Annotated in this window: 57 protein-coding genes and 3 pseudogenes (2 of these 60 running past the window's edge); 26 read left to right on the forward strand and 34 right to left on the reverse strand. The window is 70.9% G+C overall.

The features are described from left to right. Positions 1 to 1,312: the 3' portion of a trypsin-like peptidase domain-containing protein gene (locus tag ACFWYM_RS00760; protein ID WP_384828417.1), read on the forward strand. The gene continues 461 nt to the left of window position 1, outside the view; the window shows 1,312 of its 1,773 coding nt (coding positions 462-1,773); its start codon lies off the left edge, out of view; it ends in the stop codon at positions 1,310 to 1,312. A 212-nt stretch (positions 1,313 to 1,524) separates the two neighbouring features. Next, a pseudogene (locus ACFWYM_RS00765) lies at positions 1,525 to 3,081 on the forward strand (NCS1 family nucleobase:cation symporter-1); the annotation flags it as partial. Here the strand turns inward: ACFWYM_RS00765 and ACFWYM_RS00770 are convergent. Beyond that, positions 3,012 to 4,616, reverse strand: coding sequence for an amidase (locus ACFWYM_RS00770; RefSeq protein ID WP_384828419.1), 1,605 nt, complete (start codon positions 4,614 to 4,616; stop codon positions 3,012 to 3,014). The pseudogene ACFWYM_RS00765 and the gene ACFWYM_RS00770 sit on opposite strands and share 70 nt — an antisense overlap. 77 nt (positions 4,617 to 4,693) lie before the next feature. Between ACFWYM_RS00770 and ACFWYM_RS00775 the strand changes: the two genes are divergently transcribed. Beyond that, entirely contained in the window at positions 4,694 to 5,290 is a 597-nt protein-coding gene (locus ACFWYM_RS00775; protein ID WP_384828421.1) for a TetR/AcrR family transcriptional regulator, read from the forward strand. 68 nt (positions 5,291 to 5,358) lie between these two features. Here ACFWYM_RS00775 and ACFWYM_RS00780 read toward each other — a convergent pair whose 3' ends face one another. Further along, positions 5,359 to 6,153 (reverse strand): SDR family oxidoreductase, encoded by a 795-nt coding sequence (locus tag ACFWYM_RS00780; RefSeq protein WP_384828821.1) that lies wholly within the window; start codon positions 6,151 to 6,153, stop codon positions 5,359 to 5,361. A gap of 156 nt (positions 6,154 to 6,309) precedes the next feature. Here ACFWYM_RS00780 and ACFWYM_RS00785 point away from each other — a divergent pair, with 156 nt between their 5' ends. Then, a complete protein-coding gene (locus tag ACFWYM_RS00785; protein ID WP_384828423.1) occupies positions 6,310 to 7,254 on the forward strand; it encodes a helix-turn-helix transcriptional regulator in 945 nt (314 codons plus the stop codon). Here ACFWYM_RS00785 and ACFWYM_RS00790 read toward each other — a convergent pair. The 3 genes from ACFWYM_RS00790 to ACFWYM_RS00800 form a co-directional block, all read right to left on the reverse strand. Next, positions 7,152 to 8,561, reverse strand: a complete 1,410-nt coding sequence (locus ACFWYM_RS00790; RefSeq protein WP_384828425.1) for a M20/M25/M40 family metallo-hydrolase — start codon at positions 8,559 to 8,561, stop codon at positions 7,152 to 7,154. The two genes, ACFWYM_RS00785 and ACFWYM_RS00790, sit on opposite strands and share 103 nt — an antisense overlap. Positions 8,562 to 8,623: 62 nt before the next feature. Next, positions 8,624 to 9,247, reverse strand: a complete 624-nt coding sequence (locus ACFWYM_RS00795) for an antibiotic biosynthesis monooxygenase (RefSeq protein WP_384828427.1) — start codon at positions 9,245 to 9,247, stop codon at positions 8,624 to 8,626. A gap of 100 nt (positions 9,248 to 9,347) precedes the next feature. Then, positions 9,348 to 9,899, reverse strand: a complete 552-nt coding sequence (locus tag ACFWYM_RS00800; protein ID WP_384828429.1) for a DUF1062 domain-containing protein — start codon at positions 9,897 to 9,899, stop codon at positions 9,348 to 9,350. 329 nt (positions 9,900 to 10,228) lie between these two features. Between ACFWYM_RS00800 and ACFWYM_RS00805 the strand changes: the two genes are divergently transcribed. Next, positions 10,229 to 10,699, forward strand: a complete 471-nt coding sequence (locus ACFWYM_RS00805) for a hypothetical protein (protein WP_384828431.1) — start codon at positions 10,229 to 10,231, stop codon at positions 10,697 to 10,699. Between the two features lie 140 nt (positions 10,700 to 10,839). Here the strand turns inward: ACFWYM_RS00805 and ACFWYM_RS00810 are convergent, their stop codons facing one another. The 4 genes from ACFWYM_RS00810 to ACFWYM_RS00825 are packed head-to-tail and all read right to left on the reverse strand — an operon-like array spanning position 10,840 to position 15,646. After that, a complete protein-coding gene (locus ACFWYM_RS00810; RefSeq protein ID WP_384828433.1) occupies positions 10,840 to 13,677 on the reverse strand; it encodes an HAD-IC family P-type ATPase in 2,838 nt (945 codons plus the stop codon). Positions 13,678 to 13,695: 18 nt separating this feature from the next. Then, entirely contained in the window at positions 13,696 to 14,109 is a 414-nt protein-coding gene (locus tag ACFWYM_RS00815; RefSeq protein WP_384828435.1) for an ArsR/SmtB family transcription factor, read from the reverse strand. A gap of 50 nt (positions 14,110 to 14,159) precedes the next feature. Then, positions 14,160 to 14,669 (reverse strand): ABA4-like family protein, encoded by a 510-nt coding sequence (locus ACFWYM_RS00820; RefSeq protein WP_384828437.1) that lies wholly within the window; start codon positions 14,667 to 14,669, stop codon positions 14,160 to 14,162. Further along, positions 14,666 to 15,646, reverse strand: coding sequence for a hypothetical protein (locus tag ACFWYM_RS00825; RefSeq protein ID WP_384828823.1), 981 nt, complete (start codon positions 15,644 to 15,646; stop codon positions 14,666 to 14,668). The genes ACFWYM_RS00820 and ACFWYM_RS00825 overlap by 4 nt, the downstream gene beginning before the upstream one ends. 242 nt (positions 15,647 to 15,888) lie before the next feature. Between ACFWYM_RS00825 and ACFWYM_RS00830 the strand changes: the two genes are divergently transcribed. Together ACFWYM_RS00830 and ACFWYM_RS00835 are read left to right on the forward strand one after the other, a co-directional pair. Beyond that, positions 15,889 to 16,551 (forward strand): MerR family transcriptional regulator, encoded by a 663-nt coding sequence (locus ACFWYM_RS00830; RefSeq protein WP_384828439.1) that lies wholly within the window; start codon positions 15,889 to 15,891, stop codon positions 16,549 to 16,551. Positions 16,552 to 16,670: 119 nt separating this feature from the next. Continuing rightward, entirely contained in the window at positions 16,671 to 18,794 is a 2,124-nt protein-coding gene (locus ACFWYM_RS00835; protein ID WP_384828441.1) for a hypothetical protein, read from the forward strand. Positions 18,795 to 18,846: 52 nt separating this feature from the next. Here ACFWYM_RS00835 and ACFWYM_RS00840 read toward each other — a convergent pair whose 3' ends face one another. Then, on the reverse strand, positions 18,847 to 19,035 hold the full coding sequence (locus ACFWYM_RS00840) for a hypothetical protein (RefSeq protein ID WP_384828443.1): 189 nt from the start codon (positions 19,033 to 19,035) through the stop codon (positions 18,847 to 18,849). 113 nt (positions 19,036 to 19,148) lie between these two features. On the opposite strand from ACFWYM_RS00840, the gene ACFWYM_RS00845 reads away from it, so the two are divergent. Continuing rightward, positions 19,149 to 19,847, forward strand: coding sequence for a MerR family transcriptional regulator (locus ACFWYM_RS00845; protein ID WP_384828445.1), 699 nt, complete (start codon positions 19,149 to 19,151; stop codon positions 19,845 to 19,847). A gap of 52 nt (positions 19,848 to 19,899) precedes the next feature. On the opposite strand, the gene ACFWYM_RS00850 is transcribed toward ACFWYM_RS00845, so the two are convergent. After that, a complete protein-coding gene (locus ACFWYM_RS00850; RefSeq protein ID WP_384828447.1) occupies positions 19,900 to 20,289 on the reverse strand; it encodes a hypothetical protein in 390 nt (129 codons plus the stop codon). 55 nt (positions 20,290 to 20,344) lie between these two features. Between ACFWYM_RS00850 and ACFWYM_RS00855 the strand changes: the two are divergent. After that, positions 20,345 to 20,467: pseudogene (locus ACFWYM_RS00855) on the forward strand (dihydrofolate reductase); the annotation flags it as partial. Here the strand turns inward: ACFWYM_RS00855 and ACFWYM_RS00860 are convergent. The 3 genes from ACFWYM_RS00860 to ACFWYM_RS00870 form a co-directional block, all read right to left on the reverse strand. Then, on the reverse strand, positions 20,456 to 20,881 hold the full coding sequence (locus tag ACFWYM_RS00860) for a DUF4267 domain-containing protein (RefSeq protein WP_384828449.1): 426 nt from the start codon (positions 20,879 to 20,881) through the stop codon (positions 20,456 to 20,458). The pseudogene ACFWYM_RS00855 and the gene ACFWYM_RS00860 overlap by 12 nt on opposite strands. Before the next feature lie 64 nt (positions 20,882 to 20,945). Beyond that, the gene (locus ACFWYM_RS00865) at positions 20,946 to 21,329 is read right to left on the reverse strand and encodes a VOC family protein (protein WP_384828451.1); all 384 of its coding nucleotides are present in this window, start codon (positions 21,327 to 21,329) and stop codon (positions 20,946 to 20,948) included. 36 nt (positions 21,330 to 21,365) lie between these two features. Next, positions 21,366 to 21,812 carry an anthrone oxygenase family protein gene (locus ACFWYM_RS00870; RefSeq protein WP_384828453.1) on the reverse strand — a complete coding sequence of 149 codons (447 nt, stop codon included), beginning with the start codon at positions 21,810 to 21,812 and terminating at the stop codon, positions 21,366 to 21,368. Between the two features lie 89 nt (positions 21,813 to 21,901). On the opposite strand from ACFWYM_RS00870, the gene ACFWYM_RS00875 reads away from it, so the two are divergent. Beyond that, positions 21,902 to 22,480: a TetR/AcrR family transcriptional regulator gene (locus tag ACFWYM_RS00875; RefSeq protein WP_384828455.1), complete on the forward strand. Its 579-nt coding sequence runs from the start codon at positions 21,902 to 21,904 to the stop codon at positions 22,478 to 22,480. Between the two features lie 78 nt (positions 22,481 to 22,558). Here the strand turns inward: ACFWYM_RS00875 and ACFWYM_RS00880 are convergent, their stop codons facing one another. Then, the gene (locus tag ACFWYM_RS00880; protein ID WP_384828457.1) at positions 22,559 to 23,518 is read right to left on the reverse strand and encodes a TauD/TfdA dioxygenase family protein; all 960 of its coding nucleotides are present in this window, start codon (positions 23,516 to 23,518) and stop codon (positions 22,559 to 22,561) included. Positions 23,519 to 23,917: 399 nt separating this feature from the next. Beyond that, positions 23,918 to 24,643: a DUF4328 domain-containing protein gene (locus tag ACFWYM_RS00885; protein ID WP_384828459.1), complete on the reverse strand. Its 726-nt coding sequence runs from the start codon at positions 24,641 to 24,643 to the stop codon at positions 23,918 to 23,920. 251 nt (positions 24,644 to 24,894) lie between these two features. On the opposite strand from ACFWYM_RS00885, the gene ACFWYM_RS00890 reads away from it, so the two are divergent. After that, positions 24,895 to 26,286: a cryptochrome/photolyase family protein gene (locus ACFWYM_RS00890; protein WP_384828461.1), complete on the forward strand. Its 1,392-nt coding sequence runs from the start codon at positions 24,895 to 24,897 to the stop codon at positions 26,284 to 26,286. Here ACFWYM_RS00890 and merB read toward each other — a convergent pair. Further along, complete coding sequence (gene merB / locus ACFWYM_RS00895; RefSeq protein ID WP_384828463.1) at positions 26,217 to 26,513, reverse strand: organomercurial lyase; 297 nt, start codon at positions 26,511 to 26,513, stop codon at positions 26,217 to 26,219. The two genes, ACFWYM_RS00890 and merB, sit on opposite strands and share 70 nt — an antisense overlap. A 146-nt stretch (positions 26,514 to 26,659) precedes the next feature. Between merB and ACFWYM_RS00900 the strand changes: the two genes are divergently transcribed. Then, positions 26,660 to 27,391, forward strand: coding sequence for a cysteine hydrolase family protein (locus ACFWYM_RS00900; protein WP_384828465.1), 732 nt, complete (start codon positions 26,660 to 26,662; stop codon positions 27,389 to 27,391). 3 nt (positions 27,392 to 27,394) lie between these two features. Here ACFWYM_RS00900 and ACFWYM_RS00905 read toward each other — a convergent pair whose 3' ends face one another. Further along, the gene (locus ACFWYM_RS00905) at positions 27,395 to 28,096 is read right to left on the reverse strand and encodes a nitroreductase family protein (protein ID WP_384828467.1); all 702 of its coding nucleotides are present in this window, start codon (positions 28,094 to 28,096) and stop codon (positions 27,395 to 27,397) included. A 106-nt stretch (positions 28,097 to 28,202) separates the two neighbouring features. Between ACFWYM_RS00905 and ACFWYM_RS00910 the strand changes: the two genes are divergently transcribed. Further along, positions 28,203 to 28,835 (forward strand): TetR family transcriptional regulator, encoded by a 633-nt coding sequence (locus ACFWYM_RS00910; RefSeq protein WP_384828469.1) that lies wholly within the window; start codon positions 28,203 to 28,205, stop codon positions 28,833 to 28,835. Positions 28,836 to 28,898: 63 nt separating this feature from the next. On the opposite strand, the gene murJ is transcribed toward ACFWYM_RS00910, so the two are convergent. After that, positions 28,899 to 30,644: a murein biosynthesis integral membrane protein MurJ gene (gene murJ, locus ACFWYM_RS00915; protein ID WP_384828471.1), complete on the reverse strand. Its 1,746-nt coding sequence runs from the start codon at positions 30,642 to 30,644 to the stop codon at positions 28,899 to 28,901. Between the two features lie 102 nt (positions 30,645 to 30,746). Between murJ and ACFWYM_RS00920 the strand changes: the two genes are divergently transcribed. The 3 genes from ACFWYM_RS00920 to ACFWYM_RS00930 all read left to right on the forward strand — a co-directional run bounded on the left by ACFWYM_RS00920 (position 30,747) and on the right by ACFWYM_RS00930 (position 33,274). Further along, on the forward strand, positions 30,747 to 31,283 hold the full coding sequence (locus ACFWYM_RS00920) for a hypothetical protein (RefSeq protein WP_384828473.1): 537 nt from the start codon (positions 30,747 to 30,749) through the stop codon (positions 31,281 to 31,283). A 32-nt stretch (positions 31,284 to 31,315) separates the two neighbouring features. After that, complete coding sequence (locus ACFWYM_RS00925; RefSeq protein ID WP_384828474.1) at positions 31,316 to 31,816, forward strand: hypothetical protein; 501 nt, start codon at positions 31,316 to 31,318, stop codon at positions 31,814 to 31,816. Between the two features lie 264 nt (positions 31,817 to 32,080). Next, a complete protein-coding gene (locus ACFWYM_RS00930; RefSeq protein ID WP_384828476.1) occupies positions 32,081 to 33,274 on the forward strand; it encodes an NAD(P)/FAD-dependent oxidoreductase in 1,194 nt (397 codons plus the stop codon). 57 nt (positions 33,275 to 33,331) lie between these two features. On the opposite strand, the gene ACFWYM_RS00935 is transcribed toward ACFWYM_RS00930, so the two are convergent. After that, on the reverse strand, positions 33,332 to 33,928 hold the full coding sequence (locus ACFWYM_RS00935) for a DinB family protein (protein ID WP_384828478.1): 597 nt from the start codon (positions 33,926 to 33,928) through the stop codon (positions 33,332 to 33,334). 484 nt (positions 33,929 to 34,412) lie between these two features. Between ACFWYM_RS00935 and ACFWYM_RS00940 the strand changes: the two genes are divergently transcribed. Further along, entirely contained in the window at positions 34,413 to 35,786 is a 1,374-nt protein-coding gene (locus ACFWYM_RS00940) for a fibronectin type III domain-containing protein (RefSeq protein WP_384828480.1), read from the forward strand. Between the two features lie 142 nt (positions 35,787 to 35,928). Here ACFWYM_RS00940 and ACFWYM_RS00945 read toward each other — a convergent pair whose 3' ends face one another. From ACFWYM_RS00945 to ACFWYM_RS00970, 6 genes are all read right to left on the reverse strand, one after another. Beyond that, positions 35,929 to 37,287: a damage-control phosphatase ARMT1 family protein gene (locus ACFWYM_RS00945; RefSeq protein WP_384828483.1), complete on the reverse strand. Its 1,359-nt coding sequence runs from the start codon at positions 37,285 to 37,287 to the stop codon at positions 35,929 to 35,931. A gap of 88 nt (positions 37,288 to 37,375) precedes the next feature. After that, entirely contained in the window at positions 37,376 to 37,861 is a 486-nt protein-coding gene (locus tag ACFWYM_RS00950) for a roadblock/LC7 domain-containing protein (RefSeq protein ID WP_384828485.1), read from the reverse strand. Between the two features lie 47 nt (positions 37,862 to 37,908). After that, on the reverse strand, positions 37,909 to 38,493 hold the full coding sequence (locus ACFWYM_RS00955; RefSeq protein ID WP_384828487.1) for an ATP/GTP-binding protein: 585 nt from the start codon (positions 38,491 to 38,493) through the stop codon (positions 37,909 to 37,911). Beyond that, entirely contained in the window at positions 38,474 to 38,836 is a 363-nt protein-coding gene (locus ACFWYM_RS00960; protein ID WP_384828489.1) for a DUF742 domain-containing protein, read from the reverse strand. The genes ACFWYM_RS00955 and ACFWYM_RS00960 overlap by 20 nt, the downstream gene beginning before the upstream one ends. Then, positions 38,833 to 39,282: a roadblock/LC7 domain-containing protein gene (locus ACFWYM_RS00965; protein ID WP_384828490.1), complete on the reverse strand. Its 450-nt coding sequence runs from the start codon at positions 39,280 to 39,282 to the stop codon at positions 38,833 to 38,835. Before ACFWYM_RS00965 ends, ACFWYM_RS00960 begins: the two co-directional genes overlap by 4 nt. Next, positions 39,275 to 41,851 carry a nitrate- and nitrite sensing domain-containing protein gene (locus ACFWYM_RS00970; RefSeq protein ID WP_384828492.1) on the reverse strand — a complete coding sequence of 859 codons (2,577 nt, stop codon included), beginning with the start codon at positions 41,849 to 41,851 and terminating at the stop codon, positions 39,275 to 39,277. The genes ACFWYM_RS00965 and ACFWYM_RS00970 overlap by 8 nt, the downstream gene beginning before the upstream one ends. A gap of 382 nt (positions 41,852 to 42,233) precedes the next feature. Here ACFWYM_RS00970 and ACFWYM_RS00975 point away from each other — a divergent pair, with 382 nt between their 5' ends. Both ACFWYM_RS00975 and ACFWYM_RS00980 read left to right on the forward strand, forming a co-directional pair. Beyond that, positions 42,234 to 42,644, forward strand: a complete 411-nt coding sequence (locus ACFWYM_RS00975; protein WP_384828494.1) for an HAD family hydrolase — start codon at positions 42,234 to 42,236, stop codon at positions 42,642 to 42,644. Between the two features lie 141 nt (positions 42,645 to 42,785). Next, a complete protein-coding gene (locus ACFWYM_RS00980) occupies positions 42,786 to 43,085 on the forward strand; it encodes a hypothetical protein (RefSeq protein WP_384828495.1) in 300 nt (99 codons plus the stop codon). Positions 43,086 to 43,556: 471 nt separating this feature from the next. Here the strand turns inward: ACFWYM_RS00980 and ACFWYM_RS00985 are convergent, their stop codons facing one another. The 4 genes from ACFWYM_RS00985 to ACFWYM_RS01000 form a co-directional block, all read right to left on the reverse strand. Then, a complete protein-coding gene (locus ACFWYM_RS00985; RefSeq protein ID WP_384828497.1) occupies positions 43,557 to 44,360 on the reverse strand; it encodes a DNA polymerase beta superfamily protein in 804 nt (267 codons plus the stop codon). 288 nt (positions 44,361 to 44,648) lie between these two features. Then, the gene (locus ACFWYM_RS00990; protein WP_384828499.1) at positions 44,649 to 44,861 is read right to left on the reverse strand and encodes a hypothetical protein; all 213 of its coding nucleotides are present in this window, start codon (positions 44,859 to 44,861) and stop codon (positions 44,649 to 44,651) included. Positions 44,862 to 44,885: 24 nt separating this feature from the next. After that, positions 44,886 to 45,089, reverse strand: a complete 204-nt coding sequence (locus ACFWYM_RS00995; protein ID WP_384828501.1) for a LexA family protein — start codon at positions 45,087 to 45,089, stop codon at positions 44,886 to 44,888. After that, a complete protein-coding gene (locus ACFWYM_RS01000) occupies positions 45,086 to 45,280 on the reverse strand; it encodes a hypothetical protein (RefSeq protein ID WP_384828503.1) in 195 nt (64 codons plus the stop codon). The genes ACFWYM_RS00995 and ACFWYM_RS01000 overlap by 4 nt, the downstream gene beginning before the upstream one ends. Before the next feature lie 53 nt (positions 45,281 to 45,333). Between ACFWYM_RS01000 and ACFWYM_RS01005 the strand changes: the two genes are divergently transcribed. Both ACFWYM_RS01005 and ACFWYM_RS01010 read left to right on the forward strand, forming a co-directional pair. Continuing rightward, positions 45,334 to 45,552 carry a hypothetical protein gene (locus tag ACFWYM_RS01005; protein WP_384828505.1) on the forward strand — a complete coding sequence of 73 codons (219 nt, stop codon included), beginning with the start codon at positions 45,334 to 45,336 and terminating at the stop codon, positions 45,550 to 45,552. Between the two features lie 41 nt (positions 45,553 to 45,593). After that, complete coding sequence (locus ACFWYM_RS01010) at positions 45,594 to 46,385, forward strand: ArsR/SmtB family transcription factor (RefSeq protein WP_384828507.1); 792 nt, start codon at positions 45,594 to 45,596, stop codon at positions 46,383 to 46,385. Positions 46,386 to 46,475: 90 nt separating this feature from the next. On the opposite strand, the gene ACFWYM_RS01015 is transcribed toward ACFWYM_RS01010, so the two are convergent. After that, positions 46,476 to 46,985 carry a hypothetical protein gene (locus ACFWYM_RS01015; RefSeq protein ID WP_384828509.1) on the reverse strand — a complete coding sequence of 170 codons (510 nt, stop codon included), beginning with the start codon at positions 46,983 to 46,985 and terminating at the stop codon, positions 46,476 to 46,478. 247 nt (positions 46,986 to 47,232) lie between these two features. Between ACFWYM_RS01015 and ACFWYM_RS01020 the strand changes: the two genes are divergently transcribed. After that, positions 47,233 to 47,640, forward strand: coding sequence for a YciI family protein (locus tag ACFWYM_RS01020; protein ID WP_384828511.1), 408 nt, complete (start codon positions 47,233 to 47,235; stop codon positions 47,638 to 47,640). Further along, positions 47,637 to 48,782 carry an RNA polymerase sigma factor gene (locus ACFWYM_RS01025; RefSeq protein WP_384828513.1) on the forward strand — a complete coding sequence of 382 codons (1,146 nt, stop codon included), beginning with the start codon at positions 47,637 to 47,639 and terminating at the stop codon, positions 48,780 to 48,782. The genes ACFWYM_RS01020 and ACFWYM_RS01025 overlap by 4 nt, the downstream gene beginning before the upstream one ends. A 410-nt stretch (positions 48,783 to 49,192) precedes the next feature. On the opposite strand, the gene ACFWYM_RS01030 is transcribed toward ACFWYM_RS01025, so the two are convergent. From ACFWYM_RS01030 to ACFWYM_RS01040, 3 genes are all read right to left on the reverse strand, one after another. Then, complete coding sequence (locus ACFWYM_RS01030) at positions 49,193 to 50,191, reverse strand: DMT family transporter (protein ID WP_384828515.1); 999 nt, start codon at positions 50,189 to 50,191, stop codon at positions 49,193 to 49,195. A gap of 111 nt (positions 50,192 to 50,302) precedes the next feature. Continuing rightward, the gene (locus tag ACFWYM_RS01035; protein ID WP_384828517.1) at positions 50,303 to 51,073 is read right to left on the reverse strand and encodes an ArsR/SmtB family transcription factor; all 771 of its coding nucleotides are present in this window, start codon (positions 51,071 to 51,073) and stop codon (positions 50,303 to 50,305) included. Between the two features lie 29 nt (positions 51,074 to 51,102). Beyond that, complete coding sequence (locus ACFWYM_RS01040) at positions 51,103 to 52,407, reverse strand: beta-ketoacyl-[acyl-carrier-protein] synthase family protein (RefSeq protein ID WP_384828519.1); 1,305 nt, start codon at positions 52,405 to 52,407, stop codon at positions 51,103 to 51,105. A gap of 717 nt (positions 52,408 to 53,124) precedes the next feature. On the opposite strand from ACFWYM_RS01040, the gene ACFWYM_RS01045 reads away from it, so the two are divergent. The 3 genes and pseudogenes from ACFWYM_RS01045 to ACFWYM_RS01055 all read left to right on the forward strand — a co-directional run. Continuing rightward, complete coding sequence (locus tag ACFWYM_RS01045) at positions 53,125 to 53,490, forward strand: hypothetical protein (RefSeq protein ID WP_384828521.1); 366 nt, start codon at positions 53,125 to 53,127, stop codon at positions 53,488 to 53,490. Positions 53,491 to 53,564: 74 nt separating this feature from the next. Continuing rightward, positions 53,565 to 53,834, forward strand: a pseudogene (locus tag ACFWYM_RS01050) (trypsin-like serine protease); the annotation flags it as partial. Positions 53,835 to 53,851: 17 nt separating this feature from the next. Then, a protein-coding gene (locus tag ACFWYM_RS01055) for a hypothetical protein (RefSeq protein ID WP_384828523.1) crosses the window boundary here: on the forward strand, positions 53,852 to 54,114 show its 5' end (the start). The gene runs 382 nt beyond the window's last position; 263 of the gene's 645 nt are visible here — the first part of the coding sequence; it begins with the start codon at positions 53,852 to 53,854; its stop codon lies off the right edge, out of view.

Raw genomic sequence — 54,114 nt, forward strand, 5'->3', positions numbered from 1 at the left:
CTGGATCGACGGCCGCTATCTCCGGCCGACGCCCAGCGACGACGTCGACTTCGCGTTCCTGCGCGTCGGCCCGAACGCCCGGGGCCGGCTCCTGGAGGACGCGACCGGCAAGGGGAACGCGCTCACCGCGGTGGACTCCGCCCACCTGGCGCGCAAGAAGGTGACGGTCGCCGGATACCCCGGCGGCAAGAAGACCCCGCTGCAGTGCACCAACGACACGACCGCGTTCCAAGGGCGGTTCATGGAAATCCAGTGCGACGGATTCCGTGCCGGGGTCAGCGGAGGCCCGTTCCTGGAGAACTTCGACGGCCGCCGCGGAAACCTCGTCGGGGTCATCGGTGGCTACAAGACCGGCGGACTCTACGACCACATCTCCTACACCTCGCAGTTCGACGACGACGTGTTCCGCCTCTACCGCCAGGCGGTCGGCGACACGGCGCCGGACGAAGGAAGCGTCCTCGGCGACGCGAAGACCTGGCAGCGCGCCAGGGCCATGACCGCAGGACGGTTCCACACCGCGTCGGTGCGCGACGGAAAGAGCGACCTGGTCGTCCGCAGGGACGACGGCGCGGTCAGCCTGTACCGCGGCAACGGAAAGTTCGGGTTCGACAAGGAGGTCCGGCTGATCGGGCCCAACGGCACCTGGAAGCACGCCGAGGTGATCACCGCCGGAGACTTCACGGGCTCCGCCGCGTACGACCTTTTCGTCCGTTGGTCCGACGGCGAACTGACCCTCTACAAGGACGTCGACGAGCACACCAAGCTCCACAACGAGATCCAGCTCCGGCGCCCGAACAGCCTCTGGAAGAACGCGAAGGCCATCACCACCGGTCACTTCACGGGAACCGGAACCGGCACCGGCACCGGCACGGGCACCCGGGCCGACGACCTGGTGGTCCGCTGGTCGGACGGCGAGCTGACGCTCTACCCCGACGTCGACGAGAAGGGCTTCCACGGCGAGCGGAAGCTGACCGCCCCCAACAAGACCTGGACGCACGCGCGGGACATATCGGCAGGCAGCTTCGGCAACTCCCCTGCCGGACAGGACCTGTTCGTCCGCTGGTCCGACGGCGAGGTCTCGGTCTACGAGAACATCGCAGCCAAGTCCCTGAAGTCCGAACACCGGCTCCGCCCCGCGGGCTCCCCCTGGCGCCAGGCGACCCTGAGCACCGTCGGCGCCTTCGGCGGCGGCACCGCCCGCGAGGACGACGTCCTCGTCCGCTGGTCGACCGGAAAGCTGTCCGTCAACGCCGACACCACCCCCGCTTCCCTGTCCCGCGAGCACACCCTCGTCCCCAACCCCGGCGGCTGACACGCTCTCTGAGGTGGACCGGGGCACGACGGGCCCCGGAAGACGCCGGGCCACCCGTTCGGAGCGCGGACGACAACCACTCCCCTTCCGCGCTTCCCCTCAATCTGCGATCTCCTACTCCCGCACGGTTCCCGGGAGTTGTACAGTCCTCTCCACTCCGCTCGAGATCACCGACATCGGTACCGGCACCGGTACCGGCAAGTGGGGGCGTGATGTCACCGACCGTACCTTCGGCTCCGGGTACGGGGCCCTCTGCTCCGGACGCCCGCGACACGGAACCGAGCGCGACGCAGCGCGCCGACCCCGACGGCCGCGTCTCGCTCGCCGCGGGCGTCACCCTGGACGACCCCCGGTTCGCCAACGACGACCTGCTTCCGGTGCCGATGGAGCGGCGCACCTGGGGCATCTACAACTACACGGCCCTCTGGGTCGGCATGGCCCACAACATCCCTTCCTGGACGCTGGCTTCGGGCCTCGTCGCGCTCGGGATGGACTGGAAGCAGGCCGTCTTCGTCATCGCGCTCGCCAATGTGATCGTGCTGCTCCCGATGCTCCTGACGGGCCACGCGGGCCCGAAGTACGGGATTCCCTTCCCCGTCCTGGCCCGCGCCTCCTTCGGGCTGCGCGGCGCGAATCTGCCCGCCCTCATCCGGGCGGCGGTGGCGTGCTGCTGGTTCGGGATCCAGACGTGGATCGGCGGCCAGGGCATCTTCCTCCTGGTCGGCAAGATCTTCGGGGGCTGGGCCGACGTGTCGAAGGTGGGCGGCTATCCCTGGACCCTCTGGCTCTGCTTCATTGCCTTCTGGGCCTTCGAACTCGCCGTGATCTACCGGGGGATGGAGGCGCTGCGCCGCTTCGAGAACTGGGCGGCGCCCTTCGTTCTCCTCGGCGCGCTCGCCCTCCTCGGCTGGATGGCGACGAAGTCGGGCGGCCTCGGCCCGCTCCTCGACCAGCCCTCGAAGCTCGGCTGGGGCGCGGACTTCTGGAAGGTCTTCTTCCCCTCCCTCATGGGCATGATCGGCTTCTGGTCCACCCTGTCCCTGAACATCCCCGACTTCACCCGCTTCGGGAAGGGGCAGCGGGCGCAGGTCTGGGGCCAGTCGCTCGGCCTGCCCACCACGATGACGGCGTTCGCGCTCCTCTCCGTCCTCGTCACATCGGGCTCCCAGGCGGTGTACGGGGCGGCGATCTGGGACCCCGTGGAGCTCTCCGCGAAGACGGACAGCGTCTTCGGCCTGCTCTTCGCCCTGGTGACGGTCCTGATCGCGACGGTCTCGGTGAACATCGCGGCCAACGTCGTCTCCCCGGCCTACGACCTCTCCAACCTCGCCCCGAAGCTCATCAACTTCCGTACGGGCGCGCTGATCACGGGCGTCGTCGGCGTCCTGGTCATGCCGTGGAAGCTGACCTCGACGCCCGAGCTGTACATCTTCACGTGGCTCGGCGTGGTCGGCGGCCTGCTCGGCACGGTCGCGGGCGTCCTGATCGCCGACTACTGGATCATCCGCCGCACCGTCCTCGACCTCGCCGACCTCTACCGCCCGCAGGGCCGCTACTGGTACGCGGCAGGCTGGAACTGGCGCGCCCTGCTGGCCTTCACGGTCGGCGGCACCCTCGCGGTGGGCGGCTCCCACTCGGCCCCCGGCAAGGGCCCGTTCCCCCAGGACGGCCTCATCCCCTTCCTCAAGCCCCTCGCGGACTACGGGTGGGCGGTGGGGCTGGGGGCGGCGCTTGTGCTGTACACCGTGACGAGCTGGGGCACGTCCCGGCGCGGGGACGGACCGGGCGTGGGGTTCCCCTGGTTCCCCTGGTGCCCCGCCCACACCGCGGGCCGTCGCGCCGACCATGGACTTGCCTGTTCGAGTTGGCCGGCGAGCCGGAAGAGACGGCCTTCGAGCCCGTAACCGGTGGCGAACTGCATGCCGATCGGGAGCCCGGTCGTGGAGTCGGGCGCCAGTGGTACGGACATCGCAGGCGTGCCCGACACGTTGAACGCCGTGGTGAAGGGCGAGAGTTCGAGGACGCGGCGCAGCCGGCCGAGGCCGTCCAGGTCCTCCTCCGCGTCCTCCTCCGCACCTTCGGCGTGGGTGCCCAGGGGTACGGGGAGCTCCGGCAGGGTCGGGGTGAGCAGGATGTCGTACGTGGTGAAGGAGTTGGCCAGGCTCCGGGCGATCCGGTTGCGGGTCTCCAGGGCGGTGACGAACTGGGTGGCGGTGACCCGCTTCCCGTAGTGGTAGCCGGCCAGGGTCGACGGCTCAAGGGTGGAGGAGTCGATGGGCCGGTCGAAGGCGGCGGCCAGTGCGTCGACCGAGGCCGCGAGGTTCGCCGTCCACTGGCGGGCGCTGGACAGGATGAACTCCTCCCAGTCCACGCCGAGTTCGACGTCGGCCTCCGCGTCCTCCACCCGGTGGCCGAGCGATTCGAGCAGGCGGACCGTGCGGGAGAGCGCGTCGGCCACGGGTGCCGTGGTGCGGTGGCCGCCCCACGCGTGGGTGAGGACGCCGATGCGCAGCACGCCCGGGTCGCGGGTGACTTCCTCCGCGTACGGGCGGGGCGGCTCGGGGGCGTAGTAGGGGTCGCCCGGTTCCGGGCCGCGGATCTGGTCGAGCAGGACCGCGCTGTCGCGCACCGTGCGGCTGACGCAGCCCTGTACGGCCAGGCCGTTGAAGACCTCGTCGGCGTCGGGGCCCATGGAGACGCGGCCCCTGGTCGGCTTCAGCCCGAAGAGGCCGTTGTGCGCTGCGGGTATGCGGATCGAGCCCGCGGCGTCGGTGGCGTGCGCGATCGGGACCACCCCGGCGGCGACGGCCGCGCCCGCGCCCCCGCTGGACCCGCCCGCACTCCGGTCCAGGCCCCAGGGGTTGCGCGTCGCGCCGTACAGCACGGGCTCCGTCGTATTGCTGTAGGCCAGCTCCGGCGTCGCGGTACGCCCGAAGGTCACGAGGCCCGCGCGGCGGAAGCGTCGCATCAGGGAGGAGTCGGCGCGGGCGATGTTGCCTTCCGCCAGGCGACTGCCCAGCTCCATGCGGCGCCCGGCCATGGAGACGCCGATGTCCTTGATCAGGAAGGGGACTCCGGACAGCGGGGCGGAGGTGGGGGAAGAGGCCGGGACAGAGGCCGGGGTCGGGGCGTGTTCGTCGCCGGTGTCCGTCGGCCATGTCTCGACGACGGCGTTGATCTGCGGATCGACCGCCTGCGCGGCCTCGCGCGCGGCCGCCTCCACTTCGGCGGGGGTCACCTCGCCGCCCGCCACCAGCTCCGCGAGCCCCACCGCGTCGAAGTTCACGTACTCGGAAACTCTCACCGTCCACCCCTCGATACCGTAGAGCCTCTTGCGATACCGACCGGTATCGCAAGGGAACGACTGGTACCGTAGCACTCATGGCAACAACCGCAGGCAGACCGAGCAGAGTGGCGAAGCTGCCCCCGCGCGAGCGCATCCTCGACGCGGCCGAGGAGCTCTTCCAGAGCGAGGGCATCCGGCGGGTGGGCGTCCAGGCCATCGCCGAGCAGGCCGAGACCACCAAGATGGCGATCTACCGGCACTTCGAGACGAAGGACGCGCTGGTCGCGGAGTGGCTGCGGATCGTCGCCGCCGAGTACCAGGCGGCCTTCGACCGGGTCGAGGCCGAGCACCCCGACCGGCCGAGGGAGCAGATCCTGGGTCTGGCCCGCTTCATCGCCGAGGGGCTGCCCGCGATCTCCCATCGGGGCTGCCCGTTCATCAACTCCCTTGCGGAGCTGCCCGATCGCTCGCATCCCGCGCGACAGGTGATCGAGCAGCACAAGGCCCTCCAGGCGCGCAGGCTGCTCGGCATGTGCACCGCGGCCGGGCTGCCCGATCCCGAGCAGGCCACGGCCGAGATCACTTTCGTGCTCGAAGGCGCACAGGTCAGCACGCAGAACGGGAGCATCGATCGGGCGGGCGACCGGGTGATGCGGATCGTCGAGGGGATCGTGGACCGGTACGACGGCTAGGGACGCCGGCCGGACGGACCATCGGACACGCCCGCGGGCCCACATGTCTGCGGGCCCGCATGCCCCAACTACGCCTCCCGCGTGGGGAGAACAGAAATCTGGGACAGGTTGACGTGGCGCGGGCGCTCGACGGCGAAGGCGATGAGCTCGGCGACGTCAGCCCCGGAGGGGATGCCTTCGATGGAGCCCACGGCCTCCTGAACGGCGGCGCTGATGGCCGGGTCGTCGATGTGATCGCGCAACTCGGTGTCGACGGTGCCGGGTTCGATGTTCGTCACGCGTACGTCGGCGGGGCTGAGCCGGGCCCGCAGATTGCGGGAGAGGTGGCTGAAGGCGGCCTTGGAGGCGGCGTACCCCGCGAAGCCGGGCAGGACGGACTGGGCGGCCGCCGAGGAGATGTTGACCAGGTCCGCATGGCCCCGCTCGGCCGCCGCCGCGAGCAGGTCCGGGACGAACGCCTCCACGACGGCGAACGCACCGGTGACGTTCACGTCGATCATCCGCTGCCAGTTGGCGCCCGCGGACCCGTCCAGGAGGTCGGGCAGGGCGAGTCCCGCGTTGTTCACCACGAGGTCGACACGGCCCAGGCGGGCGTGGATGCCAGCGGCGGCCGCGGTGAGCGAGGAGGGGTCGGTCACGTCGGTCGGCAGGGCGAGGGCGGTGCCGCCGGCCGCCTCGATCCGGGCCACGTGCCCGTCCAGGCGGTCGGCCCGCCGGGCCAGCAGGGCGACGCGCGCACCCCGCGCGGCCAGTTCGCGCGCGGTGGCCTCGCCGATACCGCTGGAGGCTCCGGTCACGACGGCCACCCGGCCCAAGAGGGGGCGGGCGAGGGACGCGGTCTGCTCGGCGGTGGTGATGGACATGGTCATGGTGGTCTCCGGAGTGCGTGTGCGGACCGCGTTCGGTGCGGGGTTCTTGGGTGTCTTGCGCCACCGACTCTGCGGGAGATCCACCCGCCCACCCAGGGCCCGGCTCGACCCTGGGTCTGGCAGAACCACCCTGTGACGGACACTTGATCCATGGACTTCCGCACCGAACTCACCGCGTTCCTCCGCTCCCGCCGCGCCCGGCTGCGGCCGGAGGACCTCGGCGTACGCCCCTTCGGCGGCCGCCGACGCGTGCCCGGCCTGCGCCGGGAGGAGCTGGCGGACCTGGCGGGAGTCAGCGTCGACTACTACGTACGGCTCGAACAGGGCCGCACCCACAACGTCTCCGACAGCGTCCTGGACGCCGTCGCCAGGGCCCTGCGCCTGGACGAGGCCGAACGCGCGCACCTGGGCCACCTCACCCGCGCCCTGCGCCACCCGGCCTCGACACCCCCCGTCCCGCAGCCGGTCAGGACGGGCGTGCAGGTCCTGCTCGCGGCGCTCGGCGAGGTGCCCGCGTACGTGCTGGGACACCGGCTGGACATCCTGGCCTCCAATCGGCCGGCCCGGGCGCTGTTCACCGACTTCGACGCCTTGCCGCCCGGGCAGCGCAACGCGGCCTGGCTGCACTTCCTCGACCCGGCCGTGCGCGGCCTGTACCCGGACCGGGAAGCGTGGGAGGAGACCGCGCGGGGCACCGTCGCGGCCCTGCGCCTGGACCTGGGGCGGCACTCCTGCGACGACCGGCTGTGCGAGCTGCTCGGCGAACTCTCGGTGCGCAGCGAGGACTTCCGCGCCCTGTGGGCCGAGCACCACGTGGGCGAGCACGCCTATGGGATCGAGCGGCTGCGCCACCCCACGGCCGGTGAGCTGGTCCTGCGCCGTGAGACGCTGCGGCTGCCCGGGGAGGGCGACCAGACCCTGGTCACATACGCGGCCGAACAGGACACTCCGTCCCACTCGGCCCTCGCCGACCTCGCCGCGCTCGCGGCGCCTCAGCGCTGCGGCGCGGGGAACGCCACGGGGCTGCGCAGGCCGGAGCGGCCGACCGCGCGTACGCCGAAGAAGACGTTGTCCTTGGACAGTTCGACGGTGTGACGGGTGGTGTCGCCGACGTCGATCACATGGGTCCAGTCGGCGTCGGTCGTCTCGCGCCACACGATTTCGTACCCGGCGAGATCGGCCTCGGTGCCGCGCTCCCACACCAGCTCGGTCTCGTTGGTCAGCGCGGCGGTGAGAATCTTCGCGCCGCGCGGGGTGCCGGGGGCCTGGGCGAGGCTCCACAGGGTGGCGGCGTTGACGCGGGCGACGCGCGCGACGAACGGGAAGTCGCAGAACTCCGGCAGGTCCCCGTACTGCTTGCCGTCCACCACCCGGACGTCCTGATGCTGATGGGCGAAGTCCTCGGCGGGCTCGGTGAACCGGGCGGCGGGGTAGGCGCGTTCGAGGAAGGGGATGTGGTCTCCGCCGCGCAGATAGCGGTCGCGGCGGTACACGACGCGCACCCGCATCCCGGTCGCGTCGTTCACGGCCACGTCCTGGACGAAGCGGGCGAGCTGGCGCGACGGTGAGTCGTTCTCGCCGCCCACCGAGCGCCGGACGGCGGCCTCCTCCGGTGTCTCGGACGAGGGGACGCCCTCCGCGAAGAGACGGATCGTCCGCGGGTCGCGGGTGCCGTCGTCGGCGGTGGAGCTGCCGACGATGTCATTGGTGAACATCGCCTGGACGTCGGCCTTGCGCTGCTTGAACTGCTCGGCCATGTGTGCCGCGCCGAGCAGCCCCTGCTCCTCGCCCGCGACGGCCGCGAACACGAGCGTCGCGCCGAGGCGCCGGGTCGCCAGGACGCGCGCGAGCTCCATGACGAGCGCGACCCCGGAGGCGTCGTCGTCGGCTCCGGGCGCGTCGCTGGTGAAGTCCATGACGTCACTGGCGCGCGAGTCGTAGTGCCCGGAGACGACGTACAGACGGTCGGGGGACGCCGAACCGCGCAGGGTGGCCACGACGTTGGTGATCCGCGCCGGAGTCGGGACGCGCGGGCCCGGTTCCTGGACGTACGACTGGAGCTCGACGCTCATCCGCCCGCCCGAGGGCCGCGCGTGGCGCCGCATCTCCGCGAGGATCCAGTCGCGGGCGGCGCCGATGCCGCGTACGGGGTCGTCCTGCGAGGACAGCGTGTGCCGGGTCCCGAACGCGGCGAGCCGCCGCACCGTCGCCTCGATGCGCCGGTGGTCGATCTCCCGCAGGACCGCGCGCAGTTCGCGCGGCGGTTCCTGCGCGGTGGGACCCGCCGCCGCCCCGTCACGCGCGGCGGCGGGTCCCGCCTGCAGGCCGACGGCTCCGGCCGTGGTGGCGGCCGCGGCTGCGGCCAGGACGGTGCGCCGGGAAGTGCCCGTCTGCTGCGACATGCGGCCCATAGTCATGGACACCACAATGCTCCGCAAGGGTGCCGGGCAGCCGGGCCGGTCGCTCACGACGGCCAGTGGGGGTGGCGGTCGAGGGACGCGTGGTGGAGTACGTACCGCTTGAAGTCGAGCTCATCGACGCTGGCGACGCCCTCTTCGTACGCGGCTCCGTACGCGGCTTCTTGCGCAGCGGTGTCGGTCCATTCGGCGAAGACGATCGCCCGCTCCCCGTCGGCCGTGAGGTGGACGTGCGCCGCGAGCAGCCCCGGGGCGGGCGCGAGAAGCCCCTCGATGTCACCCGTAGCCTTCGTCACAACGAAGACACCACACGGGCTCTCCGCATCATGAACCACACTGCGCTGGAGTCGAGTTCGGTTGAGTCCGGGACGCTCGATGCCGGGCACGAGCGTGTCGACGCGGCTCACCACCGCGGCGCGATGGGCACGGGCCCACGCCAGGTGTTCCTCATCGCTCGTCCACTGCGCGTAGAAGAGGAGCCCGGCGCCGTCCACGGACCGGAAGAGATGCTGCGCCAGGCGGGCCGACGGCGCCTCGGCCGCCGCCCACTCCTCGGCCATGGCGTCGGCGGCCGCGCGGGAACGCTCGTCGGTACCGGTGCGCCACTCACTCACCAGAGCGGTCCCGGCGGCGGGGTGAACGAGATCCAGGAAGCGTGTCGTAGGCGTCATGGGCGCCAACCTGGTACGTCAACCGCACTTGAGGTCAAGCGGGTTGGGGCCTGCCCGGCGGATCTTGCCGGACAGGCCCCGGTCCCGGTCCCGTCGAGGTTCAGCGCTTGAGCGTGAAGGTGAAGTCACCGGAGGTCTTGGCGGCCAGCCGGACCGCCGAGACGACCTTCCCCTCCTCGACCAGCCTCTCGACCCCGGCCCGCGAGAGACCGCACCCTTCAGCGATCAGCCGCACCGGCCGGACCGGGATCCGTGCCGCGAAGCGGACCGAGACGTCGATCACCTCGGCGTCGTCCAGGTGATCCGATCCGCCGGTGTCCAGGCGCCATGCGCCCGCCCAGTCGAGGGCGATGCGGTTGCGGCGCCGTACCACCGGATCCTGGAGCAACTCGGCTGCAAGGGAAGGGTCGTTGTCGTGCATCCGGTCAAGCAGATCAGGCCGTATGGAGCGCACATTCGTCCGCTCGAAGACCGTGAGCTTGGCCGTCTCCCCGCACGTGGTGCAGAGCACGAGGAGCCAGGCGTCGAGGAGCTTGTGGTGGGCGTTGGCACGGAATTTGCCGTGGGGCCGGAAGCGCCCGGACGCGCAGGCGCGGCAACGGCGGAGGACCGTCGGCAGGCAGGTGGGCATGACCACCCAGCTATTGAGCACAGAGGTACACCGATTTCAGTGAGAAGTCCGCAGCAAGAGGCAGCGCGGCGCACAGGCGCGACGCGCGACAGATCAGCTCTCGGGAGGTCTCACACGGTGTACAACGGCACGTCCTTGCCTGGGCGACTTGGTCCGGCAGCACGGTAGCGGCACACGGCGGCGCCGCTCCACCGGTTTTGGAGGCCGTCTCCCCTGGTTGTGGCGATCGTCTCAACTGGCGTGCGCAGAGCCGCCTTTACACGGCCACCGGCTACGTCCAGACTCCTGGTGACGCAAGAGCCTCACACCGTATGGCCGTGATGTGGGGCGCACGGGGAAGAAGGAAGACGATGGCCGACACGAACATCATCCTCATCGTCGGCATCATCGCCCTCGTCGTCGTCCGGCAGTTCACCGTCCGGACCGTCACGTATCGCCTGTACTTCTGGGTGGGTGTACTCGTCGTCCGCGGCTGCATCCCGCCCGGCCCCGCCGCATGGGAGCCCGCGAGCATCGTGCTGCTGGTGCTCTCGCTGCTCGCCTCGATCGGCCTCGGCGTCTGGCGGGGAGCCGTGTTCCCCATGTGGAAGGAGCCCGACGGGCGCGTGCTGCGCAAGGGAGACCGCAGGGTCCTTGCCCTGTGGGTCGGGACGGTGGCCGTCCGGGTGGTGTTCGTGGCGACCGGGGCGCTCGCGTTCCACGAGCCGTTCAACGCCGACGCGCTCTGGCTCGGCCTGGGCCTGACGCTCGCGGCACAGCACACGCTCATGATGCGCCGCCGGGCTGCGGCGCCCCTGAAGGCGCCGCAGGCGATCGCTTAGACGGTCTCCGTCAGAGGGGCTCCGTCAGACGGTTTCCGTCAGAGGGTCTCCGTGCCGTACAGCGCGGCGATGTCCTTGGACCCCGCCCACCTGCTGTACGTGGGCTGCTGCGGCCAGCCCTCGGGAGCTTGCGCGAGGAGCTACGCGCTTCGGCGCTCGTACCACCCACGCGCCGCCACCAACCCGCCCGCGTACAGCACGAGAACCACGGCGAGCAGCAGGTAGTACGACACCGGCAGCGTGGCGAGTCCGAGCAGGGAGCCGAGCGGCGACAGCGGCACCAGGAGGCCCGTCACGATCAGGGCGGCCGCCGCCCAGTGCACCGGGTTCGCCCCACGGCCCTCGGCGGCCCGTCGGCCCGTGCGCAGGAGCAGCATGACGAGGGCCTGGGTCAGCAGGTTCTCGGTGAACCAGCCGGAGTGGAAGACGGCCGCGTCGTCGAGGCCGTCGGGTCCGTGCAGGGCCAGCGCGAGGACGCCGAAGGTCGCGAGGTCGGCGACGGCGTTCAGGACGCCGAACCAGGTGATGAAGCGCAGGAGTTCGCGGGGGCGCAGGACGGCCGGGCGGCGGGTGACGGCGCGGTTCGGCCGGTCGTACGCGAAGGCCAGCTGGGCCGCGTCGAAGGCCAGGTTCTGGGCGAGGACCTGCGCCGGGAGCATCGGCAGGAAGGGCAGGAGCAGCCCGGCGGCGAGCATCGCGATGACGTTGCCGAGGTTCGAGGAGAGGGTGACGCGCAGGTACGCCGCGATGTTCCCGGTGGAGCGGCGCCCCGCCGTGATCGCGTGCTCGACCGCGCCCAGGTCCTTCGCGGCGTCGGCGAGGACCACGTCGGCGCTGTCGCGCACGACCGCCACGGCGTCCCGCGCGGCGATGCCGACGTCGGCGGCGCGCAGCGCGGGCAGGTCGTTGACGCCGTCGCCGAGGAAGCCGACAGTGTGGCCGCCCGAGTCTCCACCGGAGTGGCCGCCGGAGCGGAGCGCGGCGATGACGCGCGCCTTGTGGCCGGGTGCGCAGCGGGCGAAGACGGTGGTGCGGGCGGCGGCAGCGGCGAGTTCGGGGTCGGTGAGGGCGTCGATACGGTCGGCGGTCAGCACGCCCTCGCGTACGGCCGGATCGCCTTTCGGGTCGCCTCCCGGGTCGCCTTCCGGGGCGCCTTCCGCGTCGCCTTCCGCGTCGCCTTCCGCTGGTACCTGGATCCCCAGGTCACGGCACGCCCGCAGCGCCGTGCCCGGGTGGTCCCCGGTGAGCACCTTGATCGCGACGCCCCGTTCGGCGAGGCCCTTGAGCGTCTCGGCGGCGGTCGGCGCGAGCGCGTCCCGCAGGGTGACGAAGCCGTCGAAGGTCAGCCCGCGCTCGTCGGCGGGGGTGTAGTCGCGGGTGCGGGCGGGGCGTTCGGCGGTGGCGACGGCCAGGACGCGCAGCCCGTCGTCCGCGAGCCGGGCGGCCCGGTCCAGGAGCTCCGCGCGCCGCTCCGGTTCCAGGGCACACCGCTCCAGTACGGATTCCACGGCGCCCTTGACGACGAGGGTGTGCGTGCCGAGGCGGCCGCCCGACGCCCTCGGGGTCCGCACGACGGCTGTGGCCAGGCGCCGGTCCGCGTCGAACGGAAGAGCGTCCACCCCGTCGTACGCCATGAGCTCGTCCTCGTCGGACGCGTCCAGGATCGCCTCGTCGAGGGCGTCGGGTGCGGGCAGGTCGGCGAGCTGGAGGGTCCACCAGGCGTTGACGGCGGCCCGGCGCAGGACGTCGGGGGCGTCGCGGCCGTCCGCGTCGAGGGCGCGGTCGACGACGGGGCGGTCCTGGGTGAGGGTGCCGGTCTTGTCCAGGCACAGCACGTCGACGGCGCCGAGGTCGTGCAGCGCGGGCAGCCGTTTGACGATCACGCCGTGGGCGCGGGCGAGCAGGGTGGTGCCGCGGGCGAGACAGGTGGTGACGATGACGGGCAGCATCTCGGGGGTGAGCCCGACCGCGACCGCCACGGCGAACGGCAGCGTCTCCAGGCCGCGCCCGCGCAGCGCCGCGTCGGCTATGAGGACCAGCGGCGGGGTCAGCAGCATGAACCGGATGAGGATCCATGCGATGCCGTGCACGGAACGGTCGAAGGTGCTCGCCCCGCGCCGGTCGTCCCGCCCGTCGTGCGCGGCGGCGAACCGGGTCCGCTCCCCCGTGGCGACGACCACGGCGGTGCCGCTCCCGGAGGCGACGCTGCTGCCCTGGAAGCAGAGCTGCGGCAGGTCGAAGGGCGCCCCGTCGGGTGCGGGTGCGGTCGGTGCGGGTGAGGTCGGCGCGGCCGGTACGGTCGCTGCGGCCGGAGCGGTCGGCGCGACCGGAGTGGTCGCCGCAGCCTGTGCCGTACGCGCATCGTCCGCATCCTTGGCGACCGGCGCCGACTCCCCGGTCAGCGCCGCCTGGTGCACGGTCAGTCCGCGCGCCCGCAGCAGTCGTACGTCGGCGGGGACCAGGTCTCCCGGACCGAGCCGGATCACGTCGCCGGGCACGAGCTCGGCGACGGGGATCTCCCGCGCGGCGGCCGCCTCGTCCTCGTGCGGGCGCCGCAACACAGTGGCCGTGGTGGCGACGAGCCCGCGCAGTGCGCTCATGGACCGGTCGGCCCGGTGTTCCCCGCAGGCCCGCAGCACACAGCTGACCACCACGAGGAGCACGATCACGGAGGCGGTGCCCCACGAGGCGACGACCGCAGAGACGGCCCCGAGGCAGAGCAGCACGGCCGTGAACGGGTCACGGAGCCCTCGTACGGACAGCCGCGCCCAGGATGCCTCGCGCCGCCCCGCCACCACGTTCTCGCCGAAGCGGGCGAGCCGCTCCTCCGCGTCCATCTCGGTCAGCCCGCGCGGCCCGCTGTCGAGGGCGCGCAGCGTCTGCAGAACGGTAGGGGCACCGGCGGGCGCGGCAGGCACAACAGAGGCCGGGACCGGGTCCGAGTCTGCGACGGCCGCCACCGGGGCCGACTCACGCACCGCGACGCACCCGCACCGTCACGCCCCGGTCCCGCGCAGCCGCCGCACCACGGCCGACGAAGAGCCGGAGCCGGTGCCGGAACCCGAGCCGGAGTCCGAGCCGGAGTCCGTCAGCTGCCCGACCACCAGCCGCACGACCGTCACGACATCGGGGTCACCGACGAAGTAGATCTGCCGCCGCCCCTCCCGGCGGGAGCGCACGAGCCCGGCGAGCTTCAGCTTCGCCAGATGCTGGCTGACGGCGGGCAGTGCCCCGCCCACCCGGTCGGCGAGGTGGGTGACGTCGCTCTCGCCCTGCGCGAGGGCCCACATGATGTGCAGCCGAGCCGAGGAGGCGAGGAGCCCGAACGCCGCGGCCGCCTCCGCGAGCACCTCGGCGGGCGGGTCCTCGAAGCCCTCGCCGCCTCCGCCGCCCACGACGTCCGACGCCACTGCACTCTCCTGTCCTGCCCGCTCTGCCGCCTCCTGTGCGGGGCCCCAGTCTAGGTGTCCATGCGCGCGGCCCCGGCCGCCGCAGTCACCCCGGGAGCACTCCCGGCACCAGCCTCCCCAGCCGCACCGCGACGCCGGCCACCACCGCCACCGACCATCGCCCGCAGCCCCAGAAAGACCAGCACCCCGAACGGCGACAGCAGAATCGTGAACACCAGCAGCGGCCCCATCACCAGCGCATGCACCCCGAGCCGCCGCCCCTCCCGGTACATCCACTGCCCGATCAGCAGATCCCACCCGATGACCTGCGCCCAGACGGCACCGGCCCCGTCGGCGAGCGCCGTCAGCTCGCGGAAGCCGTCGAGGCTCGGGCTGCGGACGGCGGCCCACAGTTCGGGGAGGACGGGCACCGCCAGCGCCAGATAGACGACCAGGATCGGCACGACGGTCAGCGGCGAGGCGGCGACACGGGCGGTCACGCGCCAGGCCGGAGCGAAGATCATGAGAAGCCAGACCGGGGCGGCCAGCCAGAAGGAGAGATCGAAGAGGAACCCGGTCATGCCACGGCCTCGGCTTCCTTGGTTTCCTTGGTTTCCTTGGCCACCTTGGCTTCCTCGGCTTCCTCAACTTCCTTACGGGATGGAGAGCTTGACCCTTCCTTACGGGACGGAGAGCCTGCCCCCTGCGCGGAACGGACCGCCCAGTACCCGGCAACCCCCGTGGCCACCACGACCCCGCCCGCGACCGCCAGCGTCACACCGTCCGGGTGGATCAACGGCTGCCCCCGCAGCGCCTGCCAGGCGAGCAGGGCGAAGAGCGCCGCGTACGAGCCGGAGGCCACGAGCACCAGGCGCACACGCACCCGCTCGTCGGCGAGGCGCACGGACCGGGGCATGAGCGCGACGAGGCCCATCACCACGAGCGGAAGCAGCTGCAGCGCGTGCATGCCGAAGAAGTGCGGGATGCGCAGGTCGCCGCCGGTCGCCGACCAGCCGGTCAGCGGCATCGAGGGGCCGCCGTCCGGCACCCCCACGCTGTGCGCGCCGACGACGTCGGACTCGCCGCGCACCTGCCCGGGCGCGGGCTGGGTCATCAGGAAGCCGACGGCCGCCCCGGCGAGGGCGATCGCGACGCCGCACCGCATGGCCCAGGCCGAGGCGCGGTCGGCGATGCGGGCGCGCAGCAGGAGGACGGCGATGACGAGGGTGGCGGCCCAGAGGACGACGACGGTGACGGCCATCGCGTTGAACAGGGCTTCGTCGAAGGGGGTTTGGTAATTGAAGTGGCTGCGCTTCCCGCGCACCACCTGTCCGGTGATGATCACCATCTCGACCAGGCCGGCCGCGGCGACCACGGTCCCCGCCCACCAGCCGGCGCGCCGCCCCCAGTCGAGCCACGACAGCATCCAGGCGAGCGAGAGCCCGTACGCGACGAAGGACAGCGCGAACTTGAACGGCTTGGCCCAGATCGGGGCGCCCACCAGGACCCGGTCGTCGACGGCGAGGCCGACCGCGGAGATGACGGCCAGGGCGGCCATCGAGGCGGAGAACAGCACGAGTGGGCGGTGCCAGGTACGCCATAAGGACAAAGACATAGGTGTCCCCTGAGAGATCGGTTGCGTGGAGAAGCCGCGTAGCGAGGAAGAATCATGGATAGCGGCGCTATCCGCTATCCGATAGCGCAACTATCTATGATGGGGCCGGGGTTGGCAAGGGCGGTCCGGGCAGGAACCGCCGGAGACCGACGACGAGCGAGAACGAACGAGGGCGTGAACAGACCGTGCGCATAGGCGAGTTGAGCCGCAGGACCGGTGTCCCGGTGCCGACGATCAAGTACTACGTACGCGAAGGACTGCTGCCGCAGGGTGAGTTGAGCAGCCCGAACCAGGCGCAGTACGACGAGGTGCACGAGCGTCGGCTCCGGTTGATCCGGGCGCTCCTGGAGGTGGGAGGACTCAAAGTAGCGGCGATCGCCGAGGTGTTGGGCGCCGTCGACGACCCGGAGCGCCCGCTCCACAAGGTGCTCGGCGCGGCCACCCACCGCCTCGGCGGGCCGGACGCGACGGACGACGACGCCGAGGCGGCCGCCGCGCAGACCGCCGTCGAGGACCTGATCTCCCGTCGCGGCTGGCGGGCCGACCCGTCGAACAACGCCGCCGGAGACCTCGCCCGCGCCCTCGCCGCCCTGAACCGCGTCGGCCACGCCGACTTCGTCGAACTCCTCGACGCCTACGCCGACGCCGCCGAGCAGGTCGCCCGCGCCGACCTCGGCTATGTGGGCCGCCGGGTCGCGGTCGAGGACCTGGTGGAGAGCGTGGTGATCGGCACGGTGCTCGGCGAGGCGGCGTTCAACGCGATGCGCAGGCTCGCACACGTGGACGCTTCGGCGCGGCTGTACGGGGACGGCGCGGCCGGGGCGGCGGGGGCAACGGGCGTCTCGTGACCGATACATGATCACTTCGTTGCACGAGGCGAGTGACACCGGTCTTCATGCCCGTCCCGTCACGTTCACCACCCTCGCCGCACTCGCCACACTCGCCGCACTCAGAGGTGATCCCGCTCGTGCCCGTACCCAAGTGGCTGCCGTTCGCCGCCACACGACTGGACGCCATAGAAGCGACGCTCGTCGAGCAGTACGCCCGGCTCGTCCGCCTCGCCTATGTGGTCCTGCCGCGCCGCCTCGGCCGCCACAGCCGCGTCCTCGGCGCGCACGCCGTGGTCCAGCAGGCGCTCCCGCACACTCCCCTGCACCTCCTGCCGGGTCAGCGGCACGACCCGGACACGCCCCATGAGGCACACGACGCGCACGACGCGCACGAGACCCACCAGGCCCACGGGGCCGAGTACTTCCTCGTACGGGAGCGGGTGCTCCGGCGGGCCCTGCGCCACGCGCACCGCCCGCACGGCTGGCCCCGCTTCCTGCCGCCGCCGCGCATGCTGCGGCCCACCTTGCCGATGGTGTGGGGCCTGCGGCTCTTCCCGCACCTGGGCGGCACCGCCGAGGCCGAACTCGACCAGGCCCTGCACGCCGTCTCCCCGCCCGCACGCGCCGCCTTCGCACTGCGCCACCTCGACGGTCTCGGCGACGCGGACATCGACGCGGTGCTCACCGCGGTCGGCGTGCCCGACGCGTCCCGGTTCCGCGCGGAGGCACGGACGTTGGAGGAGAGCTTCGGCGCACCCGCCGAACCGCTGGTCCTCTCCGACGAGTTCGACCCGTGTGCCGTGCAGGCGGGCCCGACCGACCTGCTGCGCCGCCGCAACCGCCGCCTGGCCGGGTTCCTCACCGCCCTCGTCCTCGTGGCGGCGGCAGGTGTGACCGCCGTCCACTTCGCGGACGACTCCACGCCCACCAGCCCGCTGTCGCTGCCGTTGCCGCTCTCCGGCGCAGAGACATCCCAAAGGACCCTGAACCCGCGGAACTTGGAGCGCGTCGCGGACGACGAGTGGCTGCACACCGCGCGCATCGACTTCTCCGCCTGGCCCGCACGGGGCGAACTGGCCGACGACCACACGGTGTTGGCGCGGGCGCTGGCGGCGTGGTCGGCCCGCCCCACCCGCGACCTGCGCCGCACCGCCACGCCCGGCACCCCCACCGAACCTCCGTCGCGCCCACCGCAGTTGCTCTTCGCGGGGAAGGTGGACGGGCGCGCGATCGTCGTCCTCCACGACGGTATGCGGCTGGTGCGCTACGGCGAACCGGCCGGGATCGAAGACGGGAACGCAGACGGGACCGGAAACGGGACCGGCGCCGATGACGCGGGGGCGGCGTTCACGATCGACTTCGCCCGCACCGACGAGTCCGACGTGACCACGGCAGGAGCCGTCGAGGTCTCCCGGAGCAGGACCGGCGGCAGGAGCGGGGGCGGGGGCGAGGCCGGGAACCGAGGCAAGGAATCAGCCCGCTTCCTGCTGGCCCCCTGGATCGCCGAGAGCGCCACGCGCGACCTGCTGCGCCCCAACACCCCGGCCCGCGGCCTCCCCGTCTCCGGCACGGGCATCACGGATCGCGCCCCCGTGCCCACCCGACAAGGCTCGTGCACGTCATGGCCGGTGCTCCAACTCCGTTCCTCCTCCAAGGTCGCGGAGAAGCACGCCTTCCTCCTGTCCGACCTCGGCGGCCCCGCCCCCGCCCACCTCACGTACACACCGCTGCCTTCGTCGTCGGTGCCCGCCCGCCAGCCCAGGGAGGCGACGGGAACCCCTGCCCTGCTGGCCTGGGCCCACATCGCGTGCGGGCTCCAACAGGCGTACGGCGGCGGGATCCGGGCCGTGAACACCTGGGACTACGCCGAGCAGCGCCTCCCCGAACACGGCGGCAGGGCCGTGTGGTCCTGCGTGCGCTACGACTCCTGGCGCGGCCCCGGCGACGTCACGGTCCGGTTCCGCGACACCACACAGGCCCCCGACGCCCCGGCCGCCGACGTCGCACGCGTCCGCAAGACGCACGCGTGCAGCCGCTTCGGCCTGCACGTGCTGGCGAGCCGCACCTGGACCGCGCCGTCCGGACACCGCTATCTCCTCGCGGCGGGCAGCAGGGCGGTGACGTCGATCCGCTCCCCCGACACCCCGTCGATCAGGACGTCGAAGACCACCCTGGCCGTGCGCGCCCCGTCCCACCCCGTACGGCTCTCCGCCCGCCTCAGGACCGGGGACACGGTCGCGGGCCTCACCGACAGGAGATGATCCGCTTCCCCGTAGGAGATGATCCGGCCTTCCCCGGCGGAGAGGTCGCCGCTCAGCCCTCGGTGACACGCCAGGCGCCCACCTCCCGGTAGCCGGAGTCGTGGATCGCCTCGCCGTCACCGGGCGCGAGGGGATAGTGCCGCACATTGCCGCCCCAATACCGCAGGATGCGGCCGATCTCGTCGGTGGCGTGCTCGCGGAACGCTGCATCGGTCATGTCGACCTCGAGTACGAACTTCATGCCTTCAAGATTCTCATTGAAGTGCTGTGTGAAGGTTGACCCGCGACAAGCCGTGGACTCAGGCGCTCGGCAACGGCACAACCTTCAAATGCAGATCAGGTGGGACGGTACAGATGCGAGCAGTGGACGTGGCCCGGACCGCGGGCATCTCGGCGCAGCAGGTCCGCAACTACGTGGACTCCGGCGTGCTGCCCGAGGTGGAGCGGACCCCCGCCGGCTACCGCCTCTTCACCGAGGCCCATGTGCGCGCCCTCGCCGCCGCCCGCAGCCTCGCCGCCGGACACGGCTGGGCGGTGGCGCGCACCGTCATGCAGGCCGTGCACGCGGGCGACCTGCGCGCCGCGCCGGCCGCGCTCGACGCCGCGCACGCGGAGCTGGACCGCGAGCGCAGGTCGCTGACGGCGGTGCTGGCCGCACTCGCCGAGGTGCTGGCGAAGCCGGAGCCCGCCACACTGGCGCGAGCGCGCCGGATCGGCGACGTGGCCGCGGCTGTCGGCGTAAAGCCACCGGTGTTGCGACTGTGGGAGTCCCGCGGACTGCTGCGCCCGGCCCGCGAGCCCGGCACCGGCTACCGCGTCTACTCCCCGGCCGAGGCCCGCCTCGGCCACGTCGTCGCCCTGCTGCGCCGCGGCCATTACCCGCTGCCGGTGATCGACACGGTCCTCACCGAGCTGCGCGCCACCGGGAACCCGGAGCGGGTCCGCGCCGAACTCGCCCACCGCGAGGAGGAGTTGCACCACCGCAGCCTGCGCGCCCTGCGCGCGGCAGCCGACCTGCATGCGTACCTGGAACACCTGGGACCGGCCTCATGAGGGGCGACGGCCCCTGCTCCGGCGACCGGTACAGCCCTGGAGACCGGCGCAGCTAGCGACCGCCGCCGTCCAGCGGTGCCGCCCAGTCGGTCCCGAAGACGCGCGACACCCACTGATCGAGCCGGACAGCGAAGGCGGCCGCCGACTCGATGCCGGACGCCGGCAGTGTTCCGGCGTCGCCGAGGCCGTCGTAGAAGTCCACATCGGCCCAGCCGCCCCGGAACAGCACCACCGACAGCTCGGCGTCCGCCGGTCCGGCGACGACCACACCGACCGAGTCGGCATCACGCACGAGCGTCCTGTCGGTCTCCAACTGCTGCGGCCATGGGGCGACTTCGTCCCGCCACGTCACGCTCCCGACCGTGAGACCGGCAGCGCGCCACCGCGCGGCTCGCTCCGCGACGACCGCACCCGCCTGATCGAGATCGATGACTCGTTGCACCAGCAGATCATCGCGCACCCGGACACATCCCGGGGCGTGCGCGATCGTAGTGCCGAACACCCGGCTGGCCTCCGCCAGTTCGGCGGCGGGGATCGAGCGGTTGCGAGCCGAGCCGGGCGAGGGCGGCACCGCGATCGGCGGCGCCGCCCTCGCCGCCGAGGCGGCGTCAGGTGGGCTGCGGGGCGGGCGTCGCCGGAGCGGCCGCGGCCCCGCGGGTCTCGCGCAGCATCAGCAGACCGCTGGCCACCATCACTGTCGCGGTCAGGCAGTGCACGCCGAACGCCATGGCCACGGAGCCGTGGTGGGCCAGCACGGTGGCCATGTCGCCGTACGCGGCGAAGGACTCCACCAGCAGCACCCAGCCCAGCGCCCGGCGGTGGCCCGTCACCAGCAGGATGCCCAGGACCAGGGCCAGGACGACGTCGCGGATCCCCTTGATGACCAGGAAGCCGCCGCCGTCGCCGGACGGCCAGTCCGCCAGGCCGAAGGTCGGCGCCGTCGTCTCCGGGTTCAGGATGAATTCCGAGCCGAACCAGAGGATGAAGAGGACAAAGGCGGAGACCAGGACGGTGTTGAACTTCTTCAGCGACATTGTTCTTCTCCTTGCGGGTCTTCGTTTTCGGTGGCCGACCGCCGCCGGGGAAATGGGAATTGGCTCAGCGCTTCACGCCGGAGGTGAGGATCTCCATGAGATGTCCGTCGGGGTCGCGGAAGTACGTGCCCCTGCGTCCTTCGACGTGCCTGCTGCGATAGACCTGCCCGGCCTCTTGGCAGGCGGGATCGCCGTAGTGGGTGATTCCGCCGTGCTGGATGCGGACGAGAGCGGCGTCGAACTCCCGCTCACTGACCATGAATGCGTAGTGGTGCGGCTCGAAGTCGTCCACCTGGTCGTAGTCCAGGCTGACTTGGTTGCCCAGCGTGACCGGCGTGAAGTGCGCCACCGGCGGATCGACGCTCAGGCCGAGGATGCCGGCGAGGAACTGCGCCGAGGCTTGCGGGTCACGGGCGGGGACGATGGTGTGATTCAGTTCCACGGTCATGGTGACTCCTTGTCAGAGATGCCTCAGGCCCGCGGTTCAGACGAGGGCGGCGGCCAGGAAAGTGAAGGCGGCGACGATGACGGCGACGCGGAGGTAGTGCCAGCGGTCCCAGCGCCGCAGCTGCTCCGTCCAGTCGGCCGGCCGGCTGTCGGTGGTCCACGCCTTGACCCGGTTGTTGATCGGGACGAGCACCAGGACCGACAGGAGCACGCTGACGATCAGCAGTGCGCCGGCGGTGACGACGAGGCCGGTGCCGTCGTGGTGCCATTCGGCACCGGCCCAGATGCCGACGAGGACGAGCGAGGTGATGTACCAGAACGGCATCACGGCTCCGCCCACCCGGGCCCCGTGAGTGCGGGCACGCAGGCCGTTGTCGCCGGGGAGGGCGTTGAGGATCGGGTTGCTGAAGACGGGGACGGAGAACTCCACCCCCACCATCACGCCGACGATCACGATGGTCACGACCTGGAGTGCGTTGAGCATGACAGCCCCCTGAGATCTAGCGCCGCTAGGTGATGAGGCAACGCTAGCGCTGCTACCGCTCGATTGTCTAGCGGTGCTAGGGTCAAATCATGTCGGTACAGGAACGCAAGCAGCGTGAACGGGTCGGCCGCGAGCGGCTCATCGTGGCGACAGCCCGCGAACTCGCCGAGCAGCAGGGCTGGGACGCCGTCACCACCCGCCGTCTCGCCGAGCGCATCGAATACAGCCAGCCCGTCCTCTACAGCCACTTCCGCGGCAAACGGGAGATCATCGGCGCCGTCGCGCTGGAGGGCGCGGCCGAGATGGCCGTGGCGGTCAGGGCCGCGACCTCCGCCGCCGACGGCCCGCGCGAGCGGGTCACCGCCCTGGCCCGCGCCTACCTCGACTTCGCCGCGAGCAACCCGGGGGCCTACGACGCCATGTTCCAGCTCGACGGCGGCCTGGCCTTCGCCCGGGAGAACACCCCCGAGCCGCTCAAGGACGCCTTCGCCGCCCTGCTGGAAAGCCTCGGCGAGGTCGCCGGCGACGGCATCGACCCGGGACTGTTCACCGAGCTGTTCTGGGCGTGCCTGCACGGCCTGGCCACCCTGACCCGGGCCGGACGGCTGCCGCCCGAATACGCCGAGCAGAGAGTGAAGTTGCTGGTGGACCGGCTCGCCGTGGTCTGACCCGCCATCCCTGCGGGCGTCGGCGGGACCCTCGGGCCCCGCCGATGCCCGCCTGCCCGCCCGCCCGGCGTGCGCGCGTCAGTACGGCCGGTCCCCCGCGATCGCCACGCGCTCGGCGACCCGGCGGGCGTCCCCGTAGTCGGCGACGGCGTAGTGCTGCGTGGCCCGGTTGTCCCAGAACGCGAGGTCACCGGCCGCCCAGCGGAACCGCACCTGGAACTCGGGCACATGGGCCTGCTGGAACAGCAGCCGCAGCAGCCGGTCGCTCTCCGCCCGCTCCACCCCGAGGATCCGGGTGGTGAAGGAGGTGTTCACGAACAGCATGCGCCGACCGGTCTCGGGGTGCCGCCGCACGACGGGATGGCGCACGGGCGGAAAGCTCTCCTGCCACCGGGCCAGCCGGTCCGCCCCGTAGAACCGCCGGAAGCCCGGCAGGAAGTCATGCTCGGCGACGGCCCCGTCGATGCGCTCCTTCACCGCGTCGTCGAGGTTGTCGTACGCGGCCGCCATGTCGGCCCACATGGTGTCGCCCCCGAAGGGCGGAACCTCGCGCAGCTGCAACACCGCGCCCATCGCGGGCCGTTCGCGGAAGGTCACGTCGGTGTGCCACACGTTCTCGAAGCTGGGCACGGCCGCCGCGCTCTTGTCGAACCGCACCACCTCGTCGCTGTCTCCGTGCTCGAGCAGCGGATTGGTCTCCAACTGCCCCCAGTTGCGGGCGAATTCGCGCTGCCGCTCGCTGCTCAGGTGCTGGCCGCGGAAGAACAGGACCTTCCATTCGAGCAGGGCCCGGTTCAACTCCGCGCGCAGTTCGGGGGAGACGGGCCGGGCGAGGTCGATGCCGCGGATCTCGGCACCGATGGTGGCGGCCTGCGGCACGACGTCGAACAGCTCGTACGGCCGGTCCTGCCACCCCTCCGGGGTGCGCCGCAGCACACGCCGCCCCTCGTAGAGGCCGTCGGCGGGGATGAGGGCGGGACGCAGGGGGCCGGAGAGGGCGGAAGGGGCGGATGGCGTGCGGGAAGGGGTGACGGGCATGGGGCACCTCCGGAGTCCGGAACGGGGGAACTCCCGTACGTGTGCAGCGAGTTGGAGGCACCGGGGGTCGGCCGGTCAGGGACCTGCGAGCCCACGGGGCGTACACGGTTCAGGCGGCGTACACGACGTACGGGAGGGAAGAGCGGAAGAACAACGGCGAGGGATCGAAAAGTCCGCTACAAGCCGCTGCGCGCGCAACCACATCGGTCCGGCACGGTGGCCGTACCGAAGGCGTGGGCGCGGTGGATGAACATGCCCTCATCCTGTGCCGCGAAGGATCACCAGGTCAAGCCCTCCCCCGGCTCCCGACAACTGCCTCCCGACAACCGGCCCCCGACAACCGGCCCCCGCGCCGCCCCCCTCCTGGACGGCGCCGACGCTGTCCGCCACCGCCCGCCGCTAGAGCGCGGGCAGGTTCGGCACGAAGGGAGCCGTGCTCGGACCCCGCAGGGCCTTCTCGTGCTGCATGGACGTGAGGCGGCGCACGAAGAGGATGGCGAGCACCGCGGCCGCCAAGTCCAGTGCGTCGGTCACCATGACCGAACCGAGAGCGCGCTTGATCTCTTCGGCCGTTTCGGCGCGGGCGTACTGCCGACCGGCCGTCCGACCGGCGAGCCAGGCGATCACCCACACCCCCCACCACCAGTTCAGGATCGCGGCACCGCGCCGGTTCTCGGCCGAGCTGGCGTTCCAGATGTCGAGGGCGATCCGGCGCGGGAACCAGAGGTTGACCACCGGGCAGAACCAGCCCCAGATCGTCCAGCCCCGGCTCTTCGCGTGGTACTCGGGCGCGAACACCTCGCCGTTGACCCGCACGCGGTGGAACCAGACGAGGAACACCACAGCGGTCGCGATCAGCGCCACGGTCTGGGCGCCGCCGGCCAGCGAGTACCACGTGTCGGCGCGGTCGATCTCCTCGTCGGTCACGGAGCCGAAGCCGGAGGAGGCGAGCCGGTCCACCACGTCGATCGACCGGTAGCCCCGCCAGAGGGCGAAGACATCGGTGACGATGACGACGGCCAGCAGGATCGAGACCGCCTTCCCGAGTGCGACGGGCGGGCGGAGCAAGGCCCACGGGGCGGGTGGTGGCGGTGGTGGCAGTGGTGCGACGGGCAGGCTGGACATGTGGAAACCCCCCACGGGTTCTGGATCGTGATGGTGCTGCGCAGAGAGCCGCATCTCCCCGAGCGGCTCGCGCAAAATCGGAACTTTAGGCGGCTCTCGTCCGTCATGTCCAACGCAAATGGACGAGAAATAGCCAGGTCACCCGGTTATGGCAATAACCAGGTGCCTCCTGTCAGCGTTACGAGGGGACACGCTCCCCGTATGCGGGGGAACGCCGCCCCCCGTCATCAGCGAAGAGCGGAAAGGCCCAAGTGACCGTCTCCATCGTCCTGTTCACCGCCGACCTGCGTGTGCACGACCACCCGCCGCTGCGCGCCGCCCTCGACTCCGCCGACGCGGTCGTCCCGCTCTTCGTCGTGGACGACGCCATCGCCGCGGGCGGATTCGCCACCCCCAACAGGCGCGCGTTCCTCGCCGACTGTCTCGCCGACCTCGACGAGGGGCTGCGGCAGCGCGGCGGCCGGCTCGTGGTGCGCAGCGGAGAACTCGCCGCCGAGGTGTGCCGGGTGGCGGCCGAGGCCGACGCGGGGGCGGTCCACATGGCGGCCGGGGTGAGCGCCTACGCGCACGCCCGGGAGGAGCGGCTGCGCCGCGCGCTGGCCGGGGACGGACGCGAACTGCACGTCCATGACGCGGTGATCACCGCGATCGCACCGGGCGCCATCACCCCTGCCACCTCCGGCTCGGACCACTTCGCCGTGTTCACGCCGTACTTCAGGCGCTGGTCCACGCAGCCCTTGCGCGGGGCGCTGCCCGCGCCGCGCCGCATCGAGGTCCCCGCGGCGATCGGCTCGGAGCCGCTGCCCCGGCGCGCCGACGCGGGCGCGGTCAGCCCGGGCCTGGCCCGCGGAGGGGAGACCCGCGCACGCGCGGCCCTGGCGACCTGGCTGCGGCGAGGCATCGCCACCTACGAGGACCTGCACGACGACATGGCGGGCGACGCCACGTCGCGGCTCTCGCCCCACCTGCACTTCGGCACCTTGTCGGCGGTCGAGGCGATCCACCGGTCCCGGGGCGGAACGGGAGGCGGCGGCGGGGCGGGCCCGGACGCCTTCGTGCGGCAGTTGTGCTGGCGGGACTTCCACCACCAGGTGCTCGCGGCGCGCCCGGACGCCTCGGCCCGGGACTATCGCACCCGCAACGACCGCTGGCGCGGCGAGGAGGAGGCCGCCGACGAGATCGCGGCGTGGAAGGAGGGCCGCACGGGCTACCCGGTGGTCGACGCGGCGATGCGCCAACTCGCCCACGAGGGCTGGATGCACAACCGCGGCCGCCTGCTGACGTCCAGCTTCCTGGCCAAGACCCTGTACGTGGACTGGCGCGTCGGCGCACGCCACTTCCTGGAGCTCCTGGTGGACGGCGACGTCGCGAACAACCAGCTCAACTGGCAGTGGACGGCGGGCACCGGCACCGACTCGCGCCCCAACCGGATCCTCAACCCCGTGACGCAGGGCAAGCGTTACGACCCCGACGGCAGCTACGTCCACCGCTGGATCCCGGAACTCAAGAGCCTCGACGGCCCGCACGTCCACGCCCCGTGGAACCTGGAGGGCCTGGACCGGGCGCAGTTCGACTACCCGGCTCCGATCGTGGACTTGAGTGAGAGCCGGGCGCGGTTCCTGGAGGCGCGGGGCAAGGAGTGAGACCCCCTGGAGGACGCAGAACCTTCGGCGCCGGCGGCGGGGGCGATGGTGACGGCCGCGGTGGTGGGCGTCAGGTCACGGACGCCGTTCGGCGTGACGGTGAGAGTGATCGGCTCGCCGGTTGTGGCGCAGCGGGAGGTGACGGCGGCGGGCTCCTTGAAGACCACGGGGAACATCAGCACGTCCATGGCGCACCAGCCGTAGCGGCGCTGCCCTTGGAGCTGCATGCTGTGCGGGCGCTGGTCGTGTCCGTAACTGCAATTGATACGTCATGGCAGTGCCGACGACCGGCTCCTAGCATTTCGTACGCGCCCCGCAGAAATACGAAAGCGATACAGCCATGCCAAAAGGCGGCGCAGAGGGAGTTCGTCCGATGAAGCTGCTTCGTTCAGCCACCGCGCTCGGCGCTGCCGTCATCCTCGCGGCCACCGCCACGGCGTGCGGCGGAAACTCGGAGGCCGCCACCCGCACGGAGAAGGGGTCAGAAATGAGCAAGGAAAAGAGCAACGAAAAGAACGTCGCGCGAAACACAAAGACACTGCGCCGGCTCAACAACATGGACGAGACCCCGGCGAAGCTCTCGAACGCGACACTGATCCTGGTCGACTACCAGAACACCTACACCAACGGCGTGCTGGAACTGGACGGTTGGCGCCCGGCGGTGAACAACGCCGAGGCTCTCCTCAAGCGCGCCCGTAAGGCAGGTACGCCGGTCATCCACGTCGTCGACAAGGGATACGACCTCAACTCCAAGGCGGGCCAGATCATTCCGGCACTCAAGCCGGTGAAGGGCGAGCCCGTCGTCGAGAAGAGCGTCCCGAACGGCTTTCACGGCACGAATCTCGCCGAAGAGGTCAAGAAGGCGGGCAACAAGAACGTCATCGTCGCGGGCTTCATGACGAACATGTGCACCCTGTTCACCACGCAGGGCGCGTTCCTCAACGGCAACAACCCGACCGTGGTGGGCGATGCCTCCGCGACCCGCCCCCTCCCACTGAAGGGCAACCCGCACGGCATCCCCGCGAAGCAGCTCCACGAGTCGGCCCTCGCCACGGTCCAGGACCTTTACGGGGTCGTGGTCCCGTCGCAGAGGTCGCTCAAGTAGCGCCTAGTCGTGGAAGGCCGTGGTCGACTCGACCGGAGCGCGCTCGGTCCTCACCTGGTTCACCGGTGCGGCCTCGTCGGCATGACCGAAGGAGATGCCGACGAGCAACTTGCCCGCGGTGACGCCGAGTTCGGTGCGTACGGTGTCGGCGTAGAAGCTCAACAGCCCCTGCGGGCAGCTGTCCACGCCGTACGCGGTCATCGCCAGGAGCAGCGTCTGCAGGTAGCCGCCGACATCTGCGGCAAGGCGCGCCTCGCCCTCACCGTGGACGAAGAGGAACGCGGCGTGGGGAGCACCGTAGAAGCGCAGGCTCTCGGCGTCGTAGGCGGCGCGTGCCGTGTGGTCGTCGGGGCCGATGCCCAGCGCTCCGTACAGTTCGGCGCCGAACGCCGCCCGGCGTTCCTGGTGCACCTGCGCGTACATCCCCTCGGAATACGGGAAGTCCACCGAGGTGCGCCTCTCGGCGTGGGCCGTCTGCAGGGCATCGGCCAGGCGCCGGCGTGCCGCGCCGCTCACCACCTCCACCTGCCAGGGCTGTGCGTTGGAGTTGGAGGGCGCGGCGCCGGCCAGCGCGAAGATCCTGCGCAACGTGTCCTCGGGTACGGCTTCCGGACGGAACGCGCGGGTCGCGTGCCGACCGCGTATCAGCTTCTCCGCACAGCCGCTCAGCTCGGTGGGGACGAACCTGCTCATGGCGCTGCTCATGACACTCCTTGGTGACGGAAAGTCCATGTAAACGCGATCGTTTACATGCGGACGCCACCTTAACCCGCCACTCCACGTCAAGTAAACGCAGTCGTATACTTCCTTCATGAGTGCGGCGACAGGCAGTACGACCGATACGGCGCCCCAGCGGCGGGGGCGCGGCGGGCGCGAGCGCATCCTCGCTGCCGCCGCCCGGCTGTTCTCGGCCCAGGGCATCAACGCGACCGGCATGGAACAGGTCGCGGAGGAAGCGCCGGTGTCCAAGCGGACCCTCTACGCGCACTTCCGCACCAAGAACGACCTGGTCGTCGCCCACTTGCAGGGCCTCGTGCTGTCGGGAGCCACGCTGGAAGGCGTACTGACCCGCGAGGACATCCCGCCCCGCGACCGGATCCGCAAACTCTTCGACCAGCCGACAGCAGACACGGGGGCGGGCGTGGCAGCGGACGCGGCTCCGGTGCGGGGGTGCCCGTTCATCGACGCCGCCGCGGAGTTCCCCGACCCGCAGAGCGCGGTGCACGCCTACGCCCGGGAGCAGAAGCTGCGCATGGTGCAGCTGATCCTCGCCCTGGTGACGGAGCTGGGCTGCCGCGAACCCCACTCACTCGCCGAACAGCTGGCCACCCTCGCGGACGGGGCGGCCAGCCGCGCCATGGTCCTGGACGATCCGGACTACGGCCGGCATGCGCGGGCGGCGGCAGAGGTTCTCCTCGACCAGGCTCTGCCGGAAGCGAACTGACGACGGCCGGGCACCCCCTACTTCGCCCACCCACTGCGCCCATCTCACCCCACTTCGCCCGCCTCACCCGAGCCCAGGCAGCCCCCGCAGCTCACCCACCCTCAGGACACGGGCCAGGGCCAGGAACAGGACCGCCATGGTGGCGCCGCCCACGGCCAGGGAGAGGGCGGAGGACCACGTGCCCGAGCCCACGTTCACGGCACCGGCACACCCACGGGCGACGAGCCAGGCCAGCGCGCCCGCCGCGACGGCGGAGGCGGTGAGCTTGCCGTAGGTCCGGCACAGTCGCCTGCCGTCGAGCCGCCCTTCGAGGCGCCGCCGCAGCCGCAGCGCGGTGACGAGCAGCCCCACCCCGTACGAGACGGCATACGCACCTGCCATCCCGGTGACCGCCCACCGCGCGGGCAGCAGCAGATGGCAGCCCGTGGCCAGGGCGATGTTGACGACGGCGATCCACACGGCCATGAAGAACGGCGTACGGGTGTCCTCGAAGGCGTAGAAGCCGCGCAGCAGCAAGTACTGGGCGGAGAACGGGATGAGACCGAGGCCGAACGCCTGGAGCATGTGGCCCAGCGGCGCGGCGGTCGCGGCGTCGGCCGCGCCGTGGGCGAACAGCAGCTGCGCGATGCGCGGGCCGAAGGCGAGGAAGAAGAAGGCGGCGGGGACGATGACGACTCCGCTGATCCGCAGCGCGCGGGACAGATCACGGCGCACGTCGTCCAGGCGCCGCTCGGCGACGGCCCGGCTCATGCGCGGGAGCAGGGCGGTGACGAGGGAGACCGTGATGACGGCCTGGGGCAGCATCCAGATCGTCTGCGCGTTGGAGTACGCGGTGAAGCCCACGCCGTCCTTGGGCAGGGCCTGGTCGGCGGCGGAGGCGTAGCGGGTCACGACGGTGCCGGCCACGAGGTTGGCCAGCACGAAGAGCAACGTCCAGCGAGCCGCACCAAGGCTCTTGCGCAGCCCCGTGCCGCGCCAGTCGAAGCGGAGCCGGAAGCGAAAGCCCGCGGCGCGCACGAAGGGAATCAGGGCGAGGGCCTGAACGGCCAGGGCGAGGGTCGTACCGAGGCCGAGCAGCGTGACCTGGGCCTGGGTGATGTCCTGCACACGGTCCGGGACGGTCATGAGCCCGACGTACACCCCGAACACCCCGACGAGAACGACATTGTTGAGGACGGGGGTCCACATCATGGCCCCGAACCGGTTCCGGGCGTTGAGCACTTGCCCCAGCATGCTGAACAGCCCGTAGAAGAAGATCTGCGGCAGCAGGAACCGTGCGAAGGTCACCGTCAGCTGGAACGCCTCATGGTTCTCGGGCGTATCGCTCTGATAGAGGCTGATGATCTCCGGCGCCACCCACACGGCGAGCGCGGTGCCGATCCCGAGAACGCACAGCACGAGGGTGACGAGTCGCTGCTCGAAGGCGGCGCCACCGTCCGGCTGTTCGGCCCGGGCCCGCACCAACTGCGGGACGAGCACGGAGTTGAGGGCCCCGCCGATGACGAGGAAGTACAGGCTGGCGGGCACGGTGTTGGCCTGGTTGTAGGTGGTGGCAAGCAGCCCGGTACCGAGCGCGGCGCCCTGCAACACCTGCCGAATGAGCCCGGTGGCCCGGGACACGACGGTCCCCACGGCCATCACGAGCGACGAACGAGCCAGCCCGCTCTTGCCGCCGCCCTTGCCGCCACCCTTGCCCCGGTCCGTCTTCGGGGCGGCATGCCGCCCCTTCTGCCGCTTCCGCCACCCCTGCTGCTCACGTGGCCGCGTTGTCGCCGCTGTCGCCGCTGTCGGCGTCGTCCCCTCCGTCATCGCCCCAACGTACGGCTGGAGAAGGCCCTCCCCACGGAAAGGCGAGAGAGATCCTCACCACCCGGTCAGTACGGAACCGAATGCTGCTTTACGGTGCGACGCATGACCTCTCACGACGGCTCCGGTACGGGAAAGGCCGCTGTGTCCGCATCCACCGCCCTGCGGCTCACCTGGACGTTGACCGGACGGGGTTGGGCGGAGTGCGTGGTCGAGGCAGAGGCCGTGAGGGTCGAGCTGACCGCCTCGTACATGAGCAGCGCGCCTGAGGATCTCCTGACGGCTGTGGCCCGGCTGATCACCGACGAGCCGGAAACGAGGCTGCACTTCGTGCAGTTCGAGGCAGAGCCGACCGCCTATCGATGGCTCCTCTCCCGCAAAGGGGACACCGTATGGCTCCGCCTCCTCGAAATGCGGCGCGGCAATGACCACGACGCAGCAGGATCCGAGCTGTGGTCAGGAGCGGTGAGCCTCGATCGTCTTGCTCGTGCGGCGGTTCGCTGCTTCGACGGCATCGCAAGGACCCACGGCGAGGACGAATACCGCGACAGGTGGGGGCGGGACTTCCCACGCAACGAGCTCGAAGCAGTCAGGCACAGGTGGCGGGTGTGGCAGGCTCGCCGTTGCGCCGACGAGTCATGACGGGATCAGGGGACAGGGACAGGGGGCCCGAGATGAGCTACGACTTGCAGGCGGTGATCGCGGGAGAGGATCTGCTGCGGTCCGCGGCCGCTGCGGTTCCCGGCGCCCAAGTGGCAGCTCTCCCACAGGGCTTGGCCCTCATGCCGATGACCGATGAGGTCCTCGACTCGGTCACGGACGGCGTCGGCGTCGACGCCGAGGGCGCTCTGGGCTTCTGGCGGCTCCCGGAAGGCTTCGAGAAGGTGCTCGCTGACTGGTCCCTCGCGGGGCCTGTGGCCTACGTAGAGGCCGAGTACTTCGGCGGCGCGGGCGAGCAACAGGCCGCTGTCTGGGCTGATGGGGCCTTGGAGTTGGGGCCAGTCGATGAGTCGACGGGAGACGCAGGCAACGCGGGCCGCCCGGCGGTGAGCCCGATCTCTCAGGCGCTTCGGCGGCTGGGCGTGCGGACGGGACCCGGTGAGGACGAATTCACCGCTGTGGGGCTGGACCGGCACCGGGACAACGACGGCTGGATCTCGCCCGGCACGTCCTGAGCCTCTCGGGATGCACTCTCACCACTCGCGCCACCGTCCCACGCCGCAACCGCCCGTCACCGCGCCTCTGCGCGCCTCTGCCCGCCACGTCCACCATGCCCGGCGCCCAGGCCGTCGTCACGGTCAAGCCCGACACGTTGACCATGACGTACCACGGTGACGGGGTGACGGGGTGACGGGGTGACGGGGTGACGGGGTGACGGCATGCTAGAGGCGGGAGTTCATCCGTAGTCCTAGTCCTAGTCCTGTGTGAAGGGGGCGTTCGTGAGCGCCGGGTACGTACGAGAGCGGCCCCAGCGTGTCGCTGTCATCGGAGTGGGCATCCTCGGGGCCAGCGTCGGCTGGCATCTGTCGCGGCACGGGGCCGAGGTGGTCCTCATCGACGCGGGCCGGCCCGGCGAAGGCGTCACCAACTGGTCCTTCTCGTGGGTCAACGCCAGCAACAAGACCGAGCGCAGGTCCTACTTCGACCTGAACGTCGCGGGCCTGGCGGCGTACCGCGAGCTCGCGGAGGACATCGGGCCGGACTCGTGGTGGTATCCCAACGGCCACCTGCGCTGGGCGAACGACGATCCCGCGGCGGAGGCGAAGTTCCTGGAAACAGCGGAGCTGCTGGCCAGTTGGGACTACCGGGTCGAGGTCCGCACGGGCGCTGAGGTCCGCCGCAGCCTCGAACCGGCTCTCGCGGTCCCCGACGACGCCCAGGTCCTCTTCTATCCCGACGAAGCCTGGGTGCACGGACGTCATCTCGTCGGCCGCCTGGTAGACCGGGCTCTCGGGTCCGGCGCCGTGCACCGCTTCGGCACCACGGTCCGCGACATCGTCCGAGGCGCCGGCGTCGGCGCCGACGGGAGCGTCCGGACGACCGTGGCTCTGTCGGACGGGAGCCGTCTCGACGTCGACGCCGTCGTGAACGCCGCGGGCCCGGGCGCCTCCCAGGTCGCCGGGCTCGTCGGACGGCACTTGCCGATGCGCCGCGAGCCCGGCGCCGTCACCCGCCTCGACTGTGACCAGGTCCCGATCCGCCGGGCCATGCACGCTCCCCATATCGAGATCCGCCCTGACGGAGACGCTTCGGTGGTCCTCCACAGCCGCGAGATCGACGCACGCATAGACGCACGCATCGCCGCGCACGTCGACCCGCACGTCGACCCGCACATCGACGCCAACGAAGACGCACAGGAACTCGCGCAGCTGCTGCACGAATCAGCGTGCCAGGTCGTGCCGGAGCTCGCCGACTCCCGTATCTCCCGGACACGGATATCCAACCGGCCCATCCCCGCCGACGGATTCCCCTCAGTGGGCGCGGTGCCGTCCGTGCCCGGCTACTTCGAAGCCGTCTCCCACAGCGGCATCACACTCGGCCCGGTGATCGGGCGACTGCTCGCCGCGGAGATCCTCAGCGGGAAGAGGGACGAGATGCTCGCGGACTTCCGCCCGGAGCGATTCCCCCAGTGACAGCTCGCCTCCACCTCTCCGAAACGGAACGGCGCCTCTCTGCCCGTGAGGCAACCTCTAAGCCTTGATCGGCGCGGCCGAGCCGACGGCCGACCTGGCGGCCTGCTCGATCTTCGCGCGGTAGGCCGCACGGGCTTCCTCGTCGATGTCCATCTCGTATTCGGGGCGCACCCCGGTCCGGCCGTCGAGGCCCTCGCGCAGGATATCGGCGTGCCCGGCATGCCGGTTGGTCTCACCGAGGACATGGACCATGACGGCGAACAGGTTCGTGTTGGGATCGGGCTCCGGCCACCACGGCACGTGGCCGGGGGCGTCGAGGGGAAGCTCGTCGATCGTCGCGTCCGAGCGTTCCCACGTGCGCCGGTAGAACGCGATGATCTGATCGCGGGTCTCGTCCTCGGCCGCCCAGTGATCGTTGCCGTCGTAGTCCTGCCACCGGGACAGCGGTTCCGGGGAAGGGCGGTCGAAGACCTCGCCGAAGTACCTGGCCTCGACGGTGGCCACGTGTTTGACCAGGCCGAGGAGGTTGGTCCCGGTCGCTGTCAGAGGCCGGCGGACGTCGTGTTCGGACAAGCCGTCGAGTTTCCAGAGCAGCGCCTCGCGGTCCCGCCGCAGTCTCCCGTGCAGGTTGTCCTTCGCGAATTCATCGATCATGCGGCACGAGCCTGCCATGGGCTGCTCGTGGCCTCAAGATCCCGTACGTGGTCCGAAACGACCGGCGGAGCCGGGGTCCTGACCATGGCCGCCGCCCTGACCTGCCACACGAAGCCCGCGAAACGTGCCACGTGAGACGCCCTCCCAGTCCTCTGGTCCATCGCCACGGGCATCACCTGGTGGACGAGCCACTGAGGCGGGGCGTCGCTGTCGACTACCAACATCAGCGAAGGGACCGTGATGTACGAGCAACGCCTTCGGACAGCGCCTTCGGACAGCGGGGAGGGCGCGTCAACTCACCCGCAGGGCGCGCCGATTCCCGTCCCCCGACCCACGCGAGCTACAGTGCTGTGCCCCCACGGCACCATCAGCGCGACAGCGCCACCAGTACGACCCGCTCCACCCGCTCCACCACTCCCCCCACGACTGCATCCCCAACTCCCGTACGCCCGTACGTGGTTCCATCGGAAAGGGAACGCCAGCCGTGTCTCAGAGCTCACGCCGTCTCAGACCCGCAGCCGTCGCCTCCGCGACCGCCGTCGTGGTCCTCGCCCTCGGGTTCACCGGCATAGGCACCGCCTACGCATCCGCACCCGGCGCCGCACCCGCCGCACCCGCCGCACCACCCCTCAGCTCCGCCGAACGCACCGGCGACGACCCCGACCAGCCCGACAACCCCCTCTACGACGCCCCCGAAGGCTTCCACGTCGACTCCGGGCGTGAATCCGTCTCCCTCTCCTGGGGCACGCTCTCCGCCGCCACCTCCTACGAGGTGTACCGCGCCGAGGCCGAGGGCACAGGGGACGACGAGGTCGGCCCGTACACGCGGCTCGCCACCGTGGGAACGGGCGCGTACGTCGACGGCCACGCCGACCCCGACGTCGTGTACGCCTACAAGGTCCGCGCCCTCGACGACGCCGGGCACGTCTCGCCCTACACCGAGCCCCTCCGCGGCACCCGCGACACCGTCGCGCCCTTCGCACCGCGCGACCTCACCCGCGTCCGCGAGGACGAGCGCGGCGTGACCCTGACATGGCGCACCGGCGACTCGGACTCGGTGAAGTACGTGGTGTACCGCGCCGAGTCCCCCAACGCCCGCCGCACCAAGGTCGGTTCGACGACGTCGCTGACCTTCCGCGACACCAAGGGCGAGGCGGGCCTCACGTACACGTACGAGGTGCGGGGCGTCGACGCCGTCGGGAACGAGTCCGCGGCGTCGAACCCCGTGACCGCCACCAAGACCGTCGGCACCGGCACCGCGCCCAAGGCCCCTGCCCTCGCGGACGCCCAGCTCGTCGGCAAGCGGCTCAGCCTCTCCTGGTCGCAGAGCCCGTACGTACCGGTCGCGTCCTACACGATCTACCGCTCCAAGACGTCCCCGGTCGACATCACCGACCCCGCCAACCGCGTGGCCACCACGACGCGTCCGGAGTACCACACCACGGTGAGCGAGGCCGCGGACGAACGGGACTACTACTACGCCGTCGTCGCGACGACCCAGTACGACGTCGCCTCGCCCGCCTCCGCATCGGTGAGGCCGACGTACTCGGAGCCGCAGCCGCCGGGCGCCACGCAGATCTACGACATCGCACCGGGCGTGGGCAGTGTCCGCCTCAGCTGGTACGGCGTCCCGTCGGGCAGCGGCGACTCACCCGTGACCGGCTACCGCGTCTACCGCTCCACGAAGCCCGAAGTCACCAAGGAGCACGCCGAGTTCACCTACACCACGTCCAGCACGGAGTACCTGGACCGCGGCCTCACGGGCGGCACGACGTACTACTACGCCGTCGCCACCCTCAACGAGGACGGCCTCGAATCGGCCCTCTCCCCCGAGGTGCCGGCCATACCGTCCGCCTGACGGACACCAGAGCCAGGAAGCCGAGGGCCCGGGAGGCTGAGGGGGCCCGGAAGACTGAGGGGGCCCGGGAGACTGAGGGCCGGGAGCCGTTGCCCCTCCCGGCCCTCAACCCGACAACCAACCCCCCGCTGTCACTTCCGACTTACCCACGCACCTGAATCAGCGCATGCGTCCCACTGGTGCGCCACCGCTGCTCGTACGCGGCGACGAGCGCGGCCTCCGTCGCCGCGTCGAGCCCGACGATCACGTCGGACTTCAGGGTGCGCAACGCGGCGACGGGGCTCGGGAAGTACGCCGTCCGCTCCCCGAACGAGCTGGTGGCTGGCCAGAGTCGGTCTCCCACCAGGCGCCGGTAGTTCAGGTCGCCCTTCAGGACGGTCACCGTGGCCTCGGCGAACTCGCGTCGCAGGTCGTCGGGCATCTCCGCGTAAGGAAGGGGCGCACAGGAGAAGGAGTGGGCACGCACGGCGAGTTGGCCGTTCCCCATGGCCGCCCACAGCCGCGCCCCGACCTCACCGGCGACACCTCCGGCCTGCTTCAGGTGGCGCAGGCCGTCGACGACGTCGGCGGTCGTGGCGTCGGAGACGTAGTACGGATACGGCTTGACGTGCAGGACGACGCGTTCGGCGCGCCGCTGACGCAACAGATGGTCGATGAGCAGGAGATCGGGGACGAGTTCACGACCGGCGTTGTCCGCGACCAGGTACACGGTCCCGGCTCCCCCGACCGGCAGCAGTGCCCACAACTCCTCCGAGTCGTCAGCGACAAGTGGACTGCTGTCCGCACTATCCGCATCGCCCCTGCCCCCATCCCCATCCCCATCCCCGTCCCCGTCCCCGTCCCCGCGCGCGTCCCCGTCCCCGCTCGTGTCCGCCGCACCACCACCACCGCCGCCGCCGCCGGAGGAGGACGCGACCATACGGAAGCCTAGGTCGGCCCGATTGCCCCACAGCGATCCGTGCAGCAGGGCACGGTCCTGTTCCTCGACGGGCAGCAGTGCGAGCGACTCCAAGGCCGCCAGCTCCGCCCCGGCCTCCTCGCTCTCCAACTCCACCAGCTTGAAGGGCCGGAAGGGATCGACGCCCCGCCAGGCCCCAGCCCCAGCCCTTGCCCCTGCCCCTGCCCCTGCCCCTGCCCCAGCCCCTGCCCCAGCGGGCTCGAAGTAGCCGACGGCGTCGAGCAGCTTCCGGTAGAAGAAGCTCTCCGCCCACAGGAACGGCACGTCGAACCACGACTGCCCGATCCACGACGTCCCGCCGGGCCCCCGCTGCCACCCCTCCCACAGCCACCGGTCATGGGCATCGAGCCCCAGGGGTTCGATCACTCCTGTCGTACTGGACGCGAGCAGCGCGTCGAGCGCCCGGTGCTGCTCCGGTCCGTACGGGAAGGCGTCTCGCACCCTCTTGATGAGGGCCGGGTGCCTCTCGGCCAGCACGCTCCGGGGGAAGGATCCGGGTTCGTTGCTGAGGATGACGGGCGCGTCGTCGACGGCGTCTGGCATGACGGGGTGATCCTCCGAGGGGAGCGGTTGCTGTCCGGGCCCGAGCCTGGGCCCGGGCCCGGGCCCAGGCTCAGCCTCCAGTGTCCCCTCAGACTCGGCCACCGGCCCCGAGGAACATCCGCCACCGGCCCGTGTGCATCGGGTCGTTGAGGGCTCGGGCCAGGTCGTCGGCGGTGCGGGCCGCCTCGTACAGGACGTGGGAGAGTTCGCCGCGTTCACCGTGGTCACCGTGCTCGTCCGCCTTGAACAGCAGGCTCGCGTTCTCGTCGACGGGCATGAGGCAGAGGTGGTCGCGGCCCATGTCGATGGTGGTGACGTTGACCCAGCCGCCGCCGTACACCTCGGCGGCGCTGCGGGTCAGGGCGCCGAGGCTGCCGGCGAGTGCGGCGAGGCGTTCGGCGTCGTCGGGGTGCAGGTGGTCCGACGCGCACAGGACGAGCCCCTCCGCCGAGAGGAGGACGGCGAACGTGGCGCCCGGGGTGCGCGCGCAGAAGTCGCGGACGATCTCGTCGGGGGTGGCGACGTCGGACGTGCGGGCGTCGTGGGTGGGAACGGGGTGCCGGACTGGGGGCATGGGAGGAACCTCCGGGCGGGATGGGGTGCGGGCGCGGGCGCAGTGCGTCACGTACGGCAGTGGCGCGACAGCGCGTACTCGACGAGCGTGATCAGGGTGGACTTCGCGCCGCCCCGCGTACGGGCGTCCATGGGGACCACCGGCACGTCCTCGCTGATCTGCATCGCCTGCCGCACCTCGTGGGGGTCGTAGGGCTGATGCCCGTCGAAGGCGTTGAGGCCGACGACGAACGGGAGTCGGCGGTGCTCGAAGTAGTCGACCGCCGGGAAGGAGTCGGCGAGGCGGCGGGTGTCGACGAGGATCACCGCGCCGATGGCTCCGCGGACGATGTCGTCCCACATGAACCAGAAGCGGTCCTGGCCCGGCGTACCGAAGAGGTAGAGGACGAGTTCGTCGTCCAGGCTCAGGCGGCCGAAGTCCATGGCCACGGTGGTGGTGTGCTTGTCCGGGGTGCGCGCCAGATCGTCGACGCCCTCGGACGCGGACGTCATCACGGCCTCCGTGCGCAGCGGCGTGATCTCGGAGATGGAGCCGATGAGCGTGGTCTTGCCCACGCCGAAGCCACCTGCCACCACGATCTTCGCCGAGGTGGTCGGCGCGGTGGTGGGGGGATCAGAGACGGCGAAGGCCACCGAGGACCCTTTCCATGAGGGCCGCGGTCGGCTGTCCGTCCGCGGGTTGGTTGATCGTGACGAAGCCCTGGACCGCCAGGTCCGAGACGAGGACGCGCGCCACGCCGAGCGGCACGTCCAGGACGGCCGACACCTCGGCCACCGAGGTCGGTACCGTGCAGCGCCCGAGAATGCCCCGGTGCTCGGGGCCCAGACCGGCGACGGCGCCCGGTGCGGCGTGGACGCGCACGGTCGTGACCAACGCCTCGATCGCGAGCGGGAGTTGGCCTTCGGTGCGGCCCCCGGTCAGGGCGTAGGGGCGGGGGCCGAGGGGGATGGCCTCGGCCCCGGTCGCGGGGCTCATGCGTCGGCGCTCCGGCGCAGCGTGTCGCGGAGCGCGGGCGTGAGGACCTGCCCGACCCTCCGTACGAGACGGGTCATCTCATAGCCGAGTACGGCGCGGTCGACGGCGGCGTCCGCGGACACCGCCAGCATCGAACCGTCGCCCACGGCCATCACGATCAGCACGCAGTGCTGCATCTCGACGACGGTTCGCTGCGCGGGAGGCGCGGCGAGCAACTGGGAGCCCGCGGCGGCGAGGGCGGCCACGCCGCTCGCGATCGGCGCGGCGAGCTCCGGTGCGACGGCCTCCGGCAGCGCGGCGCGCGAGAGCAGCACGCCGTCGGCGGAGACCACGGCCACGTCGAGGATGCCGGGCGTCTGGTCCAGGAACCGGTCGAGCAGCCAACGGAATTCACCGACGGCACGACCGCCCGAAGGGACCGTGGCCCGGGGCAGCGGGTCATACATGGGCGGCCTCCTCCTGGTCCGTGCCGTTGGACTGCGGACCTGCGTGAGCGCTGCCCGCGTGAGCGCTGCCCGCATGGGCGATGCCCGCGTGCAGTCCGCTCATGCGGTCGCGCAGCTCCTCGGGGCTGGGCCGCCCGGACGGGGCGCCCCCGCACTCCTGCGCCGGGGCCGCCCCCTCGGGCCACTTGGCCACGCGTCCGCTGCGCGCCTGGGGCGTACGGACGGGGAGTCCCGCCGTGGTGGTGGCGAGGGGGGCGTCGGTGTCCTGCGGTACGGCGGGCTGGTCGCCGTCGGCGATTTCATACGCGGCCTCATAGGCGGCTTCGTACGCGGCGTGGGCGGGAGCGCCAGCCTGAGCAGGGGCCACCGCATGAGCGGGAGCGGGAGATGGGGCAGGAGCGGAGGCGGGAGCGGGGACGGGAGAAGCGGCCGGCACCGAGGCAGTCCGCACCGCCCGAGGCGACAGAACGCGAGGCGCACGAGCCGCACGAGCCACACGAGACACATCCGGCGCACTCGGCCCACCCTGCGCACTCAGCGCACCCTGCGCCCCCGGCTCCACCGCCTGCCCCACCGCCTGTCCCATCGCCTGCCCCACAGCCTGCCCCACAGCCATGGTGGGCCGCTCCGGCGCGGCCAGCAGCTCCTTCGGCACGATCACGGCGGAGACGAGCCCGGAGGGCACGTTGGCGTGGAGCCGGACCTCGACGTTGTGCTTGCGCGCGAGGGTCCCGACCACGTACAGCCCCATGGTGTCGGAGACGTCGACCTTCGTGTCGGCGGTGGCCCGCAGGATCCCGTCGGCGGTGGCGAGTTGGTCCTCGCTCATGCCGATGCCCATGTCCCGGATCTCCAGGAGCAGACGGCCGTCGGGTACGCGCTGGCCGCTGACGGTGACCTGGGTGTCGGGGCTGGAGAAGGAGACGGCGTTGTCGAGGAGTTCGGCGGTGAGGTGGACGAGGTCGTTGGCGGCGTACCCGGCGATGGCGACGTCGGGGAGGGCCCGGTAGACCACGCGCTCGTACTGCTCGATCTCGGATGCGGCCGTGCGCGTGAGGGCGAGCGCGTCCAGGGGCGCGGACCGGTGGTTGCCGATCTCCGCGCCGGCGAGGACGAGGAGGTTCTCGCTGTTGCGGCGGATACGGGTGGAGAGGTGGTCCAGCTGGAAGAGGCGGGCCAGGCGCTGGGCGTCGGGCTCCTGCGACTCCAGGTCGGTGAGCAGGGCGAGCTGGCGCTGTACGAGGTTCTGGTTGCGCCGCGACAGGTTGCGGAAGATCGCGTTGACGTCCTCGCGCAGCTCGGCCTGGGCCCGTCCGAGCCGGACGGCTTCCAGGTAGACGCGGTCGAACGCACGCGCCACATCGCCGAGTTCCTCCCTGGAACGGATGCCGAGCGCCTTGCCTTCCAGCTCGGCGGGGAGCCGGGTGCCCTGGGTGAGGTGCCGGGTCACCTCGGGCAGGTGCTCGTCGGCGACGGTGGTGGCGGAGGCGCGCAGGGAGCGCAGGCCGCGGACGAGCCGGCGGGAGGTGAGATAGGCGAGGGCGGCCGCGACGACGAGGATGACCGCGGCGACGGCGGCGTCGGTCCACATCTGGTCGCGCGCCTTGTCGCGCTGCGCGTCCGCGGCGGCCACGACTCGCCGCTCGACGTCGTGCTGCACCTCGGTGAGCTGCTCGCTGACCTTGGTCATCGCCGGATACCAGCCCTTGGGCAGGGACTTGGCGAGGCCGGCGCCCTCGGTGCGCTGCACGGCGGCGACGGCCTTGTCGACGACCTTCGAGTCCCCGGACCCGGCAATCTCCTTGTACCGCGCGGCTTCACGGTCATCGGCGAAGAGCATGAATTCATTGCCGGTGATGTCCCGGACGAGCTGGGAGGCCACGATGTCACCGAGCTGCCCGGAGCCGAGCTTGCCGTCCTTCTCGGCGCTGGCGAGCATCGAACGCTGGCTGGTGAGCATCATGCTGTTCAGACCGATGGAGTAGAGCGTCCACCCGGCGGACTGAGCGTTCTCTCCGATGCCACCCACCTGGTTGTGCACACCACTGATGGAGACGAGAAGCGCCCCGTACCCCTTCTCGACCTCGGGAACGGGCGCACCCTTGTCGGCGGCGGCGCGCAGGGCGGTCAGCTGCGCGAGCGAGTCCTTGATGGCGCTGCGATGCCGGTCCATGCCCGCTCCCGTGGGCAGCGCGTCCAGCTCCCGCTGGAAGTCACCGGCCTCACGGTCGGTGGTGCGCCGCGCCCCGCCAAGAGCCCCCTTGCCCTCGGCCTTCTGCTTACGCGGATCGGTCGTGAGATCCCGCTCCGCGGCAAGGGACCGGGTGAGATCAGAGGCGGAACGGCTGGCGTCCGCGATGCTGCGGATGTCGCCCGAGCGGTCGGCGGTCTGCCACGCGTCGTGGATGCGCAGCCCCGCGAAGGTGAGCGCGGCGAGCAGCGGAACCAGCACGACGACGAGCATCCGCTCGGGCACCCGGAGATCGGCGAGGGACCAGGCGCGCCGACGCGCCTTCCCGCGTCCTCGGGCCGTCTTCCGGTCGTCTGTGGCGGGAGGGGTGTGCTTCACGTGTACTCGTCAGCTCGTCTTCGTCGAAGGGAACGGGGTGGCCCGGGGGCGGGCGGAGCGGTGGCTGCCTCTCCCCTCTCCCGGGTCGAAGGTCGATCCCAACATGTCGACAAAGATCTTTTCGGCTACGTTGGTCCCGGCTCGATGGACTTCGGTCCTTTATGTGGAACCGCGCACTCCCCGCAACCAGGAAGCGTCTCAGCGATACCGTTGCCCACCGAGGGCGGTCGGTGATCTGCTGAGCGGATGCGCCTCTAGCACTGCGTGGCCCGGAATCACATCGACGTATTCCACGATCCATGACAGAGACTTGCGCCATCCTCGATATCGGCGGCGTACTCGAACTCACACCGGAAACCGGCTGGGCCTCGACAGCCCTCAAGTGGACGCCTTCATGGCCGACTTGTGGACGGAGTACCTGGGGACGCCGAACAAGGAACTCATCGAGTACGTTCGCGGCCTGCGGGGAAGCTGCAGGCTGGGCATCCTCAGCAACAGCTTCGTCGGCGCACGCGAACGCGAAACGACGCTCTACCACTTCGACGAACTCGTCGAGCAGATCGTCTACTCGCACGAGATCGGCATCGAAAAGCCCGACCTGCGCGCCTACGAGGCCACATGCGCACGCCTGGACGTACGACCGGAGAGCTGCCTCTTCATCGACGACGCCACACCGAACATAGACGCCGCCCAAGCCGCAGGCATGCAGGCCCATCTGTTCGAGGACAACGCAGGGACCATGACGCGCATAGCGGCTCACCTGGAAGAGGACCCCTTGGCATCAGAGCACTGACTCCAGAGAAGAGGCTTCCACATCACGCGTTCGGAGACCGCCCCGCGCTGATTCCCCCGGGACCCTCGGCACGGGCGACGGCGAGGGACAGGGAGAGGGACGAAACCCGGCACTGTCAGTGCCACTTGGCACCATACGCACATGAGCAAAGTCATCAACTTCAGCACCGCCGACCAGGCAGACGTCCTCCGCTTCCAGCAGATCTCCTTCTCCATCCCGAGCCCCCTCGACGGCTACCCGGAAATAGGCCGCTGGCCCCTGTCCAAGGCCAAGCCCGCGGCCGACGCCTACCGCGCGGTGCTGGACCAGATCGACCCCGACTTCAGGTACGACCTCACCCAACTCATCGAGCGCCTGGAATTCGAGCACGACGAGTGGCAGGACAGTCAGCACCTGGACTGGTACTCCCAGGACACGATCTCCTTCTCGATCGTCGGCTGACCGGCCACCTGCCCACCGGCCACTGCCGCTGCCGCTGCCGCTGCCACTGCCACTGCCACTGCCACTGCCACTGCCACTGCCACTGCCACTGCCACTGCCACTGCCACTGCCACTGCCAGGGACTACGGGCTACCCTCTGACCAGGCCAGAGGCAGCAACACAGATCGGCAAGGAGCCACAGGACAGTTCCGCCTGAGAAACGGGGACGGGGAAATGACCATCATCGTGTCCATGGTGATCGTGCTCGCAGTTGCGATCGGGGGATGCCTGGTTGTACTGCGGCGCAGGAGCGGCTCGGGGGAACGCGGGGCACTGGAGCGCGGGGCAGCGGACCAGTCACTCGCCCAGGGTCTGGGCGAGTCCAACGCCGCGAGGCAGAACGCGGGCCCCTTCGGACCGTGAGCCGTGAGCCCACGGGAGAGCGGGGCGAAAGGCTAAAGGGCTGCGGCGTATGGCAAAGCAGCCGCTGAGTCAGTCTGTCCGCGCCCGTACGACAAGGTCGTGCAGAGCGTCGTACACGGGCGCGTCCGGGCTCTCCGGCAGGGACGAGGCATCCTGGGCGGCATCGAGCACGGCGTGCAGGGCCGCGACATCGGCCTCCAGCCGCGCTGCGGCGACCACGTCCGGTACGGGCCCGTGCTCGGCCTCCGTCTTGGCGGCAACCAACTCGCTCGTGTACGCAGGGGCTTCGCCGACCAGACCGGTCAGCGAGGGAAGGTGGGCGACGAGTTCGCCGCTGCGCATCAGATGGATGCCGGTGAGCAGCACGCGCAGGGTGTAGAGCAGCGGCTTCAACTCGCCCTGCTTGCCGAAGAGTCGCCACTGGGTCACGGCGAAGCCCCGGTAGTGGTGGGCGTGGTGGCGTGTGAGCACGGCGGGTGCGAGCGCAGCGAGCTCGGCGTGGAGGGCGGTGGTGTGCACGACCAGCGGCGACAGGAGCTGTTCGAGAACATAGCCGTTGCGGCGCAGCATCAGCCGGACGAACTTACGCAGGTCGTGCGTGACGAGATCCATCTCGACGCCGTCGCGGTCGCCCATCTGCGTCCGGGTCTCCTCCGGTTCCCGCAGGCCGATCAGGTCGGCGACGGGCAACAGATGGGCGCCTCGGAGGTCGACGTCGGAGTCCCGTGACGGGAAGCCGTAGAGGTGGGCGCCGGAGACGGTGGCGAAGACCAGGGGATGGCCCTGCTCCGCGAGGACGGGGGACAGATCGGTCGTGGGCAGACCGGCCTCCCGCAGCCTTTCGGCTGCGGGCTGCAGGACGTGGTCAGTCATGGTCGCCAGTGTTCCACCCTGAACTCACGTGTCGTGCCGGACCCCTTGGGCCTACCGGTCCACCCTCAGACGCACATCCAGACACGCATCCGGACGCACTTCGGCCCCATCCCGCAGAAACGAGATGGGGCCGAGATCGGAGCGCTGGGCAGGCCTTGCACCTGCATTTCCCCGCAGGAAGCGGGGCGTCTTTCCTTGGACGACCAACGCACAGTCAGGCACCGGGAGTTCCGGCGACCCGCTCAAGATCAACTGTACCGCACGAAACACCGTACGGAACACGGCCCGCTAAGCCGCCTCGTACTCATGCGCATGACCGCCCCGCCAGTCGATGAGCGGCGAGTCCCCCAGCACCAACTCCTCGGCGTTCTCCAGCCCGGCCCGGCGCAGGAACTCGATCAAGTCACGGTCGGTGCGCGCGAGACCGAGGATCGCGTCGTCCACGGTGACCCGGCGCCCGCCACTCGAAGACGGGCGATGCACAACTATCACTGGCGCCATACATCCACCCTCCCGCCGCACTGGTCAGTTCGCGAGCCGATACGCCCGCCGGCGGCGCTCGTCCCGCACGACAACACCTTGCTCCTCGAGCCGCTTCAACTGGTAGTGCACGGACGACCGGCTGGACAGTCCGACGTAGACCGCGATCTCTCCGAGCGTCGGGGGCTCGCCATTGTCCGCCACCCACTTCCTGATGCACCGCACGATCTGCTCCTGTCGCTCGGTCACCGCCCCTCCCGCGCCAGGCGCCGCAGCTCCATGCGCTCCGTCGGGCTCAACCGTTCCTCGGCCAGCGCCCGGGACAGACAGAGGAGGCGGCGGCGCAGCACGGTGCGTCCGGGCTGCTCGGCCAGCTGCTGATAGGTCTCCGTCCACGCGCGCTGTGTCCGTACGAGGTCATCGGTGATGGTATGCCCCATGACTTCGACTAGAGCACGTGTTCGATTTCTTGGGCAAGTCGCCGCCAGGATCTGTGACCATCACCGGCCTGAGCGCGGCCCGATCGGCGGGCATGCTGCTCGGCGCCTTCGCCCTGACCTTCGCGATCGCCGCCGACGTCGCCGACTGGCGATACGGCGGCACCAGACTGCCCCGACCACCAACAGCCAACCACCGACCGCCGACCACCGACCGCCCCTCGCCCGACGACGACCCTGCGGTTGACGTGCAGCCGATCGGGTGCCTATCTTAGAAATGCAGCCTCCCGGCTGCATGATTGGGGATGGCAGGCATATGGACGCGGTGTTCAAGGCGCTGGCCGACCCCAGTCGCCGTCGGCTGCTGGACCGGCTGCGGGCTCGCAACGGGCAGACCCTGCGGGAGCTGTGCGCGGGGCTGGACATGGCCCGGCAGTCGGTCAGCAAGCACCTGGCCGTGCTGGAAGCGGCCGAGCTGGTGACCACGGTGTGGCAGGGACGGGAGAAGCTGCACTACGTGAACGCAGCTCCGATCAACGCCATCGCGGAGCGATGGATCAGCCAATTCGACCGCGAGCGGGTCAACGCGCTCGCGGACCTGAAGAGAGCACTGGAGCAAGCTCCCATGGACAACAAGACCTTCGTCTACACGACCTACATCCGCACCACCCCCGAGCGGCTCTGGCAGGCCCTGACCGACCCGGCCTTCACCGACCGCTACTGGGGCGTCAGCTTCGCGACCGACTGGGCCGAGGGGTCCCCCATGACCTGGACCGAGACCGGAGCGACCACCCAGGACCCCGAACAGATCGTCCTCGCCCACGAGCCCCACCGCCGGCTGTCGTACACCTGGCACACCTTCAGCCCCCAGTGGGCCGAGGCCAACGGCGTCAGCGAGGAAACGCGGGCCCGGCTCGCGACCGAACGCCGCTCCCAGGTCACCTTCGACATCGAACCCCACGGCGACCAGGTCAAGCTCACCGTCACCCACGAGTTCGACCCCACCGGCATCCTCCACTCCATGTGCAGCCAGGGATGGCCGCCCATCCTCTCCAGCCTCAAGAGCCTGCTGGAAACCGGCGAACCCCTCCCCTCCGACAAGGGCTGACCCAACTACGCCTGGAAAGCAGGCACCCGCTCAGCCTGAATCCCCCGCCCCTACTGAATCAGCCCCCTGACCGGCCGCAGACGGACGGAATCACCACCGCAGCGGGTTCGCAGTGAGACGGACCGGATGTGCGAGCGCGGCCTCATACGCAGGCCGGGCGAAGACGTACGGGCCCATGGCGAGCTCCCCCCACTCCTTGCGGAAGGGCTGCCGGAACGAGGACCAGGTGACGGTTTCGGGAGTCGTGGTGATGGTGGCCAGAAGGGGCCAGCAGCCCCAGAGGCCGCACGAGCAACCCAGAACCGGAGTGGTGCCGGTGGAGGGATCAGCGAACACCGGGGCCGGGTCACCCAGGAAGTGGCGTACGGGGTCGGCGACCTCGGACAGGGCGAGGCCGCCGTGCTGATGGAGCAGGAAGCGTTCCTGCTCGGCCAAGTCCTCGTCCTCACCCTCGCGTTCCCGACGCCAGAGGTCGCGCGTGGCATCGGCGGCGCACACGCGCAGGTCCGTGCCGTCGATGCGGAAGCCCCACTCGAGAAGGTCCGGCGCCTCGTCACCGGTGGGGTAGTTCAGGAACTCGATGCACTGCATGGCCGCCATCTTCTCGTGTCCGCCTTCTCGTGTCCGCCTTCTCGTGTCCGCCTTCTCGTGTCCGCGGCCCGACCTGCATTTCGGCTCGTCCGGTCGGCCCGTGGGAAGAGGAAGCACCGCCCCCGGTCTGCAGCCGAAGCACGGAGTCTTCGAAAGTCCGCCAAAAAATCTCCGACGGGATGTCGAGAACCCGCGCGCAGCTCCGTCCCAGGAGCGAACACGGCCACAATGGCCGTACCTCACCAAGGAGAAGACGATGGCCAAGTACCTGCTGCTCAAGCACTACCGGGGCGCGCCGGCAGCGGTCAATGACGTGCCGATGGACCAGTGGGAGCCGGAGGAGGTCACGGCCCATGTGAAGTACATGAACGACTTCGCCGCCCGGCTCGAGAAGAGCGGCGAGTTCGTCGACGCCCAGGCGCTCTCGACGGAGGGCACGTTCGTCCGCTACGACGGCGAGGGGCGGCCGCCGGTCACCGACGGCCCGTTCGCGGAGACCAAGGACCTGATCGCCGGATGGATGATCATCGACGTCGAGACGTACGAGCGCGCACTCGAGCTGGCCGGTGAGCTGTCCGCGGCTCCGGGTGCGGGTGGCAAGCCGATCCACGAGTGGCTCGAGGTGCGCCCGCTCTACGGCGAGCACTGCACGGTCACCGAGTGAACGAGTCGCTGCTCCGGGAGCTGGTGCCCGAGGTGATCGGTGTTCTCGTCCGCCGCGGAGCGGACTTCGCGGCGGCCGAGGACGCCGTACAGGACGCCCTGGTCGAGGCGGTGCGCGGCTGGCCGGCCGACGAGCCGCGCGACCCCAAGGGATGGCTGATCACGGTGGCCTGGCGCAAGTTCCTCGACGCCGTCCGCGCCGATACCTCCCGGCAGCGACGCGAGGAACGGGTCGAGGCCGAACCCCCGCCCGGTCAGGGCGAGTCGGTGGACGACACGCTTCAGCTGTACTTTCTGTGCGCGCACCCGTCCCTGACCCCGGCCTCGGCCGTCGCACTCACACTGCGCGCGGTCGGCGGTCTGACCACTCGGCAGATCGCGCAGGCGTACCTGGTGCCGGAGGCGACCATGGCCCAGCGGATCAGCAGGGCCAAGCGGACCGTCTCCGGCGTCCGGTTCGACAAGGCCGGCGACGTCGCCACGGTGCTGCGCGTGCTCTACCTGGTCTTCAACGAGGGATACTCCGGCGACGTCGACCTCGCCGCCGAGGCGATCCGGCTCACTCGCCAACTGGCCGCCAGGACCGACCACGAGGAGGTCGCGGGCCTGCTGGCGCTCATGCTGCTCCACCACGCACGGCGCCCGGCCCGGACCGCGCCCGGCGGCAGCCTCGTACCACTCGCCGAGCAGGACCGCACCCTGTGGAACACCCAACTGATCGCCGAGGGCGTCGAGTTGCTCCAGGCCGCCCTCGCCCGTGACCGCCTGGGCGAGTTCCAGGCGCAGGCGGCCGTCGCCGCGCTCCACGGCGACGCCCAGCGGGCCGAGGAGACCGACTGGGTGCAGATCGTCGAGTGGTACGACGAGTTGGTGCGCCTCACCGACAGCCCGGTGGCCCGCCTGAACCGGGCCGTCGCGGTGGGCGAGGCCGACGGCGCGCGCGCCGGCCTGGCGGCGCTCGCGGAACTCGACCCCGCCCTGCCCCGGCACACCGCCGTCGCGGCATACCTGCACGAGCGCGATGGCGATCTCACCACGGCCGCGCAGCTCTACGCCCAGGCCGCCCGGACAGCCCCCAACATCCCCGAACGCGACCACCTCACACGACAGGCGGCCCGGCTCAACGCGCAGCTGCGCGGTTGAGTGGCGGGTTCGTCGGTGGCCCCGCGGGTGGGCCGTCGGCGGTCGGCAGCGATGCCCGTAACTCCCCTGTTGCAGCGCGGCGTTCATCGGGCCGGCCCGCAGACATCACCGCGCACCACAGACCGCGGAAGCATCAGCCGCCAACAGCGCCAGCGACTCGATCAACAAGCGCCGCCCGAACGACGGCTCGGGTCTCGTCACCGCACTCTTCTCCCCCGCGCGATCGTCACACGACCCCCTGCACCTGCCTCAGCCCCTGCCCCTGCCCCTGCCCCTGCCCCTGCCATTCGGGCACTGCCCTACCAGGCATGGCACGAAGAGCCAATGTCGCGCACCTGCACGGATCCCTAATGTCGACCTCGCGGTAGTCCACTGCACCTCCCCCCCTCGCCGTGGACTGCCGCCCCGCCTCACCCCTCCGCCCCGGCCCCCGCCTCCTCCCGGTCACCCGCAGCCGCCGCACCGTCCGCCGCCGCCGCACTGTCACGACCTTCCGTACGGGTCTGCGACCGGGCGCGGGACCGGGACACCGCCACCCCCGCCAGGCACAGCACGCCGCCCAGCAGCGTCAGCCAGGCCGGCACCTCGTCCAGGAACACCCAGCTGAGCACCACCACGATGGCCGGGACGGCGTACGTCGTCGCGCCCATCTTTCCGGCGGGCGTGCGGGCCAGGGCGTAGCTCCACGTGGTGAACGCGAGGGCGGTCGGCACCACGCCGAGGTACACCATGTTCAGCGTCGCCGAGGCCGGGGCCCGGGGCAGCTCTGTCGCCAGCTGCCCCGCGAACGGCAGGCACGCAACCGTGCCGACGAGGCAGCTGAACGCAGTGATCTGCAGCGGCGTGCCGTAGGAGAGAGCAGGCTTCTGCGCGACCACACCGATCGCGTACGCCACGGCCGCGAGCACGCACAACACGACGCCCAGCAAGGGAGTTGAGCCCGAGGACTCCGAGGATCCGGCTGACATCGACAGCCCCACCACCACCGCGCCACCGAACGACACGGCCATGCCCGCCACGAGCCGCGGCGGCAGCCCCTCACCCAGCAGCCGGGCCGCGAGCAGGGCCATGAGGATCGGACCGATGTTCACGAGGAGGGCGGCCGTGCCCGCGTCGACCAGTCGCTCACCCCAGTTCAGGGCAACCATGTAGCCGCCGAACCAGACCACACCCGACACCACGATCCCCCGCCACGCCTCACGCGGCGGCAGCCCTTCGCGCCGAACCAGTACGAGGACGATCAGCACCACGGACGCGGCAGCCAGCCGCCCCAGGGCCAGCGCACCGGGCGAGAAGGCGGCACCGGCGCTACGGATCGAGACGAAGGCGGACGCCCAGGCGAACACGGTGAAGCACACGGCGCCGACCGTGAGCGCAGCGGGCGAGGAGATAGTCAGACGGGATCGCATGGCGGCCACTCTAGGAGTGATTCATTTCGGCGTCTACCGAAATATTGAAGGCGTACGGTGCCGCCATCGTCTCCCCCACCCCCACCCCGCCCGGACCTCCGCTGCGCACCGTCACGCCCACGCGCTCGCATCGATCCCCAGCAGCCGCTCAAGGGCTCGCTCACCGGCATCGGTGACCACGAGCCCCCGGCCGCCCTCCACCGGCCGTACGACCCACTCCAGTTGCAGAGCCCGGGCACACAGGCGGGCAGCGGCCACCCCTCCGAAGTGACGGCGGCGCTCGGTCCAGTCCAGACACGAACTGGCCACGGGCCGCCGACCAGCGCCACCAAAATCGACCCCCACCTCGGCGAACCAGCCCCGCCCCTCCTCCGTAAGCTCGAACACCCCATCCGTACGCAGGAGTTGACGCGCCTCCAGGGCGTCGGTCACCGCCAGACCGAGACGCCCCGCGAAGTGGTCGTAACAGGTGCGGGCACGCGCCAGTGGGTCGGTGGCGGACACCACCGGCGTCGCGTGCGCGGCGTCCCGGCCGGGGACGGCGTGCGAGGCGAGGCCGTCGACCAGCCGCGCGGTGGCCGCATCGGCGATACGGACGTGAGTGCGCCGCCCCTGCCGCTCGGTCACGCAGATCCCCGCGGCACTCAGCTTCGCCAGATGCCCGCTGACGGTGGACGGCGCGACGTCGGCGATCCGCCCCAGCTCGCCCGCTGTCCAGACCCGCCCCTCAAGGAGTGCCATGCAGATGGCCGCTCGAGTCTCGTCGGCGAGCGCTGCGGCGAGCGCGGCGAGGCGGGCGGCGGGCGGCGCGGACTCACTCGCATCGACCTGCAGAGCCGGGCGATCCTGGGGAGCCTTGAGAGCCTTGGGGGCGGTATTCATGCCTCCAGGATGACCCATCACTTCGCCATTCACCGAATAGTTCGATGATTGCCCCCTCGACCGAGACGACGGAAGGCCAGCACGGCGTTGTGTCCGCCGAAGCCGAAGGAGTTGCTGAGCAGGATGTCCCGGTCCGCCGGAAGCGGGCGCGGATTGCCCGTGACGACATCCAAGCCAAGGTCGTCGTCGGGGTGTTCAAGACCGACGGTCGGAGGGATCAGTTCATGATGTGCCGTGAGTACGGCGAGCCCGGCCTCGACCCCTCCCGCCGCACCCTGCAGATGACCGATCGCCCCCTTCGGCGCCGTGACGGGCACGTCGCGTGCGCCCCGGTCACCCAGCAGCGCACGCAGGGCAACTGCTTCGGCCAGGTCTCCCTGCGGGGTAGCCGTGGCATGCGCGTTGACGTGGGCGACGTCGTCCACGGTGGCACCGGCGTCAGCGAGAGCCTTCCGCAGAGCCGCCAGCACCCCGGAGCCGTCGGGCCTCGGCGCCGTCATGTGATGGGCGTCGGCCGAAATCCCCCACCCCGCCGCCTCGCAGTAGACGCGCGCGCCCCGGCGCCGAGCGTGCTCCTCGGACTCAAGGATGAGAAGCCCGGCGCCCTCGCCCAGCACGAATCCGTCCCGGTCCCGGTCGAAGGGGCGCGACGCGCGCTTGGGCCCATCGGCACCGACCGACAGGGCCCGCATGGAGGCGAAGGCCGCCATGATCGTCCTGTTGATGCACGCCTCGGTACCACCGGCGACCACCACGTCGACATGGCCCAACCGAATACGGTCGATGGCCTGCCCGATCGCCTCGGAACCCGACGCACACGCGCTGACGACGGTGCGGGCCTCACCCCGTACACCGAGGTCGATGGCGATCCGGGCGGCACCTTCGTTCGGAACGGTCATGGGCGCCGTGTGCGGCGACACCCGACGAGGCCCCTTGTCGCGCAGCACATGGCTGGCGTCCGCGAAGACGGGAGCACCCCCGATGATGGTCCCCACACTCACCCCGAGACGGTCGGGGTCGACGGCCTGCTGGTCCAGCCGGTCCAGACCCGCGTCACTCCACGCCTCCCGGGCGGCGATCACGGCGAATTGCGTGCTGCGGTTCATCGTCCGCGCCTGCGCGCGCGGCAGTACGTCGAGGGGGTCGAGGGCGGCGGGTGCCGCAATGGAGATAGGGAGATCGTCGAAGCCCTCCCCCAGGGCCACCGCGCCGTTCATGCCGGATATGAAGCCGTCCCAGGTGGCGGATGCGGTGCCGCCCAGCGGGGTTATGAGGCCGATTCCGGTGACGACGACGCGGGTGCCGTGACCGCGGGCGACGCTCGCTTCTGACATGGCGCGTCCTAGTTGATAAACGGGACAAACGCGGACATTCAAAACCATAACATCGGCACTCATCGAGAGGGTTTGGCAAACAATCCCTCTCGGCGAGTGCCGGACCGGTTCCGCGAGCGGCACGGTGTTTCTCGGCGGCCGGATACAGAGGTGGCCTGAACACTCGGTGGCGAAACGAGAGCGGGCGGCAGCGTCGACCGCCGTATCGGGGTCGGGTGCTCTCCTGCCGCTGGTGGCGGACATGGGCGACGCCACGTAGCTCTCTACGAAAATCGGCGATGCGGGATAGAGGCGATGGGACATATTCAACAGCCCTTGAAAAGGCCCCTTGCATCGCGGACGGATAGCCGCTGAGTCATATTCGCCGCCATCGACGGGAGTTGGGCTCCCCGAGCGGTCGGCAGTCATCCTTTCTTCCCGGCACGGCGATGCTGCCGTACATCCGGAAGGCAAGGCAGAAGGCGGTCATCCCCCTCTTCTTCATCGTCCCTTCCGGTATCGCGGCGCTCGGACTCACCGTGAGTGCTGCAACACGCGGCTACGGGTTGGCCGAGTCACTGGAGATGTTCGTATGGGTCACGGCCGGTCTGGCACTGCTGATCGTTCTGGGCCTGGGAATCGTCGCTGTACTGGCCTTCATGCATCGCTTTACTGAATCGCATACGGAGGACCCGCGTCATCGGCACGGCCGCGGCCGCCGACAAGGAGCCCGGCTACGTGGTCGAAGACTTCAACTACCCTGGCGCCGACCGGATCCTGAGGGACAAGGGCATCGTTCTCAAGCGCGGCGACGGTCACCTCACGCTCGCCGAGTGCGGTTCCGCGAGCGGGCTGATGGAGATCTACTCGCGCAAGGACGACAGCATCTGCTTCCGCACCACCGGCTCGTCCGGCCATCTCACCATGGAGATCCCGGTCGTCTACGGCGTGAAGACCTCCGCCATGGACGCCGACCTCAAGCTGAGCGCCCAGGGCAAGAACACCGACGTCGCGGTCGGCAAGAACAGCTTCAAGCCGGTCGGTGAGACGGCCGACCCGAACGGTCGCGAACACCTCCTCCTGGAGATCCGCACCTCCAAGTAGCCCTTGCTCGTACGGAGCGCTCGCTCGCACCCACGTAACACGTAACCCCTGCTCGCCGGAGTACGCACCTGGATATCGGGGGCGGCGACCGCGCCTGCACCGGTGCCCTCGTCGCCCCGCAGTGGCTGCTGACCGCCAAGTCCTGCTTCGCGAAGCGCCCCGCCGCCTCGATCGACGTCCCCGAAGGCGCCCCCAAGTCGCCCACCAAGGCCGTCGTCGGGCGCACCGACCTGACCGGCAAGGCCGGGTCCGAGCGCGAGGTCGTCAAGCTGATACCCCGCGGCGACCGCGATGTGGTCCTGGCCAAGCTGTCCGCGCCGGTCACGCGATCTGCGCGGGCGACGCCGGCGCGCCGCTGGCCGTGGGCAGCGAGGACCATCCGCAGATCGCCGCCCTCGCCCCCCGCTCCGACCAGGCGGGCTGCTTCGGCATCGGCCCCGCCCAGAAGTCCACCGAGGCGGTCGCGTCCCGCACCGACGACCTGGCCGCCTGGGTCGGCGAGCAGACCGGCCAGGCCGGCTTCGTCGACTTCAACGGCGACGGCGTCGAGGACATCGCCATCGGCGACCCGTACAACACGGTCAGCGGCCACAAGCAGGCCGGTTCCGTGAGCGTCGTGTACGG

Origin of the sequence: Streptomyces sp. NPDC059009 (assembly GCF_042740175.1) — a bacterium.
Lineage (GTDB): Bacteria > Actinomycetota > Actinomycetes > Streptomycetales > Streptomycetaceae > Streptomyces.

What these genes read in the sequence shown, in the direction of transcription:
- ACFWYM_RS00785 (WP_384828423.1), top strand. Translation starts at nt 6,310, where the DNA reads ATGGACTTCCGCACCGAACTCACCGCGTTCCTCCGCTCCCGCCGCGCC.
- ACFWYM_RS01000 (WP_384828503.1), bottom strand. Translation starts at nt 45,280, where the DNA reads ATGGGGCATACCATCACCGATGACCTCGTACGGACACAGCGCGCGTGG.
- ACFWYM_RS00985 (WP_384828497.1), bottom strand. Translation starts at nt 44,360, where the DNA reads ATGACTGACCACGTCCTGCAGCCCGCAGCCGAAAGGCTGCGGGAGGCC.
- ACFWYM_RS01040 (WP_384828519.1), bottom strand. Translation starts at nt 52,407, where the DNA reads ATGTCAGAAGCGAGCGTCGCCCGCGGTCACGGCACCCGCGTCGTCGTC.
- ACFWYM_RS00870 (WP_384828453.1), bottom strand. Translation starts at nt 21,812, where the DNA reads ATGCTCAACGCACTCCAGGTCGTGACCATCGTGATCGTCGGCGTGATG.
- ACFWYM_RS00905 (WP_384828467.1), bottom strand. Translation starts at nt 28,096, where the DNA reads ATGAGCAGCGCCATGAGCAGGTTCGTCCCCACCGAGCTGAGCGGCTGT.
- ACFWYM_RS00965 (WP_384828490.1), bottom strand. Translation starts at nt 39,282, where the DNA reads ATGTATGACCCGCTGCCCCGGGCCACGGTCCCTTCGGGCGGTCGTGCC.
- merB (WP_384828463.1), bottom strand. Translation starts at nt 26,513, where the DNA reads ATGCAGCTCCAAGGGCAGCGCCGCTACGGCTGGTGCGCCATGGACGTG.
- ACFWYM_RS00990 (WP_384828499.1), bottom strand. Translation starts at nt 44,861, where the DNA reads ATGGCGCCAGTGATAGTTGTGCATCGCCCGTCTTCGAGTGGCGGGCGC.
- ACFWYM_RS01015 (WP_384828509.1), bottom strand. Translation starts at nt 46,985, where the DNA reads ATGGCGGCCATGCAGTGCATCGAGTTCCTGAACTACCCCACCGGTGAC.
- ACFWYM_RS00845 (WP_384828445.1), top strand. Translation starts at nt 19,149, where the DNA reads ATGCGAGCAGTGGACGTGGCCCGGACCGCGGGCATCTCGGCGCAGCAG.
- ACFWYM_RS00805 (WP_384828431.1), top strand. Translation starts at nt 10,229, where the DNA reads ATGGCCGACACGAACATCATCCTCATCGTCGGCATCATCGCCCTCGTC.
- ACFWYM_RS00945 (WP_384828483.1), bottom strand. Translation starts at nt 37,287, where the DNA reads ATGCCAGACGCCGTCGACGACGCGCCCGTCATCCTCAGCAACGAACCC.
- ACFWYM_RS00950 (WP_384828485.1), bottom strand. Translation starts at nt 37,861, where the DNA reads ATGCCCCCAGTCCGGCACCCCGTTCCCACCCACGACGCCCGCACGTCC.
- ACFWYM_RS00925 (WP_384828474.1), top strand. Translation starts at nt 31,316, where the DNA reads ATGAGCTACGACTTGCAGGCGGTGATCGCGGGAGAGGATCTGCTGCGG.
- ACFWYM_RS00935 (WP_384828478.1), bottom strand. Translation starts at nt 33,928, where the DNA reads ATGATCGATGAATTCGCGAAGGACAACCTGCACGGGAGACTGCGGCGG.
- ACFWYM_RS00780 (WP_384828821.1), bottom strand. Translation starts at nt 6,153, where the DNA reads ATGTCCATCACCACCGCCGAGCAGACCGCGTCCCTCGCCCGCCCCCTC.
- ACFWYM_RS00825 (WP_384828823.1), bottom strand. Translation starts at nt 15,646, where the DNA reads ATGGCCGCCCTGGCCGTCATCTCCGCGGTCGGCCTCGCCGTCGACGAC.
- ACFWYM_RS01020 (WP_384828511.1), top strand. Translation starts at nt 47,233, where the DNA reads ATGGCCAAGTACCTGCTGCTCAAGCACTACCGGGGCGCGCCGGCAGCG.
- ACFWYM_RS00775 (WP_384828421.1), top strand. Translation starts at nt 4,694, where the DNA reads ATGGCAACAACCGCAGGCAGACCGAGCAGAGTGGCGAAGCTGCCCCCG.
- ACFWYM_RS00885 (WP_384828459.1), bottom strand. Translation starts at nt 24,643, where the DNA reads ATGTCCAGCCTGCCCGTCGCACCACTGCCACCACCGCCACCACCCGCC.
- ACFWYM_RS01030 (WP_384828515.1), bottom strand. Translation starts at nt 50,191, where the DNA reads ATGCGATCCCGTCTGACTATCTCCTCGCCCGCTGCGCTCACGGTCGGC.
- ACFWYM_RS00960 (WP_384828489.1), bottom strand. Translation starts at nt 38,836, where the DNA reads ATGAGCCCCGCGACCGGGGCCGAGGCCATCCCCCTCGGCCCCCGCCCC.
- murJ (WP_384828471.1), bottom strand. Translation starts at nt 30,644, where the DNA reads ATGACGGAGGGGACGACGCCGACAGCGGCGACAGCGGCGACAACGCGG.
- ACFWYM_RS00840 (WP_384828443.1), bottom strand. Translation starts at nt 19,035, where the DNA reads ATGAAGTTCGTACTCGAGGTCGACATGACCGATGCAGCGTTCCGCGAG.
- ACFWYM_RS00860 (WP_384828449.1), bottom strand. Translation starts at nt 20,881, where the DNA reads ATGTCGCTGAAGAAGTTCAACACCGTCCTGGTCTCCGCCTTTGTCCTC.
- ACFWYM_RS01035 (WP_384828517.1), bottom strand. Translation starts at nt 51,073, where the DNA reads ATGAATACCGCCCCCAAGGCTCTCAAGGCTCCCCAGGATCGCCCGGCT.
- ACFWYM_RS00795 (WP_384828427.1), bottom strand. Translation starts at nt 9,247, where the DNA reads ATGACGCCTACGACACGCTTCCTGGATCTCGTTCACCCCGCCGCCGGG.
- ACFWYM_RS00790 (WP_384828425.1), bottom strand. Translation starts at nt 8,561, where the DNA reads ATGTCGCAGCAGACGGGCACTTCCCGGCGCACCGTCCTGGCCGCAGCC.
- ACFWYM_RS00900 (WP_384828465.1), top strand. Translation starts at nt 26,660, where the DNA reads ATGAAGCTGCTTCGTTCAGCCACCGCGCTCGGCGCTGCCGTCATCCTC.
- ACFWYM_RS00865 (WP_384828451.1), bottom strand. Translation starts at nt 21,329, where the DNA reads ATGACCGTGGAACTGAATCACACCATCGTCCCCGCCCGTGACCCGCAA.
- ACFWYM_RS00880 (WP_384828457.1), bottom strand. Translation starts at nt 23,518, where the DNA reads ATGCCCGTCACCCCTTCCCGCACGCCATCCGCCCCTTCCGCCCTCTCC.
- ACFWYM_RS00980 (WP_384828495.1), top strand. Translation starts at nt 42,786, where the DNA reads ATGAGCAAAGTCATCAACTTCAGCACCGCCGACCAGGCAGACGTCCTC.
- ACFWYM_RS00910 (WP_384828469.1), top strand. Translation starts at nt 28,203, where the DNA reads ATGAGTGCGGCGACAGGCAGTACGACCGATACGGCGCCCCAGCGGCGG.
- ACFWYM_RS01010 (WP_384828507.1), top strand. Translation starts at nt 45,594, where the DNA reads ATGGACGCGGTGTTCAAGGCGCTGGCCGACCCCAGTCGCCGTCGGCTG.
- ACFWYM_RS00820 (WP_384828437.1), bottom strand. Translation starts at nt 14,669, where the DNA reads ATGACCGGGTTCCTCTTCGATCTCTCCTTCTGGCTGGCCGCCCCGGTC.
- ACFWYM_RS00875 (WP_384828455.1), top strand. Translation starts at nt 21,902, where the DNA reads ATGTCGGTACAGGAACGCAAGCAGCGTGAACGGGTCGGCCGCGAGCGG.
- ACFWYM_RS00920 (WP_384828473.1), top strand. Translation starts at nt 30,747, where the DNA reads ATGACCTCTCACGACGGCTCCGGTACGGGAAAGGCCGCTGTGTCCGCA.